Source organism: Nocardioides zeicaulis, assembly GCF_042432345.1.
Classification (GTDB): Bacteria; Actinomycetota; Actinomycetes; order Propionibacteriales; family Nocardioidaceae; genus Nocardioides; species Nocardioides zeicaulis.
In genome coordinates, this window is the sequence record NZ_JBHLXH010000001.1 from 2,677,473 (window position 1) to 2,734,091 (window position 56,619).

Annotated in this window: 50 protein-coding genes, 4 tRNA genes and 1 pseudogene (1 of these 55 cut by a window edge); 40 read left to right on the forward strand and 15 right to left on the reverse strand. The window is 72.2% G+C overall.

The features are described 5' to 3' along the window. From ACFFJG_RS13150 to ACFFJG_RS13190, 9 genes and pseudogenes are all read left to right on the forward strand, one after another. Window positions 1–309, forward strand: a pseudogene (locus tag ACFFJG_RS13150) (NADH-quinone oxidoreductase subunit G); the annotation flags it as partial. Next, on the forward strand, window positions 309–1,643 hold the full coding sequence (nuoH, locus tag ACFFJG_RS13155) for an NADH-quinone oxidoreductase subunit NuoH (RefSeq protein WP_378519182.1): 1,335 nt from the start codon (window positions 309–311) through the stop codon (window positions 1,641–1,643). The pseudogene ACFFJG_RS13150 and the gene nuoH, both read left to right, overlap by 1 nt. Next, window positions 1,636–2,190 carry an NADH-quinone oxidoreductase subunit NuoI gene (nuoI, locus tag ACFFJG_RS13160; protein WP_378519183.1) on the forward strand — a complete coding sequence of 185 codons (555 nt, stop codon included), beginning with the start codon at window positions 1,636–1,638 and terminating at the stop codon, window positions 2,188–2,190. The genes nuoH and nuoI overlap by 8 nt, the downstream gene beginning before the upstream one ends. After that, the gene (locus ACFFJG_RS13165; RefSeq protein WP_378519184.1) at window positions 2,187–3,002 is read left to right on the forward strand and encodes an NADH-quinone oxidoreductase subunit J; all 816 of its coding nucleotides are present in this window, start codon (window positions 2,187–2,189) and stop codon (window positions 3,000–3,002) included. The genes nuoI and ACFFJG_RS13165 overlap by 4 nt, the downstream gene beginning before the upstream one ends. Beyond that, window positions 2,999–3,292, forward strand: a complete 294-nt coding sequence (gene nuoK / locus ACFFJG_RS13170) for an NADH-quinone oxidoreductase subunit NuoK (RefSeq protein WP_121141922.1) — start codon at window positions 2,999–3,001, stop codon at window positions 3,290–3,292. Before ACFFJG_RS13165 ends, nuoK begins: the two co-directional genes overlap by 4 nt. A gap of 70 nt (window positions 3,293–3,362) precedes the next feature. Further along, the gene (gene nuoL, locus ACFFJG_RS13175; protein WP_378519495.1) at window positions 3,363–5,288 is read left to right on the forward strand and encodes an NADH-quinone oxidoreductase subunit L; all 1,926 of its coding nucleotides are present in this window, start codon (window positions 3,363–3,365) and stop codon (window positions 5,286–5,288) included. Further along, complete coding sequence (locus ACFFJG_RS13180) at window positions 5,288–6,772, forward strand: NADH-quinone oxidoreductase subunit M (protein WP_378519185.1); 1,485 nt, start codon at window positions 5,288–5,290, stop codon at window positions 6,770–6,772. The genes nuoL and ACFFJG_RS13180 overlap by 1 nt, the downstream gene beginning before the upstream one ends. Further along, on the forward strand, window positions 6,769–8,361 hold the full coding sequence (gene nuoN, locus ACFFJG_RS13185; protein WP_378519186.1) for an NADH-quinone oxidoreductase subunit NuoN: 1,593 nt from the start codon (window positions 6,769–6,771) through the stop codon (window positions 8,359–8,361). Before ACFFJG_RS13180 ends, nuoN begins: the two co-directional genes overlap by 4 nt. Further along, window positions 8,358–9,356 carry a polyprenyl synthetase family protein gene (locus ACFFJG_RS13190; protein ID WP_378519187.1) on the forward strand — a complete coding sequence of 333 codons (999 nt, stop codon included), beginning with the start codon at window positions 8,358–8,360 and terminating at the stop codon, window positions 9,354–9,356. Before nuoN ends, ACFFJG_RS13190 begins: the two co-directional genes overlap by 4 nt. A 365-nt stretch (window positions 9,357–9,721) precedes the next feature. Here the strand turns inward: ACFFJG_RS13190 and ACFFJG_RS13195 are convergent, their stop codons facing one another. The 3 genes from ACFFJG_RS13195 to rarD form a co-directional block, all read right to left on the reverse strand. Next, window positions 9,722–10,246 carry a GNAT family N-acetyltransferase gene (locus ACFFJG_RS13195; protein ID WP_378519188.1) on the reverse strand — a complete coding sequence of 175 codons (525 nt, stop codon included), beginning with the start codon at window positions 10,244–10,246 and terminating at the stop codon, window positions 9,722–9,724. A gap of 107 nt (window positions 10,247–10,353) precedes the next feature. Further along, window positions 10,354–11,787 carry an HNH endonuclease signature motif containing protein gene (locus ACFFJG_RS13200; protein ID WP_378519189.1) on the reverse strand — a complete coding sequence of 478 codons (1,434 nt, stop codon included), beginning with the start codon at window positions 11,785–11,787 and terminating at the stop codon, window positions 10,354–10,356. 87 nt (window positions 11,788–11,874) lie between these two features. Beyond that, window positions 11,875–12,783, reverse strand: coding sequence for an EamA family transporter RarD (rarD, locus tag ACFFJG_RS13205; protein WP_378519190.1), 909 nt, complete (start codon window positions 12,781–12,783; stop codon window positions 11,875–11,877). Between the two features lie 103 nt (window positions 12,784–12,886). Between rarD and ACFFJG_RS13210 the strand changes: the two genes are divergently transcribed. Next, entirely contained in the window at window positions 12,887–13,279 is a 393-nt protein-coding gene (locus tag ACFFJG_RS13210) for a hypothetical protein (RefSeq protein ID WP_378519192.1), read from the forward strand. 43 nt (window positions 13,280–13,322) lie between these two features. Here the strand turns inward: ACFFJG_RS13210 and ACFFJG_RS13215 are convergent, their stop codons facing one another. Beyond that, window positions 13,323–14,450, reverse strand: a complete 1,128-nt coding sequence (locus tag ACFFJG_RS13215; protein ID WP_378519193.1) for a 2-oxoacid:ferredoxin oxidoreductase subunit beta — start codon at window positions 14,448–14,450, stop codon at window positions 13,323–13,325. Beyond that, window positions 14,443–16,374: a 2-oxoacid:acceptor oxidoreductase subunit alpha gene (locus tag ACFFJG_RS13220; protein WP_378519194.1), complete on the reverse strand. Its 1,932-nt coding sequence runs from the start codon at window positions 16,372–16,374 to the stop codon at window positions 14,443–14,445. Before ACFFJG_RS13220 ends, ACFFJG_RS13215 begins: the two co-directional genes overlap by 8 nt. Before the next feature lie 321 nt (window positions 16,375–16,695). On the opposite strand from ACFFJG_RS13220, the gene ACFFJG_RS13225 reads away from it, so the two are divergent. From ACFFJG_RS13225 to ACFFJG_RS13250, 6 genes are all read left to right on the forward strand, one after another. After that, a complete protein-coding gene (locus tag ACFFJG_RS13225) occupies window positions 16,696–18,210 on the forward strand; it encodes a glycosyl hydrolase family 18 protein (protein ID WP_378519195.1) in 1,515 nt (504 codons plus the stop codon). Between the two features lie 248 nt (window positions 18,211–18,458). Beyond that, entirely contained in the window at window positions 18,459–19,505 is a 1,047-nt protein-coding gene (locus ACFFJG_RS13230; protein ID WP_378519196.1) for a sulfate ABC transporter substrate-binding protein, read from the forward strand. Between the two features lie 2 nt (window positions 19,506–19,507). Beyond that, window positions 19,508–20,353, forward strand: coding sequence for a sulfate ABC transporter permease subunit CysT (gene cysT / locus ACFFJG_RS13235; protein WP_378519197.1), 846 nt, complete (start codon window positions 19,508–19,510; stop codon window positions 20,351–20,353). A gap of 13 nt (window positions 20,354–20,366) precedes the next feature. Further along, on the forward strand, window positions 20,367–21,203 hold the full coding sequence (locus tag ACFFJG_RS13240) for a sulfate ABC transporter permease subunit (RefSeq protein ID WP_378519496.1): 837 nt from the start codon (window positions 20,367–20,369) through the stop codon (window positions 21,201–21,203). Then, window positions 21,200–22,177, forward strand: a complete 978-nt coding sequence (locus ACFFJG_RS13245) for a sulfate/molybdate ABC transporter ATP-binding protein (protein ID WP_378519198.1) — start codon at window positions 21,200–21,202, stop codon at window positions 22,175–22,177. Before ACFFJG_RS13240 ends, ACFFJG_RS13245 begins: the two co-directional genes overlap by 4 nt. A 59-nt stretch (window positions 22,178–22,236) precedes the next feature. Further along, window positions 22,237–22,881, forward strand: a complete 645-nt coding sequence (locus tag ACFFJG_RS13250) for a cobalamin B12-binding domain-containing protein (RefSeq protein ID WP_378519199.1) — start codon at window positions 22,237–22,239, stop codon at window positions 22,879–22,881. Window positions 22,882–22,907: 26 nt separating this feature from the next. On the opposite strand, the gene ACFFJG_RS13255 is transcribed toward ACFFJG_RS13250, so the two are convergent. Further along, window positions 22,908–23,399 (reverse strand): YajQ family cyclic di-GMP-binding protein, encoded by a 492-nt coding sequence (locus tag ACFFJG_RS13255; RefSeq protein WP_179619569.1) that lies wholly within the window; start codon window positions 23,397–23,399, stop codon window positions 22,908–22,910. A gap of 87 nt (window positions 23,400–23,486) precedes the next feature. On the opposite strand from ACFFJG_RS13255, the gene ACFFJG_RS13260 reads away from it, so the two are divergent. The 4 genes from ACFFJG_RS13260 (at window position 23,487) to ACFFJG_RS13275 (ending at window position 27,179) form a co-directional block, all read left to right on the forward strand. After that, window positions 23,487–23,568 (forward strand) — tRNA-Tyr (locus tag ACFFJG_RS13260). 82 nt (window positions 23,569–23,650) lie between these two features. Continuing rightward, entirely contained in the window at window positions 23,651–24,868 is a 1,218-nt protein-coding gene (locus ACFFJG_RS13265) for an AGE family epimerase/isomerase (RefSeq protein ID WP_378519200.1), read from the forward strand. Window positions 24,869–24,888: 20 nt separating this feature from the next. After that, entirely contained in the window at window positions 24,889–25,842 is a 954-nt protein-coding gene (locus tag ACFFJG_RS13270; protein WP_378519201.1) for a carbohydrate kinase family protein, read from the forward strand. Next, the gene (locus ACFFJG_RS13275) at window positions 25,839–27,179 is read left to right on the forward strand and encodes an MFS transporter (protein WP_378519202.1); all 1,341 of its coding nucleotides are present in this window, start codon (window positions 25,839–25,841) and stop codon (window positions 27,177–27,179) included. The genes ACFFJG_RS13270 and ACFFJG_RS13275 overlap by 4 nt, the downstream gene beginning before the upstream one ends. A gap of 7 nt (window positions 27,180–27,186) precedes the next feature. On the opposite strand, the gene ACFFJG_RS13280 is transcribed toward ACFFJG_RS13275, so the two are convergent. Then, window positions 27,187–29,199: a SpoIIE family protein phosphatase gene (locus tag ACFFJG_RS13280; protein WP_378519203.1), complete on the reverse strand. Its 2,013-nt coding sequence runs from the start codon at window positions 29,197–29,199 to the stop codon at window positions 27,187–27,189. A gap of 236 nt (window positions 29,200–29,435) precedes the next feature. Between ACFFJG_RS13280 and ACFFJG_RS13285 the strand changes: the two genes are divergently transcribed. Next, on the forward strand, window positions 29,436–30,116 hold the full coding sequence (locus tag ACFFJG_RS13285) for a GAF and ANTAR domain-containing protein (protein WP_378519204.1): 681 nt from the start codon (window positions 29,436–29,438) through the stop codon (window positions 30,114–30,116). Between the two features lie 49 nt (window positions 30,117–30,165). Here ACFFJG_RS13285 and ACFFJG_RS13290 read toward each other — a convergent pair whose 3' ends face one another. From ACFFJG_RS13290 to ACFFJG_RS13305, 4 genes are read right to left on the reverse strand one after another with little or no spacing between them, the layout of a single operon-like run. After that, window positions 30,166–30,846, reverse strand: coding sequence for a histidine phosphatase family protein (locus ACFFJG_RS13290; protein WP_378519205.1), 681 nt, complete (start codon window positions 30,844–30,846; stop codon window positions 30,166–30,168). A 24-nt stretch (window positions 30,847–30,870) separates the two neighbouring features. Then, a complete protein-coding gene (locus tag ACFFJG_RS13295) occupies window positions 30,871–31,779 on the reverse strand; it encodes a metallophosphoesterase (protein ID WP_378519206.1) in 909 nt (302 codons plus the stop codon). A gap of 42 nt (window positions 31,780–31,821) precedes the next feature. Further along, window positions 31,822–33,078, reverse strand: coding sequence for a fumarylacetoacetase (gene fahA, locus ACFFJG_RS13300; RefSeq protein WP_378519207.1), 1,257 nt, complete (start codon window positions 33,076–33,078; stop codon window positions 31,822–31,824). Then, on the reverse strand, window positions 33,075–33,911 hold the full coding sequence (locus ACFFJG_RS13305; protein WP_378519208.1) for a hypothetical protein: 837 nt from the start codon (window positions 33,909–33,911) through the stop codon (window positions 33,075–33,077). The genes fahA and ACFFJG_RS13305 overlap by 4 nt, the downstream gene beginning before the upstream one ends. A 65-nt stretch (window positions 33,912–33,976) precedes the next feature. Here ACFFJG_RS13305 and ACFFJG_RS13310 point away from each other — a divergent pair, with 65 nt between their 5' ends. The 4 genes from ACFFJG_RS13310 to ACFFJG_RS13325 all read left to right on the forward strand — a co-directional run bounded on the left by ACFFJG_RS13310 (window position 33,977) and on the right by ACFFJG_RS13325 (window position 39,770). Then, window positions 33,977–35,197, forward strand: coding sequence for a homogentisate 1,2-dioxygenase (locus ACFFJG_RS13310; RefSeq protein WP_378519210.1), 1,221 nt, complete (start codon window positions 33,977–33,979; stop codon window positions 35,195–35,197). 64 nt (window positions 35,198–35,261) lie between these two features. Further along, on the forward strand, window positions 35,262–36,692 hold the full coding sequence (gene zwf / locus ACFFJG_RS13315) for a glucose-6-phosphate dehydrogenase (RefSeq protein ID WP_378519211.1): 1,431 nt from the start codon (window positions 35,262–35,264) through the stop codon (window positions 36,690–36,692). Beyond that, on the forward strand, window positions 36,685–38,520 hold the full coding sequence (locus tag ACFFJG_RS13320; protein WP_378519212.1) for a glycoside hydrolase family 15 protein: 1,836 nt from the start codon (window positions 36,685–36,687) through the stop codon (window positions 38,518–38,520). The genes zwf and ACFFJG_RS13320 overlap by 8 nt, the downstream gene beginning before the upstream one ends. Then, a complete protein-coding gene (locus tag ACFFJG_RS13325) occupies window positions 38,517–39,770 on the forward strand; it encodes a multidrug effflux MFS transporter (RefSeq protein WP_378519213.1) in 1,254 nt (417 codons plus the stop codon). The genes ACFFJG_RS13320 and ACFFJG_RS13325 overlap by 4 nt, the downstream gene beginning before the upstream one ends. A 4-nt stretch (window positions 39,771–39,774) precedes the next feature. Here the strand turns inward: ACFFJG_RS13325 and ACFFJG_RS13330 are convergent, their stop codons facing one another. From ACFFJG_RS13330 to nemA, 3 genes are all read right to left on the reverse strand, one after another. After that, entirely contained in the window at window positions 39,775–41,697 is a 1,923-nt protein-coding gene (locus ACFFJG_RS13330; protein ID WP_378519214.1) for an ABC transporter ATP-binding protein, read from the reverse strand. Continuing rightward, complete coding sequence (locus ACFFJG_RS13335; RefSeq protein ID WP_378519497.1) at window positions 41,694–43,613, reverse strand: ABC transporter ATP-binding protein; 1,920 nt, start codon at window positions 43,611–43,613, stop codon at window positions 41,694–41,696. Before ACFFJG_RS13335 ends, ACFFJG_RS13330 begins: the two co-directional genes overlap by 4 nt. A 93-nt stretch (window positions 43,614–43,706) precedes the next feature. Beyond that, window positions 43,707–44,801: an N-ethylmaleimide reductase gene (gene nemA / locus ACFFJG_RS13340; RefSeq protein WP_378519215.1), complete on the reverse strand. Its 1,095-nt coding sequence runs from the start codon at window positions 44,799–44,801 to the stop codon at window positions 43,707–43,709. Window positions 44,802–44,878: 77 nt separating this feature from the next. Here nemA and ACFFJG_RS13345 point away from each other — a divergent pair, with 77 nt between their 5' ends. The 10 genes from ACFFJG_RS13345 to ACFFJG_RS13390 all read left to right on the forward strand — a co-directional run bounded on the left by ACFFJG_RS13345 (window position 44,879) and on the right by ACFFJG_RS13390 (window position 52,818). Further along, window positions 44,879–47,290: an FdhF/YdeP family oxidoreductase gene (locus ACFFJG_RS13345; RefSeq protein WP_378519216.1), complete on the forward strand. Its 2,412-nt coding sequence runs from the start codon at window positions 44,879–44,881 to the stop codon at window positions 47,288–47,290. A gap of 95 nt (window positions 47,291–47,385) precedes the next feature. Then, complete coding sequence (locus tag ACFFJG_RS13350) at window positions 47,386–48,300, forward strand: pirin family protein (RefSeq protein WP_378519217.1); 915 nt, start codon at window positions 47,386–47,388, stop codon at window positions 48,298–48,300. Window positions 48,301–48,305: 5 nt separating this feature from the next. Next, window positions 48,306–48,884 carry a DNA-3-methyladenine glycosylase I gene (locus tag ACFFJG_RS13355; protein WP_378519498.1) on the forward strand — a complete coding sequence of 193 codons (579 nt, stop codon included), beginning with the start codon at window positions 48,306–48,308 and terminating at the stop codon, window positions 48,882–48,884. 22 nt (window positions 48,885–48,906) lie between these two features. After that, a complete protein-coding gene (locus ACFFJG_RS13360) occupies window positions 48,907–50,322 on the forward strand; it encodes an amidase (protein WP_378519218.1) in 1,416 nt (471 codons plus the stop codon). Between the two features lie 59 nt (window positions 50,323–50,381). Continuing rightward, a tRNA-Thr gene (locus ACFFJG_RS13365) sits at window positions 50,382–50,454 on the forward strand. A 36-nt stretch (window positions 50,455–50,490) separates the two neighbouring features. Then, window positions 50,491–50,567 (forward strand) — tRNA-Met (locus tag ACFFJG_RS13370). Window positions 50,568–50,614: 47 nt separating this feature from the next. After that, entirely contained in the window at window positions 50,615–50,785 is a 171-nt protein-coding gene (rpmG, locus tag ACFFJG_RS13375; protein WP_236403433.1) for a 50S ribosomal protein L33, read from the forward strand. 167 nt (window positions 50,786–50,952) lie between these two features. Beyond that, on the forward strand, window positions 50,953–51,354 hold the full coding sequence (locus ACFFJG_RS13380) for an FAS1-like dehydratase domain-containing protein (RefSeq protein WP_378519219.1): 402 nt from the start codon (window positions 50,953–50,955) through the stop codon (window positions 51,352–51,354). Continuing rightward, entirely contained in the window at window positions 51,351–51,752 is a 402-nt protein-coding gene (locus tag ACFFJG_RS13385; protein WP_378519220.1) for a MaoC/PaaZ C-terminal domain-containing protein, read from the forward strand. Before ACFFJG_RS13380 ends, ACFFJG_RS13385 begins: the two co-directional genes overlap by 4 nt. After that, the gene (locus tag ACFFJG_RS13390; protein WP_378519221.1) at window positions 51,745–52,818 is read left to right on the forward strand and encodes a UDP-N-acetylmuramate dehydrogenase; all 1,074 of its coding nucleotides are present in this window, start codon (window positions 51,745–51,747) and stop codon (window positions 52,816–52,818) included. The genes ACFFJG_RS13385 and ACFFJG_RS13390 overlap by 8 nt, the downstream gene beginning before the upstream one ends. Window positions 52,819–53,131: 313 nt before the next feature. Here ACFFJG_RS13390 and ACFFJG_RS13395 read toward each other — a convergent pair whose 3' ends face one another. Further along, the gene (locus ACFFJG_RS13395) at window positions 53,132–54,169 is read right to left on the reverse strand and encodes an adenosine deaminase (protein WP_378519222.1); all 1,038 of its coding nucleotides are present in this window, start codon (window positions 54,167–54,169) and stop codon (window positions 53,132–53,134) included. A 152-nt stretch (window positions 54,170–54,321) separates the two neighbouring features. Between ACFFJG_RS13395 and ACFFJG_RS13400 the strand changes: the two genes are divergently transcribed. From ACFFJG_RS13400 to rplA, 5 genes are all read left to right on the forward strand, one after another. Then, window positions 54,322–54,394: transfer RNA gene (locus tag ACFFJG_RS13400), tRNA-Trp, on the forward strand. 41 nt (window positions 54,395–54,435) lie between these two features. Beyond that, complete coding sequence (secE, locus tag ACFFJG_RS13405) at window positions 54,436–54,693, forward strand: preprotein translocase subunit SecE (protein ID WP_378519223.1); 258 nt, start codon at window positions 54,436–54,438, stop codon at window positions 54,691–54,693. 50 nt (window positions 54,694–54,743) lie between these two features. Beyond that, window positions 54,744–55,628, forward strand: coding sequence for a transcription termination/antitermination protein NusG (gene nusG / locus ACFFJG_RS13410; protein WP_378519224.1), 885 nt, complete (start codon window positions 54,744–54,746; stop codon window positions 55,626–55,628). A gap of 100 nt (window positions 55,629–55,728) precedes the next feature. Next, window positions 55,729–56,157, forward strand: coding sequence for a 50S ribosomal protein L11 (rplK, locus tag ACFFJG_RS13415; RefSeq protein WP_378519225.1), 429 nt, complete (start codon window positions 55,729–55,731; stop codon window positions 56,155–56,157). A gap of 62 nt (window positions 56,158–56,219) precedes the next feature. Beyond that, on the forward strand, window positions 56,220–56,619 hold the 5' portion of the coding sequence (gene rplA, locus ACFFJG_RS13420) for a 50S ribosomal protein L1 (protein WP_378519226.1). 323 nt of this gene lie beyond the right edge of the window; only the first 400 of its 723 coding nucleotides appear in the window; its start codon is at window positions 56,220–56,222; its stop codon lies off the right edge, out of view.

A 56,619-nucleotide genomic window follows, 5' to 3' on the forward strand; every position in this document is an offset into this window, starting at 1 on the left:
ACGTGGAAGCAGCTGCTCGACCTCGGGTCGATGCAGGACAACGAGCTGCACCTGCGCGCCACCGCCCGCCGCCCGGTCGCCCGGGTCAGCCGGGCCTCCTACGACGCGCTCTTCGGCATGCTCGACGCCGCCGACGGCGCGCCGACGGCCACCCTCACCGGCGACCGTGGCAGCGTGACGCTGCCGGTCGAGGTCGCCGACCTCCCCGACGAGGTGGTGTGGGTCCCGGCCCGGTCCTTCGGCCGGGGCGTGTGGGCCGACCTCGCCTCTCCCGGCAGCACGGTGACCCTGAAGGGAGCCTCGCAGTGATGAGCATCCTGCCGCTGGCAGCCGACCTCCCCGACGCCGAGCTCGGCCAGTTCGGGCAGGACCCCTGGTGGGTGATCCTCCTCAAGGCCGTCCTGATCTTCGTCGTCCTGGTCGTGCTGACGCTCTTCAACATCTGGTTCGAGCGCCGGGTCGTGGCCCGGATGCAGCACCGCGTCGGGCCCAACGTGCACGGTCCCTTCGGCCTGCTGCAGTCGCTCGCCGACGGCGTGAAGCTGGCGCTCAAGGAGGACATCGTCCCCAAGGCCGCCGACAAGGTGGTCTTCCTGATCGCGCCGGTCATCGCCACCGTCCCGGCGTTCGTCACCTGGGCCGTCATCCCGTTCGGTCCGGAGGTCAACTTCTTCGGCCACCGCACGCCCCTGCAGCTGACCGACATGCCGGTGGCGGTGCTCTTCGTGATGGCGATCGCCTCGATCGGCATCTACGGCATCGTGCTCGGCGGCTGGTCGTCCGGGTCGACGTACTCCCTGCTCGGTGGCCTGCGCTCGAGCGCGCAGATGATCTCCTACGAGGTCGCGATGGGCCTCGCGCTCGTCGCGGTCTTCCTCTACGCCGGCTCGATGTCCACCTCGGAGATCGTCGCCGCGCAGGACCGGCTGTGGTTCGGCCTGATCCTGCTGCCGTCGTTCGTCATCTACGTCATCTCGATGGTCGGCGAGACCAACCGTGCGCCCTTCGACCTCCCCGAGGCCGAGGGCGAGCTCGTCGGCGGCTTCCACACCGAGTACTCCAGCCTGAAGTTCGCGCTGTTCTTCCTCGCCGAGTACATCAACCTGGTCACCGTCTCCGCGATCGCCACGACGCTCTTCCTCGGCGGGTGGGCCGCACCGTGGGGCATCGAGAACATCTGGGACGGCGCCAACTCCGGCTACTGGCCGCTGCTCTGGTTCTTCGGCAAGGTCTTCCTCTTCGTCTTCCTGTTCGTCTGGCTGCGCGGCTCGCTGCCCCGCATGCGCTACGACCAGTTCATGGCGCTGGGCTGGAAGGTCCTCATCCCGGTCTCGCTGGCGTGGATCGTCGCGGTCGCCGCCATCCGGGTGATCTCCCTCGAGGGCAACGTCAACCGCACCTACCTCGTCGCCGCCATCGCGGTGCTGCTCGTCCTCACCCTCGGCCTGATGTTCGTCGGGGAGGGCAAGGACAAGGGCACCGGCGTGGACGAGGCGGCCGAGGCGCCGCACGACGCGTTCGCCGGCGGGTTCCCCGTCCCGCCGATGCCGACCGGTGGCGCCGTGCGCGGTGCCGCCGCGCCGCTCACGTTCAGCACGGGCCGCACGACCGTCACCGCCGCAGCGGAGGAGAGCCATGAGTGACCCGAACCAGCCCTCGAAGGGCCTCAAGGCGGCCTGGGACCCGATCGCCGGCTTCGGCGTCACGTTCCGGACGATGTTCAAGAAGGTCGTCACCGAGCAGTACCCCTTCGAGAAGATGCCGACCGCGCCGCGGTTCCACGGCCGCCACCAGCTCAACCGCTGGCCCGATGGGCTCGAGAAGTGCATCGGCTGCGAGCTGTGCGCCTGGGCGTGCCCGGCGGACGCCATCTACGTCGAGGGTGCCTCCAACAGCGACGCCCCCGACGCCGAGGGCAACAGCCAGCGCTTCAGCCCCGGCGAGCGCTACGGCCGCGTCTACCAGATCAACTACCTGCGCTGCATCCTCTGCGGGCTGTGCATCGAGGCGTGCCCCACGCGTGCGCTGACGATGACCAACGAGTACGAGCTGGCCGACGACAACCGTGCCGACCTGATCTACGAGAAGTCCGACCTCCTCGCCCCGCTGCTGCCCGGCATGGAGCAGCCGCCTCACCCGATGCGCCTCGGCGACGACGAGGGCGACTACTACAGGGGGACCACGCGATGACGTTCTGGATCCTCGCGCCGATCATGGTCGCGGCCGCGCTCGGCATCCTGTTCGTCCGCAAGGCCGTGCACGCCGCGCTCCTGCTGGCCGTGGTGATGATCTGCCTGGCGTTCCTCTACGCCGTGATGGAGGCGCCGTTCCTCTTCGCGGTGCAGATCATCGTCTACACCGGCGCGATCCTGATGCTGTTCCTCTTCGTGATGATGCTGATCGGCGTCGACACCTCCGACTCGGTGGTGGAGACGATCCGCGGCCAGCGCGTGATGGCCGTCGGCCTCGGCCTGGTCTTCGGTGCCGTGCTGGTCGTCGGCCTGGGCCAGGTCACGCTCGGCACGGTCGTCGGGCTCGACGACGCCAACGCCGGCGGCAACGTGCCGGCGATTGCCAACATCCTGTTCAGCCGGTACGTCTTCGCCTTCGAGGCGACCAGCGCGCTGCTCATCACCGCGGCGCTCGGCGCGATGGTCCTGGCCCACCGCGAGCGGCTCACGCCGCGCGCCTCGCAGGCCGACCTCGCCGCGCAGCGCATGCGCGACTACGCCGAGCACGGCAAGCACCCCGGCCCGCTGCCCTCGCCCGGCGTGTACGCCCGCCACAACGCGGTCGACACCCCGGCGCTGCTGCCCGACGGCACCGCCGCGGAGTCGTCGGTCTCGCGCGTGCTGGCCGCGCGCGGCACGGTCCGCTCCGCCCCGGCGATGGCCGACGACATCGACGAGGTGCGCCGCCAGATCGGCGACCCGGCGCGGTCGCCGGAGACCTCCGGCAAGCTCGGCGCCCCCGCCACGACCGAGGAGGACGTGGAGAAGTGACCCACTACGTAGTCCTGTCCGCGATCCTCTTCACGATCGGCTGCGTCGGGGTCCTGACCCGCCGCAACGCCATCGTGGTGTTCATGTGCGTCGAGCTGATGCTCAACGCCAGCAACCTCGCGTTCGTCGCCTTCGCCCGGCAGCACGGCAACCTCGACGGCCAGATCACCGCGTTCTTCGTGATGGTCGTGGCGGCCGCCGAGGTCGTGATCGGCCTCGCCATCATCATGACCATCTTCCGCACCCGACGCTCGGCCTCGGTCGACGACGCCAGCCTGCTGAAGTACTGAGGGAGCTGACGTGAACCCACTGCTCACCCACTCGGTCGCCCTGGCGGCCGAGGCCGGCCACCACGCGCCGGTGGTCGCCCCCGACACCGGCGCGGGCGGCGTCTTCGACCTGCTCTGGCTGGTCGTCGCGCTCCCGCTGCTCGGCGCGGTGCTGCTGCTCGCGGTGACCCCGCTGCTGCCGGCCGGCCTGCGCGCCACCGTCGACCGCACCGGGCACCTGCTCGGCACCGCGCTCGCGGCCGCCTCCTTCGTGCTCAGCCTGGTGCTGTTCGTCTCGCTCCTCGGCCGCGACGCCGACCAGCGCCAGGTCGGCCAGCACCTGTGGACCTGGTTCGAGACCGGCTCGCTCCGCGTCGGCATGGACCTGCTCTACGACCAGCTCGCCGCGCTCTTCCTGCTGCTGATCACCGGCGTGGGCTCGCTCATCCACGTCTACGCCATCGGCTACATGGAGCACGACGCGCGCCGTCGCCGCTTCTTCGGCTACCTCAACCTCTTCGTGGCCGCGATGCTCACGCTCATCCTCTCGGCCAACTTCGTGGGGCTGTTCCTCGGCTGGGAGGGCGTCGGCCTCGCGTCCTACCTCCTCATCGGGTTCTGGCAGCACAAGCCCTCGGCGGCCGCCGCGGCCAAGAAGGCGTTCGTCATCAACCGCGTCGGTGACATCGGGCTCACCCTGGCCATCGCGCTGATGTTCGCCACCTTCGGCACCGTCGACTACGGCGCGGTCAGCCAGGTCGCCGGCGAGGCCGACCAGGCGACCCTCAACGCGCTCGGCCTGCTCCTGCTCCTCGGCGCGTGCGGCAAGTCCGCCCAGGTGCCGCTGCAGGCGTGGCTGCTCGACGCGATGGAGGGCCCGACCCCGGTGTCGGCGCTCATCCACGCCGCCACCATGGTCACCGCCGGGGTCTACCTCGTGGTCCGCGCCAACTTCATCTACGAGCTCACCCCGGTCGCCCAGACCGCGGTGGTGGTCGTGGCCACGGTGACGCTCCTGTGGGGTGCGGTGCTCGGCTGCGCCAAGGACGACATCAAGAAGGCGCTCGCCGGCTCCACGATGAGCCAGATCGGCTACATGATGCTCGCCGCCGGCCTCGGCCCGGTGGGCTACCCGTTCGCGATCTTCCACCTGCTGACCCACGGCTTCTTCAAGGCCAACATGTTCCTCGGCGCCGGCTCGGTGATGCACGGCATGGACGACGACGTCGACATGCGCCACTACGGCGCGCTCCGCACGGCGATGCCGGTCACCTTCCTGACCTTCGCGATGGGCTACCTCGCGATCATCGGCTTCCCGGGCTTCTCCGGCTTCTGGTCCAAGGACCGGATCATCGAGGCCGCGCTCACCGAGAACCTCTTCATCGGCCTCCTCGCGGTGCTCGGTGCCGGCATCACGGCCTTCTACATGACCCGTCTGATGCTGATGACGTTCTTCACCACGAAGCGCTGGGAGGCCGACGTCCACCCGCACGAGTCGCCCAAGGTGATGACCGTCCCGCTCATCGTCCTGGCCGCGCTCTCCGTGCTCGGCGGCGTGCTCCTGCTCGGCAACTGGATCGTGGAGTGGCTCGAGCCGGTCACCGGACACGTCGAGCACGAGAACCCGCCCGTGTCCGCGTGGCTGGTGACGCTGATGATCGTGGTGGTCGTCGTCATCGGCGTCGCGGCCGCGTGGTTCCTGGTCGGCAGGCGCGAGGTGCCCCGCGTGGCGCCGCAGGACGTGTCCTTCGCGACCCGCGCCGCCCGCGCCGACCTCTACGGCGACGCGATCAACGAGGGCGTCGTCGTCCGCCCCGGCGCCTCCCTGGTCTCCGGCCTGACCACCTTCGACCGGGCCGGCATCGACGGCGTCGTCATGGGTGGCGCCGCCGGGGTCGGTGGCATCTCCACCACGCTGCGCCGCGTGCAGAACGGCTTCGTCCGCTCCTACGCCCTGTCCCTCCTCGGTGGCGCCCTGCTGGTCGTCCTCGCTCTCCTGGCGGTGAATGTCGGATGATGCTGACTGTCCTTGTCCTGCTGCCGCTCGTCGGCGCGCTCGCGGTGCTGCTGGTGCCGCACGCGCTGGTCCGGCCGGTCGGCCTGGCGTTCTCGCTGGTGGGGCTGGTCTACGGCCTCGTCGTCGCCAGCCAGTACGACCTCGGCGGCGGCATGCAGCTGACCGAGACCTACACCTGGATCGAGGCGCTCGGCGTCCACTACGCGCTCGGCGTCGACGGCCTCGGGCTGCTGATGGTGCTGCTGACCGTCGCGATCGTGCCCCCGGTGATGCTCGCGTCGTGGCGCGAGAGCGACGAGCCTGGCAACAACGGCGCCCGCTCCTACTTCGCCTGGGTCCTCGCGCTCGAGGCGATGTCGCTGTTCGTCTACACCGCCACCGACGTCTTCCTCTTCTACATCGTCTTCGAGGCAACGCTGATCCCGGCGTACTTCCTCATCGGCGGGTTCGGCCGCACCGGGCGTGGCCGCGCGGCCACGAAGTTCCTCGTCTACCAGCTCGCCGGCGGCCTGGTGCTGCTCGCCTCGGTCATCGGCCTCTACGTCGTGTCCGCCGACGCCGGCACGCCGAGCTTCCTGGTCAGCGACCTCGCGGCGCTCGACATCGACCCGATCACGCAGCGCTGGCTGTTCGTCGGCTTCTTCATCGCCTTCGCGATCAAGGCGCCGGTGTTCCCGTTCCACACCTGGCTGGCCGACACGAGCGAGAAGGCGACGCCGAGCACCTCGGTGCTGCTGGTCTGCGTGCTCGACAAGATCGGCACCTTCGGCATGCTGCGCTACTGCCTGGGCCTGCTGCCCGACGCGTCGCAGTGGGCGACGCCGGTGGTCGTGGTGCTCGCCCTGATCTCGATCGTCTACGGCGCACTGATCGCCATCGGCCAGGACGACGTCCTGCGCCTGATCGGCCTGACGTCGCTGTCGCACTTCGGGTTCATCGTGCTGGGCATCTTCGTCTTCAACGCCACGGGCGGGACGGGCGCGATCCTCTACATGGTCAACCACGGCATCGCGACCGCGCTGATGTTCCTGGTGGCCGGCTTCCTCATCCACCGCACCGGCACGGCGTCGATCCGCGAGATGGGCGGGGTGGAGAAGCACGCCCCGCTGCTGGCCGGCTCGTTCCTCGTCGCCGGGCTCGCGGCCTGCGGCCTGCCCGGCCTGTCGCCGTTCGTCTCCGAGATCATGGTGATCATCGCCGCCTTCGACCACCACTGGCTGGCCGGCTCGGTGGCGGTCCTCGCCATCGTGCTCGCCGCGATTTACGCGCTCTGGATGTACGAGCGCACGATGACCGGCCCGGACCGCGTCGGGATGGCCCCGGTGGCCGACCTCGACCGGCGTGAGGTCGGGATCGTCGCCCCGCTGGTGCTCGCCCTGGTGCTGTTCGGCTTCTACCCGATGCCGCTGCTCGACGTCATCAACCCCTACGTCCACGACTCGCTCGCCAGCGTGGGCCTCGGCCAGGAGGGTGGTCCCCAGTGACCGACTTCGTGAAGCCCACCATCCAGTACTTCGAGCTCTGGCCGCTGCTGGTCGTCTTCGCCGTCGCCTGCCTCGGCGTCGTCGTGGAGGCGTTCGCGCCCCGCGCCGCGCGCTACGTCGCGCAGGTCGTGCTGGCGCTGGCGGGCCTGGTGGCCGCGCTGGTCGGCGTCGTGGTCATCGCCCGCGACGTCAAGTCCTACGACGACGGTGCCGCCCGCGGCGTCCTCGCCGTCGGCGGCACGGTCGCGGTCGACGGGCCGAGCTTGTTCATCTGGGGACTCATCCTGGCCCTGGCGATCGGCGGCGTGCTGCTGTTCGCCGAGCGGCACCTCGACGGTGGCGTCTCGGCGTTCGCCGGCCAGGCCGCCGCCGTTCCGGGCACCGACGCGGAGACCACGGCGATCGCCGCCCACCGCGAGCACACCGAGGTCTACCCGCTCCTGATGTTCGCGGTGTTCGGGATGATGCTGTTCCCGGCCGCCAACGACCTGCTGACGATGTTCGTCGGCCTCGAGGTGCTCTCGCTCCCGCTCTACCTCCTCAGCGGCCTGGCGCGTCGTCGCCGCCTGCTGAGCCAGGAGGCGGCGCTGAAGTACTTCCTGCTCGGGGCGTTCTCCTCAGGCTTCTTCCTCTACGGCGCGGCGCTGGTCTACGGCTTCGCGGGCTCGCTCGACTTCGCGGCGATCAACGAGGCGGTGCGCAACGACGTCGACAGCTCGGTGCTGCTGCTCATCGGCACGGGCCTGCTCTCGGTCGGGCTGCTCTTCAAGGTGGGTGCGGTGCCGTTCCAGGCGTGGACCCCCGACGTCTACCAGGGCGCCCCGACCCCGGTCGTGGCGTTCATGGCCGCCGGCACCAAGATCGCGGCCTTCGGCGCGATCCTGCGCCTGTTCTACGTGGCTCTCGGCGCGGACCGCTGGTCCTGGCAGCCGGTGCTGTGGGTCATCGCGGTGCTCTCGATGTTCGTGGGCGCGGTGCTGGCCACCACGCAGACCGACATCAAGCGGCTCCTGGCGTACTCCTCGGTCGCCCACACCGGCTTCATCCTCACCGGCGTGATCGGCCTGCAGGGCTCCGCGCAGCTCGCCGACGGCGAGCTCACCTCGCTCCAGGCCGTGCTCTTCTACCTCGCCACCTACGGCTTCGCCACGATCGGCGCGTTCGCCGTGGTCGGCCTGGTGCGCGACAGCGGGGGCGAGACGACCGCGATCGAGCGGTGGGCGGGGCTGGGCAAGGAGTCGCCGGTCGTGGCGGCGGTCTTCGCCTTCTTCCTGCTCGCGCTGGCGGGCATCCCGCTCACGGCCGGGTTCGTCGGCAAGCTCGCGGTGTTCTCCGTGGCGCTCGCCGCCGGTGCGTGGCCGGTCGTGGTCGCGGCCGTCCTGGCGAGCATCATCGCGGTGTTCCTCTACGTCCGCGTGATCAAGGTGATGTTCTTCGACGAGCCCGTCGGTGACGGTCCGAGCGTGACGTACCCGTCGGTGCTGACCGCGACGACGATCGCCGTCGGTGCCGCCGTGACGCTGGTACTCGGCATCCTGCCGGGGCCGGTGCTCGACCTCGCGGCCGTTGCTGGAGAATTCATCAGGTGACCGACTCGCCCCTCGCACTCCCCGTCGTCGACGCCGATCTCGAGCGTCGGCTCGTCGAGCGCCTGGCGCGCATCGAGGAGCTGCTGGCGGAGCACTGCAAGGGTCGCACCCGCTACGTCTCCGAGGCCGCCACGCACCTGATGATGGCCGGCGGGAAGCGGTTCCGGCCGCTGCTGGTGCTGCTGGCCGCCGAGGCGGGGACGCACCCGGACGCCGAGGAGGTGAACACCGCGGCCTGCGTGGTGGAGCTGACCCACGTGGCCTCGCTCTACCACGACGACGTGATGGACGAGGCGGCGCTGCGTCGCGGCGCCGACACCGCCAACGCGCGCTGGGACAACCTGGTCGCGATCCTCACCGGTGACTTCCTCTTCGGCCGGTCCTCCGAGCTCACCGCCGACCTCGGCCCCGACGCCGTACGGATCCAGGCGCGCACCTTCACCCAACTGGTGGAGGGTCAGATCCTGGAGACCGTGAAGCCCGGCCCGGGCGAGGACCCGCTCGAGCACTACCTCGAGGTCGTCGCCGGCAAGACCGGCTCGCTGATCGCCACCTCCGCGCGCTACGGCGCGATGTTCGGCGGGGCGCGACCGGAGGTCGTGGAGGCGCTGTCGGCCTACGGCGAGATCGTCGGCTCCTCCTTCCAGCTCTCCGACGACATCCTCGACATCGCCTCCGAGTCGGTCACCTCGGGCAAGACGCCGGGCACCGACCTTCGCGAGGGCGTGCCCACGCTCCCCGTCCTGATGGCGCAGGCCTCGACCGACCCCGCCGACGCGCGGCTGCTCGAGCTGCTCGGCCGGCCGCTGACCGACGACTCCGAGCACGCCGAGGCCCTCGGGCTGCTTCGCGCCCACCCGGCCATGCAGGAGGCCCGCGAGTACGTCCTCGGCCAGGCCACGCAGGCCAAGAAGCTCCTCGAGGTCCTCGACCCCGGCCCGGTCCGCACCGCGCTGGAGTCTTTCGCCGACACCGTCGCGACCCGCACCGCCTGACCGGACCCCGCCCGCCCGCCCCCACCCCTGATTTCGGGGTAGTCCAGTGGCAAAGCGTCGTACGGGCGGCCTCGCGACAGCGTCTTGCCACTGGACTACCGCACCCGGGGGGCCGTCGGCCGGGTGGTGCGAGCGCGGCCCGCGGCCGCCCCCTCGTGGGGTAGTCCAGTGGCAAAGCGTCGTGCGGGCGGCCCGGCGACAGCGTCCTGCCACTGGACTACCGCGCCGGGGGGGACCGTCGGTCGGGTGGCGTGAGCGCGGCCCGCGGCCGCCCCCTCGTGGAGTAGTCCAGTGGCAAAACGTCGTGCTGGCAGCCCGGCGACAGCGTCCTGCCACTGGACTACCGCGCCGGGGTCGTCACGTCGTCAGCCTGACAGTGCAGGACGGGTGCGGCGGCCCATCACCACGGTGCGGTCGCTCGTGCCGGGACCGAGCACGGTCCAGCCCTCCGCGGCGTACAGCCGGCGGGCCGGGTCGTCCGGGTCGGGGGTGGTCATCAGGAGCAGGCGCTCGTGGGGGAGCCCCGCAAGCAGCGCTCGTAGGAGTGCGCGGCCGGTGCCGCGGCCGCGGGCGGACGACAGGACGCCGATGCTGACCAGCTCGAAGTGACCGTCGAGCCAGGAGTCGGCGACGTCGGGTGCGAGGGTCGTCCGGACGTGATCGGTCCACCACTGGCCGGAGCGGCCCGTGTAGCCGTACCCGAACCCGACGAGGACTCCGTCGTCCCACGCCCGCGCGAGCCGGAAGCCGTCGCGGGCCGTGTGTCGGTCCCAGACCGACGTGCGCCACGTCGCCTGGTCCGGCTGGTCGCCGAAGACCGGGTCGTAGACCGACCACACCTCGTCACCGTCGGCGTCGGTGACCGACCCTTCCACGCGCACCTCGACCACGGTCCATGTCTACCGCGCCACGCACCACGACGTCGGCAGATGGGGTCTGCAGACGTCGACGTGCCTGTCGCCCCGTCACCGGGTGGGTGGCGGGGTGTGGGGCGGGGTCATGGTCGGCGGGGCTGCGGGATCCCGGGTGGGTCGAGGGCGGTGGTGCCGTCGCGGTCGCGGAGGTAGTGGTGGCCGTGGGGGCTGGTCCACTCGAAGACGCCGGGGCTGAGGTGTTCGTATAGCCAGGCGGTGTGGGTCTTGAGCCGGTGGTGTGAGCGGCACAGTGGGGCGAGGTTGGAGGTCGCGGTCGGGCCGGGTTGTGGTCTGTCCTCGGCAGCGGCGTCGTGGTCGTACGGCGTGATGTGGTCGATGTCGCAGGCCCGGGCGGGGCGGGTGCACCAGGGGAACACGCAGGTCCGGTCGCGGAGGACGACGTGTTCGCGGATCCGGTCGGGGATCGCGTAGGCGTCGGTGGTGAGGTCGGCGTTCAGATCGAGGACGGGTCGGATGGTGACCTTGGTCCGCGACGACGTGCACCAGCCCTTGACCTGGTCGAGGAGCGCGAGGCGCTGCCCGTTTCCGAGCCGGGCAGTTGGGCCGAAGACCGTGTCTTCACCGGCGGCGTCGGCGTCGAGGTGGACGTGGAGGACGACCTCACGCGCGGCCGGCAGGTTCTCACTGGCCGGGGCCGGGGCGGGCGTGCCTTGGGCGTGGAGGTCGAGGGCGGTCTGGGTACGGGCGAGGTCGCCGAGCGCGGCGGCGCGCCGCGCGCCCAAGGGTGCCGTGGACCCGAGTGCCTTCAGTGCCGCGGCGCCGTGCTGGATCGCCGCGTCCAGGTCGTAGGCGTCGGCGAGGTCGAGCTCGGCCTCCATGCGCATCAGGCCGTCGTAGTGGACGTGCCTCGTGTCGAACGTGACGTGCCGGCGGTCGGAGTTCAGGTAGTGGTCGGCCTCGAAGTCCTCGTGGTCCTCACCCGCCTCGAAGTCGGGCCGCGGGTCGGCGGCGAGGTCGTAGCGCTTGATGGCCTCGGCCACGAGCCGATCGAGCTGCGCCGTCCCGACCTTGCCCGCCACCGCGGCGACCTGCCGGTCGATCCATCCCGCTGCTTCGGGGGTGAGCGCCGGAACGGCGTGGATCGTCGTCTCGGCCACCAGCCGCGCCCGCCACGCGGGTACCCGGCCGGCGTGCACCTGCGCCCACAGGCGAGGCAGCCGGTGCCGGAGCTCGAGCGCGTGTCCGATCAGCTTCTTCGCCGCCGTGGTCGAGATCCCCAGGACGGTGCCGAGCTCGGGGATGCAGAACTCCGTCACCAGCGGACACCCGTCGCCGGCGATGGGCTCCTCGTGGTCGGAGCCCGCGACCGTGAACGCGGCGGCGTGGTGGATCGACTCCGGCGGGTGCAGGTCGGCCCAGCGGGCAGCGAGGTCGAGCTGACGGGCAGCGGCGGCGTCCTCTGCCCGGCGCTCGTCGCGGAGGGCTGCGAGCAGGTCGGAGGCGGTGAGGTCATCGGTGACCTCCGCCTGCTCCGGTCCCACTCGCGTGTCGATCATGTGTTCGATTCTAGGCGAAGGGTCCGACACCCGTCGCTGCTGGGAAAGCGTCCTGTGGAGAAGCAGACAGCCCGCGGCCAGGTGTGGTCAGGCCGCGCTGGCGTGGGCGACGAGGCGGAGCTGGCGGCGGCGGTGGTGGAGGGCCTCGACGGTGAAGACGACGAGGGCGAGCCAGACGAGGGTGAAGCCGATCCAGCGGCTGGCGGGCATCGCCTCGTGGAAGACGAGGAGGCCGAGGGCGAACTGGATGGTCGGGGCGAGGTACTGCAGCAGCCCGAGCGACACCATCGACACGCGGATCGCCGCGGCGCCGAAGAGGATCAGCGGCACGGCGGTGACGACGCCGGTGGTGGTCATCAGCAGCGCGTGGCCATGGCCGTTGCCAGCGAAGGAGGAGCGGCCCGTGACGACGAGCCAGCCGACGTACGCCGCCGCCACGGGCGCCATGACCAGCGTCTCGTAGGTGATGCTCTCGACCGCCTCGACCGCGGCCTGCTTCTTGAGCAGGCCGTAGGTCCCGAACGAGAACGCGAGCACGAGCGCCACCCACGGCGGCCGCCCGTAGTCGACGGCGAGGAGCACGACGGCGACCAGCGCGATGCCCATCGCCGCCCACTGCAGCCTCCGGAGCCGCTCGCCCAGGACGAGCACGCCCATCAGGACGGTCACGAGGGGGTTGATGAAGTAGCCGAGCGAGGTCTCCACGACCCGGCCGTTGTTCACGCCCCAGATGTAGCCGCCCCAGTTGACCGAGATGACGACCGCGGCGGCGGTGAGCAGCACGAGCGTGCGGCGCCGGTGGAGAAGCGCCCTGAACGGCGCCACCCGACGGGCCAGCACGAGCACGACCAGCATCGTGCCGAGCGACCAGATGATGCGGTGGGCGAGGAGCTCGACGGCCCCGGCCGGCTCGAGCAGGGTCCAGTAGAGCGGGAAGATGCCCCACAGGGTGTACGCCGACGCCCCCAGGAGCAGTCCGCGGCGGGAGTCTGGCACTCGCGAAGTCTAGGGCGGTGCGGTCGCCTACGATGGGGGAGCCCGGGGTCGGGACCCCGGACCTGTTCGTCTACGTCTCTCGAGGGGGAGTTCCATCATGCGGATGTTCCGCACCGTCCTGGCAGCGCTCGTCGCCGCCGTGCTCGTGACCGGCGCGCTCAGCACCGGCGCCACCGCCGCCGCTCCGAAGCGCGTGATCGAGGAGAAGGAGCCGCAGCAGGTCTCCTACAACGCCTTCAAGCTCAAGGGCACCGTGAGCGAGCCGCAGGCCGACGGCACCCTGCTGCCCTACGCCGACCAGAAGGTGAAGATCCTCAAGAAGGCGTGCAAGTCGTGCAAGTGGAAGGTCGTCAAGAAGGTCAAGACCGACGAGTCCGGCACCTTCAAGACCAAGATCTACGCCCCGGCCAAGGGCACGTGGCGCTGGCGCTCGAAGGTCGACCACTCCAACGGCTACGGCAACACCAAGGGCAAGGTCTGGTTCCTGTTCTTCTGATGCCCGCGGGCACCGACCACCGGCCGGCCGGCTGACCCGAGGGTCAGACGACCGTCCAGGTGTCGCCGCCGCCGATCAGCGCCGCCAGACGGGCGGTGCGGTCGGCGGCGGTGTCGTCCCCGGCCCCGGCGCTGGCCGTCGCGACCTGCGCGCGCGCCGCGTCGTCGTACGTCGTGCGCTCCACCTGCCGGAAGATCCCGATCGGTGAGGTGTTGAGGTAGCCCGCGTCGGTGAGGCGCGAGATCGCGAACGCGGTCGACGGGTCGGGGTGGTGCGCGTCGTGGACCAGGACGTCGGAGGCGTCGACGTCGGCCGTGGCGACCACCTTGACGCCGCCGCCGACGGTGTCGCGCACGAGCGCCTTGGAGCCGCGGCCGTCCTCGAGCGGGGCGCCGAAGGTGACCGGCTCGCCGTGGACCAGCGGGATGATGGCGTCGGCCTTGCTCTCCGGCGACTTGATCGCGTCGAACGCCCCGTCGTTGAAGATCGGGCAGTTCTGGTAGATCTCCACCAGCGAGGTGCCGCGGTGGGCGGCGGCAGCGGCGAGCACCGAGGTGAGGTGCTTGCGGTCGGAGTCGATGGTGCGGGCCACGAAGCTGGCCTCGGCGCCGAGCGCCAGCGAGACCGGGTTGAACGGGTGGTCCACCGAGCCCATCGGCGTCGACTTGGTGACCTTGCCGGTCTCCGAGGTGGGGGAGTACTGCCCCTTGGTGAGGCCGTAGATCCGGTTGTTGAACAGCAGGATCGTCATGTTCACGTTGCGGCGCAGCGCGTGGATGAGGTGGTTGCCGCCGATCGACAGCGCGTCACCGTCGCCGGTGACGACCCACACCGACAGGTCCTCGCGCGCGGTGGCGATGCCGGTCGCGATCGAGGGCGCACGTCCGTGGATGGAGTGCATGCCGTAGGTGTCGAGGTAGTACGGGAACCGCGAGGAGCAGCCGATGCCGGAGACGAACACGATGTTCTCGCGGCGCAGCCCGAGGTCGGGCAGGAACGACTGCACGGCCTTGAGCACCGCGTAGTCACCGCAGCCCGGGCACCAGCGGACCTCCTGGTCCGAGGTGAAGTCCTTGCCGGTCTGGCGGGGCGCGTCGGCATCGAGCGCCGGCACGCCGTCGGTGCCGGAGCGGAAGGCGGGGATGCCGAGGTCGGTGGTCTGGTCAGTCATCGGAGCCCTCCTCGGGCGCGGGGACGGTGAGGTCGACGTCGACGCCCTCGGCCTCGGCGACGAGGCCGCCGATGACGTCGGCGAGCACGGCAGCCTTGAGCGGCAGCCCGCGGACCTCGTTGTAGCCGACGACGTCGACGAGGTACTCGGCGCGCAGCAGCAGGGACAGTTGGCCGAGGTTCATCTCGGGCACCAGCACCTTGTCGTAGCGGCGCAGCACCTCACCGAGGTCCTTCGGGAACGGGTTCAGGTGGCGCAGGTGCGCCTGGGCGACGTGGTAGCCGGCGCGGCGCACCCGGCGCACGCCGGCACCGATCGGGCCGTAGGTCGAGCCCCAGCCGAGGACGAGCACCTTGGCCTGGCCGCTCGGGTCGTCGACCTCCAGCGGCGGCAGCGAGTCGGCGACGCGGTCGACCTTGGCCTGGCGGGTGCGCACCATGAAGTCGTGGTTGGCCGGGTCGTAGGAGATGTTGCCGTGGCCGTCGCCCTTCTCGAGACCGCCGATGCGGTGCTCGAGCCCGGGGGTGCCGGGCACGGCCCACGGGCGAGCCAGCGTGGCCTCGTCGCGGAGGTAGGGCCAGAACTCCGCGTCGTCGCCGGAGCCCTGGTTCTTCTCGGTCGCGAACGCGGGGTCGATCGCCGGCAGCTCGTCGGTGCCGGGGATCCGCCAGGGCTCGGAGCCGTTGGCGAGGTAGCCGTCGGAGAGGAGCATCACGGGCGTGCGGTAGGTGATCGCGATCCGCACGGCCTCGACCGCGGCGTCGAAGCAGTCGCCGGGCGAGCGCGGGGCGACGATCGGCAGCGGTGCCTCGCCGTTGCGCCCGAACATCGCCTGCAGGAGGTCGGCCTGCTCGGTCTTGGTCGGCAGGCCCGTGGAGGGACCGCCGCGCTGGACGTCGACGACGACGAGCGGGAGCTCGGTCATCACCGCCAGGCCGATCGCCTCCGACTTGAGCGCGACGCCCGGGCCCGACGTGGTGGTCACGCCGAGGTGGCCGGCGAAGGACGCGCCGATCGCGGCGCCCACGCCCGCGATCTCGTCCTCGGCCTGGAACGTCGTGACGCCGAATCCCTTGTGCTTGCTGAGCTCGTGGAGGATGTCGGAGGCCGGGGTGATCGGGTAGGACCCGAGGAACACCGGCAGCCCGGACTGCACGCCACCGGCGATGAGCCCGTACGCGAGCGCCAGGTTGCCGGTGATGTTGCGGTAGGTGCCGGGCGGCATCGGGGCCGGCTTGACCTCGTAGCGCACCACGAAGGCCTCGGTCGTCTCGCCGAAGTTCCAGCCCGCCCGGAACGCCGTGATGTTGGCGTCGCGGATGTCGGGCACCTTGGCGAAGCGCTTGGCGAGGAAGTCGGTGGTGGTCTCGGTCGGACGGCCGTACATCCACGACAGCAGGCCCAGGGCGAACATGTTCTTGGCCCGCGAGGCGTCCTTGCGCGACAGGCCGAACTCCTTGACCGCCTCGACCGTCATGCCCGTGAGGTCGACGGTGTGGACGGCGAACTCGTCGAGGGAGTCGTCCTCCAGCGGGCTGGTGGTGTAGCCGGCCTTGGTGAGGTTGCGGGCGGTGAAGTCGTGGGTGTCGACGATGATCGTGGCGCCCTTGGGGAGGTCGCCGAGGTTCGCGCGGAGCGCGGCGGGGTTCATCGCGACCAGCACGTCGGGGGCGTCGCCCGCGGTGAGGATGTCGTGGTCGGCGAAGTGCACCTGGAACGACGAGACACCGGGCAGCGTGCCCTGGGGCGCCCGGATCTCGGCCGGGAAGTTCGGCAGGGTGACCAGGTCGTTGCCGAACGCGGCCGTCTCCTGGGTGAACCGGTCTCCGGTCAGCTGCATCCCGTCGCCGGAGTCGCCGGCGAACCGGATGATGACGCGGTCGAGCTGCTTGACCTGCTTCTCGGGGGCTACCACAAGCGTCAACGATAGCCGCCGGTGCCGCGCCGGACGGCCCTGCCTGCCACGTGGGACGCGGTCCCCGCGCGAGGTGTGACGAGGCTCATGCCGCCCGAGCGAGCAGGTGGAGCCGGCGGCGTGTCCACGATGTGGGACACGGGGCGCACGCGTACGGCGTCGCGCCGGAGACGCCCACGCGGCCGTGACCTGCGGATTTGTAAGCCCGGTGCACTAATCGACGTCCGTTATTAGTAAGGAGAACTCACTAACCCCTTGTGGCGCAGGTCACACCGTCCCTAGGTTCGATCCCGTGGCGCGTCCGCGCCCGTCGTCCACTCGGGAGGATCCATGTCGTCCAGCCAGCCCAGAAGTCCGATCGCCGCACCCCCGCGACGGCGCCTGCGCCGTCTCCTCGGCCTGCTCGTGGCCGTGGTCGCCACCGCGGCGCTCCTGCCGCTCGCTGGTGGCACCGCAGGCCTGCCGGCCGCGTCCGCCGCCACCTGCACCGCCCCGACCTGGAGCGCGAGCGCCGTCTACACCGCGGGCAACCAGGTGACCTACTCCGGACGCACCTACCGCGCGAAGTGGTGGACCCAGAACGAGGTGCCCGGGACGACCGGCCAGTGGGGCGTGTGGGAGGACCAGGGCGCGTGCAGCGGCACCACCCCCACCGACCCGCCGACGACCACACCTCCCACGACGACCCCGCCGACCACCCCGCCCCCGACCACGACGCCCCCGGCCACGAGCGGCAAGAAGGTCATCGGCTACTTCACCAACTGGGGCACCTACGCGCGCAACTTCCACGCCAAGGACCTCGACACGTCCGGCTCGGCGGCCAGGCTGACGCACCTGCTCTACGCGTTCGGCAACGTGCAGAACGGCCGCTGCACCATCGGCGACTCCTACGCCGACTACGACAAGGCCTACACCGCGGCGCAGAGCGTCGACGGCGTCGCCGACACCTGGGACCAGTCGCTGCGCGGCAACTTCAACCAGCTGCGCAAGCTCAAGGCGAAGTACCCCCACCTCAAGATCATCTGGTCCTTCGGCGGCTGGACCTGGTCGGGCGGCTTCACCCAGGCCGCCCAGGACCCGCAGGCCTTCGCGCAGTCGTGCCGCGCGCTCGTCGAGGACCCGCGCTGGGCGGACGTCTTCGACGGCATCGACATCGACTGGGAGTACCCCAACGCCTGCGGCCTGTCCTGCGACACGAGCGGCACCCAGGCCTTCCCGCGGCTGATGCAGGCCCTGCGCGGCGCCTTCGGCTCCGACCTGGTCACCGCCGCGATCACCGCCGACGGCACCTCCGGCGGCAAGATCGAGAAGGGCGGCTACGGCCAGGCCGCGCAGTACGTCGACTGGTACATGCCGATGACCTACGACTACTTCGGCGCCTTCGCCGCGCAGGGGCCGACGGCCCCGCACTCCCCGCTCACCTCCTACGCCGGCATCCCGACGCAGGGCTTCGACGCGAGCACGGCGATCGCGAAGCTGAAGTCGCTGGGCGTCCCGTCCTCCAAGCTGCTCCTCGGTCTCGGCTTCTACGGCCGCGGGTGGTCGGGGGTCACGCAGTCCGCGCCGGGCGGTTCGGCCACCGGGCCCGCGCCCGGCACCTACGAGCAGGGCATCGAGGACTACAAGGTGCTCAAGCAGCGCTGCCCCGCCACCGGCACGGTGGGCGGCACGGCCTACGCGAAGTGCGGCGACCAGTGGTGGAGCTACGACACCCCGGCGACGATCACCTCGAAGATGGCGTGGGCCAAGCAGCAGGGCCTCGCGGGTGCCTTCTTCTGGGAGCTGTCGGGCGACACCGCGAACGGTGAGCTGATCAGCGCCGTCAGCAGCGGCCTGGCCGGCTGACCTCGTCGCCGTCCCTCGCGACGGCAGCACGGCACGAGCCGGGAGCGGACGCCCGCTCCCGGCTCGTGGGCGTTCCCGGGGGCCCGGTGAGCGCCGTGGGGAGACGCTCGGGCGAGGCCGTGCCGGCGCGGTGCGTGGGTGGTGTGGCGCGCGACACGCGGGAACGGTCCAGACAATGCCACTACGGTTCATAAAGTCATGTATCTTTCTCGACATTGCAGCCCGATCACGAAAGTCGAGTACCCCCCATGCAGATCCGTTCACGTGCCGCCGTAGCGGTCGCCCTCGCCGGAGCGTTTGCCCTGTCTTCCTGCTCCGCCGACGCGGACTCCGGAAGTGACGACGGCGGCAAGACCAACCTGTCCGTCGTGGGCTTCTCCGTCATGGAGACCCCGAACGACGCGGCCTTCTCGGCCTTCCAGAAGACCGACGCGGGCAAGGACGTCACCTTCGACGGCCCGGCCTACGGCGCCTCGGGCGACATGAGCCGCGGCGTCGTCGACGGCCAGGACGCCGACCTCGTCCACTTCTCCCTCGAGCCCGACATGACCCGCCTGGTCGACGCCGGCATCGTGGCCGACGACTGGAAGGACAACGACACCAACGGCATCTGCACCCAGTCCGTCGTCGTGATGGTCGTCCCCAAGGGCAACCCGAAGAACATCGACAGCTGGGACGACCTGGTCAAGGACGACGTCAAGATCGTCACCCCGAACCCGGCCTCGTCGGGCTCGGCCAAGTGGAACCTGCTCGCCGCCTACGGCTCGGTCATCTCCGACGGCGGCAGCGAGGACGACGCGGCGGCGTACATGAAGGACTTCTTCGAGCACGTCTCCGCGCTGCCCGACTCGGGCCGCGACGCCACCACCGCCTTCACGCAGGGTCAGGGCGACGTGCTGCTCTCCTACGAGAACGAGGCCATCCTGGCCCGCCAGAACGGTGAGGACTTCGACTACGTCGTCCCCGACACCACCCTGCTGATCGAGAACCCCTGCGCCGTGACCGAGGACGCCCCCGACCAGGCGCAGGACTTCCTCGACTTCCAGAGGTCGGAGGAGGGCCAGAAGCTCTACGCGGGCTTCGGCTTCCGCCCGCTGGTCGACGTGGGCGAGGTGCAGGTCGAGGGCGCCCTCGACCCCGCCGACGCCTTCCCCGAGCCCGCCACCGAGCTCACCATCGACGGTGACTTCAACGGCTGGGGCGAGACCAACGACAAGTTCTTCGGCGACGGCGAGGACGGCAACACCCTCGGCATCATCACCGAGATCCAGGCCGACTCCGGGGTGGGCAGCTGATCGTGGCCACCACGACCCTCACGGCCAACCGGCCGGCGCGCAAGCGCCGGTCGGTTCGGCCGCGCACGCTGAACGCGAGCGCCAGTCTCGGCCTGGGGGTCGGGCTGCTGTGGTTCAGCCTCCTGGTCCTGATCCCCCTCTCCGCCGTGGTCGTCGAGGCCTCCGGCGGCGGGTGGGGCACCTACAAGTCCGCGCTGACCAACAGCCAGACCCTCAACGCGCTCCAGCTCACCATCGGCGTCGCCGCGCTGACCACCGTCATCAACATGGTGATGGGCACCCTCATCGCCTGGGTGCTCGTGCGCGACCGCTTCTGGGGCAAGCGCGTCCTCGACCTGGTCATCGACATCCCCTTCGCGATGCCCACCATCGTGGCCGGACTCGTCCTGCTCGCCCTCTACGGCAGCCAGGGCCCGCTCGGGGTCGAGTTCGAGAACACCCGCAAGGCCGTGTTCCTCGCGATCGCCTTCGTCACGCTCCCCTTCATCGTGCGCACGGTCCAGCCGGTGCTCGAGGAGATGGAGACCGACGTGGAGGACGCCGCCGCCTCGCTCGGCGCCAGCCGCCTGACCGTGCTGCGCCGGATCGTCCTGCCGACGCTGGTGCCGGCGATCTTCGCCGGCGCCGCACTCTCCTTCGCGCGCGGCATCAGCGAGTACGGCTCGCTCGTGCTGCTGTCGGGCAACCTGCCCAACCGCACCGAGGTGACGTCGTACCGCATGGCGTCGCTGCTCGAGGGCGGCAACCGTCCCGCGGCCGCGGCGCTCGCCACGATCATGCTGCTGGTCGCCCTGCTCGCGATCGTCGTGCTCGACGTGACCCAGCGAAGGCTGGCCCGCCGTGGCTAGCGTCAGCAGCGCGGTGGGGAACCGCTCCCGTACCATCACGTGGGTGCTGCGGGTCGTCGTCGTGGCGTACCTCCTCCTGCTGGTCGCCTGGCCGACCGGCCTGATCGCCAAGAACACCTTCGCCGACGGCTTCGGCGGCATGCAGCGCGCGCTGTCGGACCCCGACGTCACCCACGCGCTGTGGCTGACCGTGCGGGTCTCGGTCGTCGCCGTGCTCATCAACCTCGTCTTCGGCGTCGGCATGTCGCTGCTGCTGGTGCGCTACGACTTCCCCGGCAAGCGGATCCTCTCCGCACTGATCGACCTGCCGCTGTCGGTCTCGCCGGTCGTCGTCGGCCTCGCGCTGGTGCTCGTCTACAACCCGCGCTACGGCTGGCTCGGCGAGGGGCTGCACGACCGCGGCATCGACATCGTCTTCGCCACGCCCGGCATCGTCATGGCCACCTGCTTCGTGGTCCTGCCGCTGATCATCCGCGAGGTGGTCCCGGTGCTGGAGGAGATGGGCGACGAGCAGGAGCAGGCCGCCCGGAGCCTGGGGGCCAGCGGGCCGCAGACCTTCTGGCGGATCACCCTGCCCGGCATCAAGTGGGCCATCGTCTACGGCGTCGTGCTGAGCCTGGCGCGCTCGCTGGGCGAGTTCGGCGCGGTCAAGATCGTCGCCGGTCGCAGCATCGGCGACATGGAGACCGCGACGCTGCTGGTCCAGCGCGAGTACCAGAACTTCCACGAGGACGTCGCCTACTCGGTGTCGCTCCTCCTCGTCGTGGCGTCGGTCCTGTGCCTGATCGTCGTCGCCATCCTGCGACCCAGCGAGGGCTCGCACGCAGAACCCCTGAAGGAGAAGAAGTGAGCATCGAGGTCAAGAACCTGAACAAGCGGTTCGGTGACTTCGTCGCCCTCGACGACGTCAGCGTCTCGCTGCCGTCCGGTCAGCTGACGGCCCTGCTCGGCCCGTCGGGCGGCGGCAAGTCCACCCTGCTGCGCATCATCGCCGGCCTCGACTCCGCCGACTCGGGCACGGTGTCGATCGAGGGCACGGAGGCCACGCACCTGCCCCCGCAGAAGCGCAACGTGGGCTTCGTGTTCCAGCACTACGCCGTCTTCAAGCACATGACCGTCGCGAAGAACGTCGCCTTCGGCCTGGAGATCCGCAAGAAGCCCAAGGCCCAGGTCGCCGAGCGCGTCGACGAGCTGCTCAAGCTCGTGCACCTCTCGCAGTTCGGCCACCGGATGCCCTCGCAGCTCTCCGGCGGCCAGCGACAGCGCATGGCGCTGGCCCGCGCGCTCGCGGTCGAGCCGACCGTGCTGCTGCTCGACGAGCCGTTCGGCGCGTTGGACGCGAAGGTCCGCAAGGAGCTGCGCGACTGGCTGCGCCGCCTGCACGACGAGGTGCCGGTCACGACGGTGTTCGTGACGCACGACCAGGAGGAGGCCATGGAGGTCGCCGACGAGATCGTGGTCATCAACGAGGGCCGTGTCGAGCAGGTCGGCACGCCCGACGCGCTCTACGACACCCCGGCCAACGACTTCGTGATGTCGTTCCTGGGTGAGGTGACCCAGCTCGGCGGCGTCGCGCTGCGTCCGCACGACGTCGACGTGTCCGTCACGCCCGTGCTGGCCGGCTCCACCGAGGGCACGGTGTCGCGGATGCTCCGCGTCGGCTTCGAGGTGCGCCTCAACGTGCTCACCGTCGCCGGTGAGGACGTCAGCGTCGTGCTCTCGCGTGCCGAGGCCCGCTCCCTCGACCTGCACGAGGGCAGCACCGTCTGGATCACCCCGGCGCCCGGCGCCGCGGTGGTCCCCGCGATGAGCGCCGTCGGCTGACCGGCGCCCCGCCCCCAGGGAGGGTGCCGCCGTCTGGCGGCACCCTCTAGAGTCAGGTAGTGACCTCCACCCTCCCGGCCGCCCTGGCGGCGACCGAACGGCTGTGGGCTGCGGTCGAGACCTACGACGGCGAGGTCGCCGACACCACCCTCGCCGACCTGCTCTTCGAGCGTCCCCTCGACGACGCCGTGATGACCGTCGTCCTGCCGTTCCTGGGCGAGCTGGGCGACCGCTGGGAGGAGGGCCGGCTCTCCGTCGCCCACGAGCACTTCATCAGCAACATGCTCCGCCGCTGGCTGCTGGCCTTCTCCGGCCGACCGGGCAGCGCGGACGCGACGGGCGACGGCCCGGTGATCCTGCTCGCCTGCCCGCCCGGCGAGCGGCACGACCTGGTCCTGCTCTGCTTCTCGCTGCTGCTGGGGGAGGGCGGCGCCCGGTCGCGCTACCTCGGGGCGGACACCCCGATGCCCGCCATCGCCGCTGCCGCGCGGGCCTCGCGTGCCGACGCGGTCGTGCTGGCCGCCACCCGCCCCACGGCGTTCACCGCCGAGGCGACCTCCATCTCGCGCCTGGCCGCCGAGCACCCGGTCTTCGTCGCCGGCCGGGGTGCGACCCAGAACGTGGCCGAGAGCCTCTCGGCCCACCACCTTCCCCACGACCCCGTCGCCGCGGTCGGCTTCCTCCGGACGGTCCTGCAGAAGTAGCCCCCGCAGGACCCGCCCGGAGCAGGTCAGCGGTAGTTGGTGAACTGCACCGCGAAGTCGTAGTCCTGCGACTTCACCAGCTGCTGCACGGCCTGGAGGTCGTCGCGCTTCTTCGACGAGACGCGGAGCTCCTCGCCCTGCACCTGCGCCTTGACGCCCTTGGGGCCCTCGTCGCGGATCAGCTTGGAGATCTTCTTCGCATCCTCCGAGGTGATGCCCTCCTTGAGCGTGATGTCGATCTTCGACACCTGGCCGGACTGGCGCGGCTCGGAGGCGTCGAGGATCTTCAGGCTCTGGTCGCGCTTGATGAGCTTGTCCTGGAAGACGCTCAGCACCGCGCTGGCGCGGTCGTCGGCCGAGGCGGTGATCTCGATCGCCTTCTCGCCCTTCCACTCGATGCTCGCGCCCGTTCCCTTGAAGTCGAAGCGCGTCGCGATCTCGCGCGCGGCCTGGCTCAGCGCGTTGTCGACCTCCTGGCGGTCCAGCTTGCTCACGATGTCGAAGCTCGAGTCAGCCATGTCTGTGTCCCTCCTGAGGGGGTGCCCGTCGTGGCCCCCCGGCGATTCGTGGTGAAGTCCGTGCCTTGCTATCCTTCCGCACGGCCCGGCAGGTTGCCCGAGCGGCCAAAGGGAGCTGACTGTAAATCAGCCGGCACAGCCTACAGAGGTTCGAATCCTCTACCTGCCACTGGAGATCGTCCAGGCACCAGGACCCCCGTCGTGCGACGGGGGTCCTCGTGCGTCCGGGGTCGTGCTGCTTGACTGCGGGGATGAGTGACGCACCTCCCGACGACGCGTGGCTCGACGCCGAGCTGCGCCGCCTGCTGTCCTTCGGCCGCCGGGTCGCGCACCCGCTCGGCGGTGCCGCGTGGCTCGACGAGGACGGGGTGCCCGACCTCGACCGGCCGGTGCACACGTGGATCACCAGCCGCACGGTCCACGTCTTCGGCCTCGGCGCCCTGCTCGGCGTCGAGGGCAGCGCGGAGGTCGCGGCGGCTGCGCTGCGAGGGCTCACCGGCGTGCTGCACGACGAGGAGGACGGCGGCTGGTTCGCCGCGGTCGGTCCCGACGGCGCACCGGTCGACCCCGCCAAGGCCGGCTACGCCCACGCGTTCGTCGTGCTGGCCGGCGCCACGGCCGCGACCGCCGGCCTCGACGGGGGAGAGGCGCTCCTCGCCGAGGCCACCGAGGTCTTCGAGCGGCGGTTCTGGGACGACGCCGCCGGGCGGGTCCTCGACGAGTGGGACCGCGCCTGGACCGCGCCCGTGCCCTACCGCGGCCTCAACTCCGCCATGCACTCCGTCGAGGCGATGCTCGCCGCCGGTGACGCCACCGGCGACCGCACCTGGCCCGAGCGGGCGGCGCGCCTGGCCGGCCTCGCGACCGACCTGGCAGCGACCCACGACGGACGCCTCCCCGAGCACTTCGGCCCCGACTGGACGCCCGACCTCGAGCTCAACCGCGACCGGCCCGACGACCCGTTCAAGCCGTTCGGGGCGACCGTGGGCCACGGCCTCGAGTGGTCGCGGCTGCTGCTGCACGTCGAGGCCAGCCTCGGTGACGCCGCGCCTGCCGGGCTGCTGGAGACCTCCCGGCTGCTCTTCGACCGTGCGGTCGCCGACGGCTGGTCGGCCGACGGCGCGCCCGGCTTCGTCTACACGACCGACTGGGACGGCACCCCGGTCGTGCGGCAACGCTTCCACTGGGTGGTGGCCGAGGCGATCGGGGCCGCCGCCGCGCTGCACCGCCGCACCGGCGAGCAGTCCTACCTCGACCGGTACGCCGAGTGGTGGGCCTACGTCGACGAGCACGTCCGCGACACCGAGCGGGGCTCGTGGCACCACGAGCTCGACCCGCACAACCGGCCCGCCGCGACCGTGTGGCCGGGCAAGCCCGACCTCTACCACGCGGTGCAGGCCACCCTGCTCCCTCGGCTCCCGCTGGCGCCGGGTCTCGCCGCGGCCACCGCCTTCCCGGCGGCCGGCTGAGCAGCGGCATGATGGGGGCCATGACCGACGAGCAGCCCCGCATCCTGGTCGTCGGCGAGGCCCTCGTCGACGTGGTGCCCGACGCCGACGGGCAGCCCCGTGACCTGCCCGGCGGCAGCCCGGCCAACGTCGCGATCGCGCTCGGCCGGCTCGGGCGCGACGTGTGCCTGGTGACGGTGCTGGGCGACGACGAGCGGGGCCGCCTGGTGCGAGCCTGGCTGGAGCGCAGCGACGTCGAGGTGCTGGCCCAGGCGCCGGCCGGAGGCCGTACGTCGAGCGCGACGGTCACCCTCGACGAGCACGGCGCCGCGAGCTACGTCTTCGACCTCGAGTGGGACCTGGCCTCGGTCCCCGACGACGACCACGACGTCCTCCACGTCGGGTCCATCGCGACCGTCCTGGCCCCCGGCGCCGACGCCGTGCTCGACGCGGTGCGCGCCCACCGCGGTCGCGCCGTCGTCTCGCTCGACCCCAACGCCCGCCCCGTCCTCACCCCCGACCGCCAGCCCGTCGTCGCGCGGGTCGAGCAGCTGGTCTCGCTCTCCGACGTGGTCAAGGTCAGCGACGAGGACCTGGCGTGGCTCCACCCCGGCGAGGACCACGTCGCTGTCGCCACGCGCTGGGCCACCCAGGGCCCCGGACTCGTCGTGGTCACCCGCGGCGGTGACGGCGCGGTCGCCGTACGCCCCGGCGGCACCGCCCTCGAGGTGCCGGGCGTCCCGGTCGAGGTGGCCGACACGGTCGGTGCCGGCGACACCTTCAGCGGTGTGCTGCTCGACGCCCTGCTGGCTCTCGGCGTGCGCGGCACCGACGGCGCCACCGTGCTGCGCGGGCTGTCCGACCGCGACGTGCTCGGCGCCGTGATGGCCGCCGCCGTGGGCGCGGCGATCAACGTCTCGCGCCCGGGGGCCGACCCGCCCTCGCGGACCGAGCTCTCGGCGGCCCTCGGCGTCCCGGCGGCGGACGGGGAGTGAGCACCGAGCAGATCCACGAAATCGGCCGGCGCCGGGCGTGGGTGATCTGGCTCGTCGCGCTCGCGGTCTACGTGCTGGCGGTCTTCCACCGCAGCTCGCTCGGCGTCGCCGGGATCATCGCGGCCGACCGCTTCGGCATCAACGCCACGAGCCTGGCGACGTTCACCGTGCTGCAGCTGGTGGTCTACGCCGGCATGCAGGTGCCGGTCGGGGTGCTCCTGGACCGCTTCGGCTCCCGGGTGATGCTGGTCGGCGGCCTCGCGCTGATGACGGTCGGCCAGCTCGCCTTCGCCCTCGCCGAGTCGTTCCCCGCCGCCGTCGTCGCCCGCGCGCTCGTCGGCGCCGGCGACGCGATGATCTTCGTCAGCGTCATCCGGCTCGTGACGGTCTGGTTCCTGGTGCGCCAGGCGCCGATGGTGACCCAGCTGACCGGGCTCACCGGGCAGCTGGGCGCGATCGTGGCCGCCGGGCCGCTGGCGTTCCTGCTGCACCACCTCGGCTGGACCCGCGCGTTCGCGTTCACCTCCAGCGTCGGCGTGGTGCTGCTGGTGGCGGTGCTGCTGCTCGTCAAGGACTCGCCCTACCGGCGTGACGAGGTGGTGGCGGTCAAGCTGCGCGCGCTCGCCGAGTCGGTGCGCACGGTGTGGGGCAACCCCGGCACCCGCCTGGGCATGTGGTCCCACTTCACCTCGCAGTTCGGAGCGACCGTCTTCACCCTGCTCTGGGGCTACCCGTTCCTCGTGCAGGGCCTCGGGTGGAGCGCCGGGCACGCGAGCACGCTGCTGATGGCGATGACCGCCTGGGCCGTGGTGAGCGGGCTGGTGCTGGCGCGGCTGGTGGCGCGACTGCCGTACTACCGCTCGTTCATCGTGATCGGCGTCGTCCTGGCGATGGTCGTGCCGTGGACCGCGGTGCTGCTGTGGCCGGGCGCTGCGCCGGCGTGGCTCGTCGTCGTGATGGCCTTCACCACCGCGAGCGGCGGCCCGGCGTCGATGGTCGCCTTCGACCTCGCCCGCTCGTTCACCCCCGCCCACGCGATCGGCCGCGCCAACGGCCTGGTCAACGTCGGCGGCTTCACCGCCTCGCTGCTCACCATGGCGCTGATCGGCGTGGTGCTCGACCTGGTGCAGCCGGGTGGCATGGACGCCTACGACCTCCACGACTTCAAGCTGGCGCTGTCGGTGCAGTACCTCTTCTGGGCCTTCGGGATCTGGCAGATCCTCCGCTACCGCCGCCGCGGCCTCGCCCACCTCGACCGGGTCCACCCCGGCTCGATCGAGCAGATGCGCGCCGGACAGCCCTTCGTCCACCCCGGCATCGGCACCGAGGGCGTCTGAGGGGACGTCAGGGCGTCGGCAGGCGTTGCACGGGGAGGTGCACGAGGTCGAGCACGTGCGCCGCCGGCGACCCGGCCGGGGCGTTGACCCAGATCCGGGGTCCGGTCACCGGCGTCGCGCTGAGCTCGGCGATGACCTGCACGGCCCGGCTCGTCAGGAGGGTGACCTCGGCGAGGTCGAGCACGATGTCGTACGGCCCCGCGGCCGCGCCCAGCAGGGCGGACCTCAGCCGCTCTGCCCCGAGCAGGTCGACCGGACCGGCCACGACGACGCGCGTCGCACGGGCGGACCCGCCCCTCTCGCCGTCGTGCACGGACAAGGAGAGCTCGCCGCTGCCCGGGAGGTGCGGGGGAGGGGGACCGGCGGCGGTGGACAGGTGCACGTCGCGTCGTGCCGGCACCTCGACGGTCACCGTGGTGCCCCGTCGACCGGTGTCCCCGTGCTCGATGGTGAGGCGGTGCGCGAGCTGCTCGACGAGGCTGAGCCCGAGCCCACGGTGCTCCGGCTCGCGGACCCGCCAACGTCCGTGGTCCGACACGACCGCGCGGAGCGTCCCGTCGTCGGTGAGGCAGGCCCGTAGCCGGACCTCGCCCGGGTGGGACCTGTCGGCCCGGTCGGCGTACGCGTGCTCCACGGCGTTGGCCACGAGCTCGCTGACGGCGTGGTGGAACGCCATCGCCGACGAGTGCGACAGGTCGTTCGAGCCGATGAGCACCGCCGTCTCGAGCCGGGCGTCCTGGATCGCGGCCGGGGTGGCGGGCAGCACGACGTCCACGTCGGGCACCGAACGCTCCAGGCGGTGCGCGGCCAGGATGGTCACGTCGTCGACGTGCCCCGTCTCGCGCAGCAGCAGCTCGAGCGGCATGGTGCACAGCCGTTGGGCGAGCCGGGCGTGGGCCGAGCCGGGCGTCTCGCCGCGGAAGGCGGTCCCGGCGACGTGGGCGAGGTCCGTCGCGGCCTCTGCAGGATGGTGCTCGGGGCGTTCCACCAGTCCGTCGCTGTAGAGCACCAGCGCCGAACCCGGCTCCAGGTCGAGCTGCGCGACGGGGAGGTGCCCGCCGGTGGCCAGCGGGGCTGCCCCGGAGCCGGGAGCGAAGGTGGCACCCCGGCGGGAGACGAGGAGGGGTGGGGGATGACCCGCGGTGCAGTAGGACACCCGCGTCGAGCCGGGATCGATGACCGCCACGCACACGGTCGCAGCGTGCGCGCCGGGGACCGTGAGGGCGTAGCGGTCGAGCTGACGCAGCGCGTCCGTCAGGTCGCCGGTGCTCATCAGCGCCGCCGCCAGCACCGCGCGAAGGCCACCCATGACCGCCGAGGCCTCGACCCCGTGTCCCACGACGTCACCCACCACGACGGCGACGCGGCCCTCGCCCAGGGGGACGGCGTCGAACCAGTCCCCGCCCGCTGCCGCGTCCACCTCGGCCACGATGTAGCCGGCGGCGAGGTCCACCGCGGGGAGCGCCGGGAGCCCGGCCGGCAGCATCGCGAGCTGCAGCGACGTGACGACCTCACGTGCCGCGACGAGCTCGCGCCGTGCCTGGGCCTCCCGGGCTTCCGCCTCCCGCCGCCGGACGCGCTCGGTGACGACGTGCGCCTCGAAGATGATGCCCTCCCGCTCGCCGCTCGCGCCGGCGTACGGCGTCCCGGTGAAGTCGACGAAGATCTCGGACGGGGCCCCCACGGGGTCGTAGACCTCGATCCGCCACTCGCGCTGCACCTCGGGCCGGCCGGTCCGCCAGACCCGGTCCACCATCTCGAACGCCATCTGCCCGGCCAGCTCGGGGACGGCCTCGGAGATGGGGAGACCGATCATCTCCTCCTTGCCCATCGCTGCGCGATAGGCCGCGTTGGCCGCCACCACCACGTGATCGGGACCTCGCAGGCACACGGTGGCCGCGGGCAGCAGCTCGAACGTGGCGAGGACGTCCTCCGCGGTGCCGACGCGTGCGTCGGCGCTCTGGTCGCCGCCCGACCCAGCCCCGTCGACGCCGTCCCGGCGACGGCTCGCGTCTGACATGCCCCCATCATGGCCCCACCTCGTCGAAATCGGCGGGTGTGCCGACCAGGGCACGTCGGCCCGTCGCACGGACGGCAGCGCAGGGCATGGCGAACGGGCGTGGCGAACGGGCGGCCGGAGGTGTAAATTCGCGGTGTCGTCAAGCCAGGGCGACATCTCAGGGAGCAGCAAGGTGCGCAGACCCGACGGCGGGCCGCTCGCGACCGGCACGGGGGTGTGCTGCCGGATGGAGTGACGTGGCCACGACCGACCAGGAGCCCGCGCGCCAAGCGGCACTCGACCTGCTCACCGACAGCGCCGCCGGCAACATCCCGGGCGTGGACCACGTGAGCATCACCGTGCGCGACGGTCAGGGCCCCTTGCGGACGCTGGCGGCCACCGACGACCTGGCCGAGCGGTGCGACCACCTCCAGTACGAGCTGGAGGAGGGTCCGTGCTACGCGGCGGTCACCGAGGAGCGCTTCGTGCTCGTCAACGACCTGTCGGTGTCCGAGGCATTCCCCCAGTACGGACCGCGGGCCGCAGACCTCGGCATGGGCTCCCAGGCCGCGATGCAGCTGGTCCACGACACCCGCACCGCGGGCCTGAACCTCTACGCACACATGACCGGTGCCTTCGACGAGGGCACCGTGCAGCTGGCCGAGCTGTTCGCCTCCCACGCCGCCGCGCTCCTGGGCTTCGCGACCCAGGTCGACCAGCTGACCCAGGCGCTCCGCACCCGCACCGACATCGCCGCCGCCGTGGGGATCGTGATGGAGCGCTACGGCATCGACCGTGACCGCGCCTTCTCGTTCCTCGCCCGGTGCTCCCAGGGCCGCAACGTCAAGATCCGGGTGCTCGCGCAGCAGATCATCGACGGGTCGTTCCCGGGCACGATGGGCAAGGACGTGCTCCAGGAGTGGTCGCAGCTCCCCTGACGGCCGGCCTCCCGTCCGCCAGCGGGGCGTGCCCAACGGATGGGGACGCCTAGCCGACCTCGCCGTCCCCGTCGGCGTCGAGGTCGCCGGTGGGGTCCTCGGCCGTCGGGTCCTCGAGCAGGTGCCCGCCGACCGGGTGGCCCTGCCACGACACCAGCTCCCAGCCGGCGTCGGGGTCGCCGTCGAGGGCGATCAGCGCCGTGTTGTGCAGCGGCTGGGTGGACGGCGGCGCGTCGGGGTGGGGCGCCATCCGCGTCGAGACCCACGTCCGCAGAGCGGCGCCGTGGCTCACGACCAGCGCGGCGGCGTGACCGGCGTCGACGATCGTGCGGACGGCGGCGTCGAAGCGGTCGAGGAACTCCTCACCCGTCTCCCCGCCGGGCATCCGGTGGGCGAGGTCGCCCTCGAGCCAGGTCGCGACGGTGCCGATGTAGGCGGCGACGGCGTCGTGGTCCTTGCGCATCTCGAAGGCACCGGCGGCGATCTCCTCGAGCCCGTCGAGCTGGACCGGCTCGAGGCCGTGGGAGCGAGCGGCGGGGGCGGCGGTCTGGTGGGTCCGGACCCGGCTGGAGACGTAGATCGCGTCGAGGTGCTCCTCGGCCAGCACGGTCGCGGCGGCCTCGGCCTGCGCGCGGCCGAGGTCGGTGAGGTCGAGACCGGGGTGGGCGGTGTCGAGCTCGCCCGAGACGTTCGCGTGGGTCTGGCCGTGGCGCATGAGGAGCAGTCGCACTGCGGGGTCTCCTGGGAGTAGGGGTCAGCTGTTGTACGGCGAGGCCTTGGCCGAGGCGAGCTCGACCGCCTGCTCCAGCGGCATGGTCTCGAGGGCCTCGGCGACGTCCGAGCCGATGTGGCTCACCTCGTGGCCGCGCTCGAGCGGGACGAGCGTGTGGACCAGCCGGGAGTCGTAGACGTGGACCATCGTGAAGGCCTGGGCGGCGTCGACGCCGGAGACGAACCGGTCGACCGGCGCCGGGTCGCTGGTGTAGCAGCTGGCGGACGCCACCGAGACCGGCACGCCCGCGAAGGTCGACCAGGTCGTCAGGTGCAGGTGGCCGGCGAGGATGCCGCGCACGTCGGTGCCGGCGACGACGTCGGCGAGCGCCTGCTGGTCGCGCAGCTCGATCAGCTCCGCGGCGCGGAGCATCGGCACCGGCAGCGGGGGGTGGTGCATCGCGAGGAGGGTGCCGTGCTCGGCGGGGGTCGCCAGCACGTCGGCCAGCCACGCCAGCTGGTCGGGCGTCAGCTCGCCGTGGTGGTAGCCCGGGACGCTGGTGTCGAGCGCGACCACGCGCAGGCCGTCGACCTCGTGGACCCGGTCCTGCGGCCCGTCGTCGTCGGAGCCGAAGAGCGCCCGGGCGTAGGGCGCGCGCTCGTCGTGGTTGCCCATCGTCCACACGACGCTCGCGCCCATCTCCGCAGCCGCGGGCTCGACGACCGAGCGGAGCGTGGCGTACGCGTCGGGCTCGGCGCGGTCGGCGAGGTCGCCGGTGAAGACCAGCACCTGCGGCGCCGGCTGCACGGCGGCGAGCCGGTCGAGCGCGCGGCGCAGGTGGGCGACGTTGTCGGTGACGCCGTGGTGCAGCACCCCTCCGGCCAGCAGGTGCGGGTCGGAGAGGTGGGCGACGACGTGGCGCGGGGCGGGGTGCTGGCCGAGCTGTCTCACGACCGCCAGCCTAGGGGCCGCGCCGCCGTCGCCGCAGCGACCTCAGCGGGCGGGCAGGACCCGGCCGGTGACCTCGCCGAGGGTGATCCGCCCGCCGAGCGCGCCGGGGGCGGAGTAGCGCAGCGTCACCTCGTCGCCGTCCTCCAGGAACGTCCGCTCGCGGCCCGCCGCGGTGAACGGCTCCTTGCCGCCCCAGCTCAGCTCGAGCAGCGACCCACGCTGGTCGCGCTCGGTGCCCGAGACGGTGCCGGAGCCCCAGAGGTCGCCGGTGCGCAGGCTCGCGCCGTTGACGGTGGTGTGGGCGAGCATCTGGGCCGGCGACCAGTACATCGTGCGGTAGGGCGGGCGGGCCACGACCTCGCCGTCGAGCACCACCTCGATGTCGATGTCGAGGCCGGCCGGCCCGTCCACCTCGAGGTAGTCGAGGACCGGCGGGTCGTCCTGGCCGGGCAGCTCGGTCCACGCGGCCGAGAGGGCGGCGAGGGGAGTCACCCAGGCGCTGACCGTGGTCGCGAACGACTTGCCGAGGAACGGGCCGAGCGGGACGTACTCCCACGCCTGAATGTCGCGGGCCGACCAGTCGTTGAGGCCCACGACGCCGAACGTGTGCCGCGCGAAGTCGGCGGTCGCGACCCGCTCGCCCATCGCCGACGGGACGCCGACGACGAAGCCGAGCTCGGCCTCGATGTCGAGGCGCTGGGAGGGGCCGTAGGTCGGGAGGTCGTCGGCGGGTGCCTTGCGCTGCCCGCAGGGTCGTACGACGTCGGTGCCGGAGACCACGACCGTGCCGGAGCGGCCGTGGTAGCCGACGGGGAGGTTCTTCCAGTTCGGCAGCAGCGGCTCGGAGTCGGGACGGAACATCCGGCCGACGTTGGAGGCGTGGTGCTCGGAGGCGTAGAAGTCGACGTAGTCGCCGACCTCGAACGGCATCAGCATCGTCACCGAGTCGACCGGGGCCAGGGCGGGCTCGACGAGGTCGCGCTCGGTCTCGTCGGTGAGCAGCCCCGTGACCCAGGCCCGCACCGAGTCCCACACCGCCGGGCCTGCCGCCATGAACGGGTTGAGCGTGGGCTGGTCGAACAGAGCGTGGGTGTCGACCATGTCGGCGGCCGCCACGACGCTGAGGTCGAGCACCTGGTCGCCGATCCGCACGGCGACCCGCGGCCGCTCGCCGGAGCGCGCGAAGACGCCGTAGGGCAGGTGGTCGACGTCGAAGCCGGAGCCGGCGGCTCCGTCCACCCAGGTGGTGCGGGGGGCGGGGGCGCCGGGGGTGCCGGGGGTGCCGGGGGTGGTGGTCATGGCTGCTCCGTGGGGTCGGTGAGGAGTCCGAGGGCGGTGAGGTCGTCGCGCGGCTCGGTGACCGAGCACGACCCGAAGGAGGTCATCCAGCGGCGCGCCGACGACAGGTCGGTGGCGGCGAGCGCGGCGCCGTCGCGCTGCTCGAGCACCTCGGTCGCCTCGGCGACCGATCCGCCGTCCCACAGCAGCTGGGTCGCGGCCAGCAGGTTGAGGAAGCCGTGCGCCCCGCCGCCCTCGGGGTCGTGGCGCACGGCGCGGTGCAGGCCCGCCGTGGCCTTGAACGGCGTCTCGCGGTCGAGCGCGGCGTCGACCCAGGCGGCGACCGTGGGGGCGCCGGGGACCAGCGCGTGGTCGACGTTGCCGAGCCGCAGCTTGAGTCGGTGACCGAGGGCGGCGACCTCGTCGGCGGCCGCGAGCCAGGACGGGGTGGCGGGGCCGGGGACCTCGATGAAGAGGGGCACCTCGACGTCGGCGGCGCGGGCGGCGGCGTCGACGCGGCGGACGTTGGCGACCAGGTCGTCGGGGTCGCGCAGCGCGATCTCGACGGCGGCGACGTGCAGGCCGAGCCGGGCCGCTGCGCCGAGCGGGCCGGCGAGCTGGCCGGCGCCACCGGTGACCACGACCGACAGCGGTCCGCCGAAGCCGCGGACCAGCGGCAGGTCGGTGTCACGCAGGACGAACGTGCCGACCAGCTCGGCGTACCACTCCTCGCGACGGGCGGTGAAGGCCGCGGTGGCCTCGTGGAGCGGCGCGTCGCCCGGCGGGAAGATCGCGGCGTCGTCGACCAGCCCGCGCCACGGGTCGGACACGAGGGGTGCAGGGTCGGGGGTCACGGGGCTACTCTAGCCACCAGATAACGGACGAAAGTGTCCGATGATCGGACGGACGGAGCGGGCGGATGGCGCACTACCGAGCACTCGGACGGCTGCCGCGGCAGCGCCACACCCAGCTGCGCGACGATGACGGCCACCTGTTCCGCGAGGAGCTGATGGGCGAGGAGGGCTTCTCGTCCGACTCCTCGCTGCTCTACCGCCGCGGCGTGCCCAGCGCGATCGTCGACAGCCAGGTCTGGGAGCTGCCCGACCAGTCGCGCACCCCCAACCACCCGCTCAAGCCGCGCCACCTCAAGCTCCACGACCTCGAGACCGGGTCCTGCCCGGTCGAGGGCCGCCGCCTCGTGCTCGGCAACAACGACGTCCGCATCGCCTACGTCGTCACCGGCACCGACCCCTCCCCGCTCTACCGCAACGCCATCGGCGACGAGTGCGTCTTCGTCGAGGCCGGCAGCGGAACGGTGGAGACGGTCTTCGGCGTGGTGCCCTACCGGGCGGGCGACTACGTCGTCGTGCCGCGCGCCACAGACCACCGCTGGGTGCCGGCCGAGCCGTCGCGGCTCTACGCGATCGAGGCCAACTCCCACATCCACCCGCCCAAGCGGTACCTCTCCCGCTTCGGCCAGCTCCTCGAGCACGCGCCCTACTGCGAGCGCGACCTGCACGGCCCGCAGGAGACGCACCAGGTCGAGGGCACCGACGTCGAGGTGCTGGTCAAGCACCGCACGAGCGCGGGCGTCGTCGGCACGCGCTTCACCTACGCCACGCACCCCTTCGACGTCGTCGGCTGGGACGGCTGCCTCTACCCCTACACGTTCAACATCGAGGACTACATGCCGATCACCGGCAAGGTCCACCAGCCGCCGCCGGTGCACCAGGTCTTCGAGGGCTGGAACTTCGTGATCTGCAACTTCCTGCCCCGCAAGGTCGACTACCACGACCTCGCGATCCCGGTGCCGTACTACCACTCCAACGTCGACTCCGACGAGGTCATGTTCTACGTCGGCGGCGACTACGAGGCCCGCAAGGGCTCGGGCATCGGGATCGGCTCGATCAGCCTGCACCCCGGCGGCCACGCCCACGGCCCGCAGCCCAGCGCGATCGAGGCGTCGCTCGGCGTGCAGTACTTCGAGGAGTCGGCCGTCATGGTCGACACCTTCGCCCCGCTCGAGCTCGGTGAGGGCGGGCGCGCGGTCGAGGACCCGGCCTACGCCTGGACCTGGGCCGGGCGCGGCCCCGACTCCGCGGGCGACGACGGCGGCCCGGCGGTCTACAGCAACTCCTGAGCCGACCGCGGGATCCACCCGCAGGGGCGGCTCCGCCCCTTCGGGTGGTCGCTAGCGTCGGAGCATGACCACCGACGGCGCGGCCCTCCCGCCCCACGTCCTGCTCCTCTTCGGCGCCCGCGGCGACCTCGCGGCCCGCAAGCTGTTCCCCGGCCTCTACCGGCTCGCCGCGGCGGGCCGGCTGCCCGAGGACTACGCCGTCATCGGCAGCGGGCGGCACTCGCCCGGCAGCGACGACGACTTCCGCGACGAGGTCCGCGACGGGCTGCGCGAGAGCGTCGACGACCTCGACGACGACCTGGTGCGCGACCTGCTCGGGCGGGTCACCTTCCGCACCTCCGACGCCGATGACGGCTCCGACCTCGCCGCCCACGTCCGCGAGGTCGAGGAGGCGCTCGGGAAGGGATCGGACGACGACGTGCGCCGCCTGGTCTACCTCTCCGTCCCGCCGACCGCGATGTCCGGCATGGTCGCCATGCTGGGCCGCGAGGGCCTCGCCGAGCGCGCCCGCCTGGTGATCGAGAAGCCCTTCGGCCTCGACCTCGAGTCGTTCGAGGAGCTCGACCACGACGTGCACGAGGTCTTCGAGGAGAAGCAGGTCTTCCGCATCGACCACTTCCTCGGCAAGGAGGCGGTGCAGAACCTCCTCGCGCTGCGCTTCGCCAACGCGCTCTTCGAGCCCGCCTGGGACCGGCGCAGCATCGCCTCGGTGCAGGTCGACGTGCCCGAGACCCTCGCCATGGAGGGCCGCGGCTCCTTCTACGAGTCCACCGGTGCCCTGCGCGACATGGTCTCCACCCACCTGTTCCAGATCCTCGGCGCGGTCGCGCTCGAGGACCCGGGGGAGTGGTCGGCCGACGCCGTGCGCAAGGCCCGCGCGGCGGTCTTCCGCGACGTGCGTCCGCTCGACCCCGAGCGCGTGGTGCTCGGCCAGTACGCCGGCTACCGCGACGAGGACGACGTCGAGGAGGACTCCACCGTGGAGACGTTCGTCGCGCTCGAGGCGTGGGTCGACAACGACCGCTGGCGCGACGTGCCGTTCCTGCTGCGCACCGGCAAGGCGATGGCGGAGACCCGCCGCACGGTGACGTTGCGCTTCCGCGAGCCCGACTCGGGCGTCTTCGCGCCGGTGGGCGGCACCGACGAGCTGGTCCTCGAGCTCACCGACACCGCGAAGGTGCAGGTCGACCTGCTCGGCAAGCGACCGGGGCCCGAGATGGAGCTGGCGCCCGCCACGATGCACCTCGACCTCGGCGAGGAGCTGCCCGACGACGACCCGCTCGAGGCCTACGAGCGGCTGCTGCTCGACGTGATGGAGGGCGACCACACGCTCTTCGCGCACGCCGAGGAGACCCGACGGCTGTGGGAGGTGTGCCAGCCGGTGCTCGACGACCGGCCCGACCCGCTGCCCTACGAGAAGGGCTCGTGGGGCCCCGACGCCGCGCTCGACCTGCCGCCCGGCGGCTGGCGCCTGGGTGGGCGCGACGGTGACTGAGCGGGAGACCCGCGAGCGGCCCACGATCGCCGAGCACGGGCTCGTCGGCGACCTCCGCACCGCGGCCCTCGTCGCCACCGACGGCACGATCGACTGGTTCTGCCCGGGACGCTTCGACGCGCCCAGCGTCTTCGCCTCGGTCCTCGACCCCGACGCCGGCCACTGGCGCCTGGGGCCGGACGACCCGCAGGCGCGCAGCCAGCAGTACTACCACCCGGAGACCAACATCCTCGTCACCCGCTTCATGACCGAGCGGGGCGTGGTCGAGGTGCAGGACTTCATGCCCCTGCTGCGGGCCGACGACGACGCGCACCGCCAGCGCCTGGTGCGCCGCGTGGTCGGGCTGCGTGGGTCGGTCGACCTGACGATGCACATGGCGCCGCGTCCGGAGTACGGCGCCGTCGAGCCCGACCTCGACGTGCGCGACGACGTCGTGCGCTTCGCCGACGGCGACGTCCACCTCGCGCTGTCGAGCACCGTCGACCTCGACGTGGACGACCACGCCGCGACCGCCCACCTCGCCCTCGACGCGGGGGAGGCCGCCCTGTTCGTGCTGGAGGTGCTCTCGCCCGGCGAGGAGCCGGAGGGGTGCTGCGAGGCCGACGTCGAGGAGCTCTTCGACGCCACTGCCGCCTTCTGGCGCGGGTGGCTGTCGCAGAGCACCTACACCGGCCGCTGGCGCGAGTGGGTCGACCGCTCAGCGCTCACCCTCAAGCTGCTGTGCCACGAGCCCAGCGGCGGCATCGTGGCCGCGCCGACGACCAGCCTGCCGGAGGTGATCGGCGGGACGCGCAACTGGGACTACCGCTACGTCTGGGTCCGCGACGCGGCGTTCAGCGTCTACGCCCTGCTCCGCCTCGGCTTCACCGAGGAGGCGTCGGCGTTCGTCCGGTTCCTCAGCGAGAGGCTCGGCGAGGCCGCCGACGACGGCGAGGAGACCGACCGCCTCGGGCCGCTGCGCGTGCTCTACGACCTCGACGGTGGCACGCCCCACGAGCGCGAGCTCGACCACCTCGAGGGCCACCGCGGCTCCCGGCCGGTGCGCGTGGGCAACCAGGCGGTCGACCAGCTCCAGCTCGACGTCTACGGCGAGCTGATCGACTCGGTCTACCTCTTCGACAAGCACAGCCGCGGGATCAGCCACGACGCGTGGACCGACCTGACCCGCATCGTCGGCTGGCTGATGGACAACTGGGAGCGCCCCGACGCAGGCATGTGGGAGATCCGCGGCGAGCCTCGCACCCACACCACGTCGCTGGTCATGTGCTGGGTCGCGGTCGAGCGGATGATGCGCGTGGCGCGGCGCCGCGGGCTGCCCGGCGACCTCACCGAGCTCGCCGCCACCCGGGACGCGATCTACGAGCGGGTGATGACCGACTGCTGGAACGACGACATCGGCGCGTTCACCGCGTTCGCGGGCGGCGAGGAGCTCGACGCCGGCACGCTGCTGATGCCGATGGTCAAGATGGTCGCCCCCGACGACCCGCGCTTCCTCTCCACGCTCGCGCGGATCGAGGAGCGGCTGGTCACCGACAGCCTGGTGCTGCGCTACGACGACGAGGAGTTCGACGACGGCGTCGGCGGCGGCGACGCGGAGGGCACGTTCTCGCTCTGCTCGTTCTGGTACGTCGAGGCGCTCACCCGCGCCGGGCGCCACGACCAGGCGCGCGTCGCGCTGGAGAAGATGTTCACCTACGCCAACCACCTCGGGCAGTACGCCGAGCAGGTCGGGCTCAACGGCGAGCAGCTCGGCAACTTCCCGCAGGCGTTCACGCACCTGAGCCTGGTCAGTGCCGTGATCAACCTGGACCGTAGCCTCAGCGGGTGAACCCGCCGACCCGCACCGACCCGCAGTCCCGCACGCCGTCCCCGTCGCAGGGCCGGTCGCTGAGGGTCGCGGTCGGCGTGCCGCTCGTGCTGGCGCTGCTGTCGATGATCGGCCCGTTCAGCATCGACACCCCGTTCCCGGCCTTCACCGAGATGGGCCGCGAGCTCGACGCGACGGTGCCGCAGCTCCAGCTCGTGGTGACCGCCTACATGCTGGCGTTCGCCGCGATGAGCATCTTCCACGGCCCGCTCTCCGACGCGGTCGGGCGCCGCCCGGTGATCCTCGGCTCGCTCGCGGTCTACGCCGTCGCCTCGGTCGCGTGCGCGTTCGCCCCGTCGCTCGAGCTGCTCCTCGTGGGCCGGGTGGTGCAGGGCCTGGCCGCCGGCGGCTCCACCATCGTCAGCCGGACCATCATCCGCGACCTCTTCGACGGCCCCGAGGCGCAGCGGATGATGAGCCAGGTGGCGGTGATCTTCGGCCTCGCGCCCGCGATCGCGCCCGTGGTCGGCGGGCTGCTCGTGCAGGCCGGCCCGTGGGAGACCGTGTTCTGGTTCATGGCTGCGATGGCCGTGGTGCTGGTCGTGGCCTCGCTCGCGCTGCTGCCAGAGAGCCACCCGCCCGAGCGTCGTACGCCCCTGAGGGTCGGGGAGATCCTGGGCGGCCTCACCGCGGTCGCGCGGGTGCCCGCCTTCCACCGGATGGCCTGGGCCGGCACGTTCGTCTTCGGCGCCCAGTTCCTCTACATCGGCGGCGCCTCCATCTTCGTCGTCGACCTCCTCGGGGAGGGCGAGCTCGACTTCTGGAAGCTCTTCGTCCCGATGATCGGCGCCATGATCGTCGGCTCGGTCGCCAGTGGCCGCTACGGCCGCATCGTCTCGAGCAGCCGCCTGGTCTCGGTGGGCTACGCCGTCAGCACCCTGGGTGCGCTCCTCGGCGTCGTCGTGGCGCTGACGCCGGCCGGGCAGGTGCTGCCGTGGGCGGTCGTCGGCGTCTCGCTGGTGGCCTTCGGCAACGGCCTGGCCTACCCCAACATCCAGCTGCTGATGCTCGACCTCGTGCCCACCCGCCGCGGCGCGGTGATGTCCGCGGCGTCCTTCGTGACCCTGGTGTTCAACGCCGCCACCGCCGCCCTCCTCGCCCCGTGGGCCGGTCGCTCGGTCCTCGGCTTCGCGGTCTCCGCGGCCGTGTGCGTCGTGCTGGGTTGGGGGTTCTGGCGCTGGCACCAGCACGCCTCGCGCGCCGACGCCTGACGCGTCAGGACGTCCAGGCCCGCCAGAGGGCGGCGTACTCGCCGTCGAGGTCGAGCAGCTCGTGGTGGCTGCCGAGCTCGGCGATGCGGCCGTCGATGACGACCGCGATGCGGTCGGCGTCGTGCGCGGTGTGGAGCCGGTGGGCGATCGCCACGACCGTGCGGCCCTCGAGCAGGCTGTTCATCGAGCCCTCCAGGGTGCGGGCGGTGCGGGGGTCGATCAGCGACGTCGCCTCGTCGAGCACGAGCGTGTGGGGGTCGGCGATGATCAGCCGCGCCAGCGCCACCTGCTGGGCCTGGGCCGGGGTCAGCGACTGACGCCCCGAGCCGATCGTGGTGTCGAGGCCCTCGGGCAGCCGCTCCACCCACGAGAGCGCACCGACGGCGCGCAGGGCGGCGCGCACGTCGTCGTCGGTCGAGTCCTCGCGGGCGAGCACGACGTTGTCGCGCACGGTGCCGATGAAGACGTGGTGCTCCTGGGTGACGAGCGCGACCTCGGTGCGCAGCACCTCCAGCGGCAGGTCGACCAGGTCGACGCCGCCGACCCGGGCCGAGCCGGTGCGCGGCCGGTTGATGCCCGACAGCAGCCGGCCGAGGGTGGACTTGCCCGACCCGCTGGGGCCGACGACGGCGAGCCGCTCGCCGGTGCGCAGGCGCAGGTCGACGCCGTGCAGCACGTCGTGGCCCTCGCGATAGGCGAAGCGCAGGTCCTCGCCGACCAGCTCCGAGCCCTCGGGCAGCCGGTCGCCGGGCTCGCGGTCCGGGGGCACCTCGGCGATGCCGAGCAGTCGGCTCGTCGAGGCGGCGCCCACCTGGAGCCGGTCGACCTCGCCGATGAAGGCGTCGAGCGGCTCGCCGAGCGCGACGACGTAGAGCATCGCCGCGGTGATCTGCCCGAGGTCGACCCAGCCGCGGGAGTAGGCCCACGCGCCGACGACGAGCGTCACGACCTGCGGCACCTGGAAGGCGCCGTTGAGGGCGGCGAAGAGGACGTTGCGCAGCGTCATGCCGTAGCGCTCGGCCTGCGCGGACACCTCGATGTCGTCGCTCCCGGCGCGGACCCGCCCGGCCGAGAGGCCGAGCGCCTCCACGGTGCGGGCCCCCTCGACGGTCTCGGTGAGCGTGGTGTTGATCCGGGAGTACGTCGCGCCCTCGGTGATGTAGGCCTTCGGCGCGCGCCGCAGGTAGGTGCGGACCGCAGGGGTGCAGAGCGAGAAGACGAGCAGCGCCGGTACCGCGAGCACGAGCGAGTTGAGCAGCATCGCGACCACCGACAGCACGACGGTCAGCAGCGAGATCAGCAGGCGCGGCACGCCCCACTGCACCGAGCGCGCCATCGTGCCCACGTCGCGGGTCACCCGGGTGACGAGGTCGCCCGTGCTGGCGCCCTCCACGCGGCCGACCGGCAGCCGCAGGATCGTGCCGACGACGTACTCGCGCGCCGAGGCCAGCAGGTCCTGGCCGAAGTGGGTGGAGGTGCGCTGCGCGCCGAAGGTGAACAGCGCCTGCAGCACCACGACCCCGACGACCGTGAGCGCGAGCCGGTCGAGGCCGGCGACCTCCGTGCCCTGCTCGACGCGGTTCACCAGGCTGCCCAGCAGCCGCGGCACGACCAGCGCCGACCCGGCGGCCAGCGCGTTGAGGAGCACCAGCAGGGCGAAGGACCGCTTGCGGCTCCGGACGAGGCCGGTGAAGAAGTCGAGGACCGCACGGTTGCCCGACACCGGCCAGCCGCGGACCGGGTTGCGCGAGGCGGTGTAGACGTCCTCGGCGCGCTGGCGGCGCAGGTCGTGGCGCTGCCACAGGGCGCGCTGCCGGTCGCGGACCGAGCCGCCGGTGGGCGGGCGGAGCGCGTCGGGGACGGCCGGTGGGTCGTCCGTGCGGTCGCGCCAGGTGTCGGCCGAGGTGGCGAGGAGGTCGGCGCTCATCGGGTCACCCCCTCGTCGTCGAGCTGGTCGTCGAGCTGGTCGTCGGGCTGGTCGTCGAGCGCGCGGGCGACCACGCGCCGGTAGTCGGCGTGCCCGGCGAGGAGGTCGGCGTGGTGGCCCTCGGCGACGACGGTCCCGTCGTGCAGCAGCACCACGTGGTCGGCGTGGTGCAGCCACAGCGGGGACACGGTGGTGACGACGGTGGTGCGGCCGCGGCGGGTCTGCGCGACCCGCTCGGCGACCCGCGCCTCGGTGTGGGCATCGACCGCCGACGTCGGCTCGACCAGCACCAGCACCGGCGGGTCGGCCGCGATCGCGCGGGCCAGCACGACGCGCTGGCGCTGGCCGCCGGACAGGCCGCGGCCGCGCTCGTCGAGCTGGCCCTGCCAGCCCTCGGGCAGGGCGTCGTAGACGTCCTCGGCGTTGGCCACCCGCAGCGCGTGCTCGGCCTGCTCGCGGGTCAGCCGGCCGTGGGGGTCGACGGCGTCCTGGAGGGTGCCGGCGAAGAGCTGGCTGCCGGTGTCGCTGACCAGCACCTGGCGCCGTACGTCGGCGAGCGAGGCCCGCGAGAGGTCGACGCCGCCGAGGGTGACGCCCCACTCGCGGCCGGCCCGCTCCTCGTCGAGGGCGGCGATCCGCGCCCGCTCCTCGGCGCGGGCGGCCCGGGCGCGGCGAGCGGCGCGACCCTTGAGGCCCCCCTCGTCGTCGGCGGCGACGGGCTCGGTGTCGGCGGGGAGGTAGCGCCCGAGGCGGTCGGCGAGGGCGGCGCTCTGCTCGGGGACGGCGCTGACGACGACCGTGAGGACGCCCGGCGGGACGGTGAGGCCGCTCGCGGCGTCGTGGAGCGCGGCGGTGCCGTCGAGCGCGACCGGCGCGTCCGGGTCGCGCCACGGCGGGCGCTGCTCGAGGATCGCGATGGCCTTGCGGGCGCTGACGAGCGAGCGCGTGCCCTTCTGGGCCAGCTCGAAGAAGGTGCGGATCGGCCCGACCATGAACAGGCCGTAGCCGAGGAAGGTGATCAGCTCGCCGACCGTCAGCGCGCCGGAGCCGACCTCGCGGGTGCCCAGCCAGACCAGCGCGACGAGGAAGATGCCCGACAGCAGCACGCCCACGGCCTCGACCACGGCCTGCCAGATGCCGGCGGCGACGCCCGCCTCCTTGGCCGACTGCGACTGCCGGTCGTAGTTGGCGCCGAAGGTCTGCTCGCCGCCGATGCCCCGCAGGATCCGGAGGCCGGCGACGATGTCGGTCGCCAGCGACGTCAGGTCGGAGGTGCGCGAGCGCTCGACCTGCTGGCGCCGGTGGAGCGGACGCAGCAGGGGGAGCGCGGCCCCCACCAGGAGCGGTGCCGCGACCAGCGTCAGCAGCCCGAGCTGCCATGACATCGTCAGGACGATGAAGGCCACGGTGAGGTAGGAGGCCAGCTGGCCGAGCGAGCGCGCGACGATCTCGGTCAGCGCCCCGAACTCGTCGGAGTCGCTGGAGGCGACGCTGAGGACCTCACCCGTCGGCGAGCGACGGGGCAGCACGTGCCCCATCTGCGCCACCTTGCGGGTGACCATCTCGAGCGTGCCGTAGAGGCCGACCAGCCAGCTGCGCACCACCAGGGTGTGCGACACGATGCCGAAGACCGACCCGATCACCACGACGACGAGCAGGAGCAGCGCCCACCCGGCCAGCGCGGGGGTGGAGCCGCCGACGATGCCCTGGTCGACGGCCCGGCCGAAGATCCACGGGCCGAGCGTCATCGGCAGGAACCACAGGGCGTAGCACAGCGACGACAGCGCGATGAGCGCCTTCTGCTGGCCCAGCACCCATCGGAGGAAGGCTGCGGGCGACCGGGTGTCGGGGTCCGGGCTGGGCGCGTCGTCGGTGCCGGTGAAGAACGTCGCGACCCGGGGAGGAAAGTCCTGCATGTCGGGCACGACCCTAGGCGTCGTGCCCCCACCGGGCGAAACCGATATCGGCCGGTGGGGACGCGACGCGGTCAGGCGGCGATCAGGCGGCGATCAGGCGGCGCCGTGCTCGGGGTAGTCGGTGTAGCCCTCCGCGTCGCCGCCGTAGAACGACTCCGGCCGCTGCGGGTTGAGGGGGAGGTCCTCGGCCAGGCGGCGGGGCAGGTCGGGGTTGGCGATGAACGTCCGGCCGAACGCCGCGGCGTCGATGAGCCCGGCGTCGAGCAGCCGCTCGGCCTTGGCGCGGTCGTAGCCGCCGGCCCCGACGATCGGGCCCGGGTGCGCGGCGCGGAGCGCCCGGCGGTAGTCGTCGTCGAGCACCGGGCCGCCGGCCCAGTCGGGCTCGGACAGGTGCAGGAAGGCCAGGTCGCGCCGGCCGAGCTCCTCGGCGACGAAGAGGCCGGCCTCGGCGCCCTCGGGGTCCTCGGTGCCGTTGAAGGAGCCGATGGGGGAGATCCGGATCCCGACCCGGTCGGCCGACCAGGCGTCGACGACGCCGTCCACGACCTCGAGCATCAGCCGTGCCCGGTTCGCCAGCGAGCCGCCGTACTCGTCGTCGCGCTGGTTGGTGTCGGCGGCCAGGAACTGGTGGAGCAGGTAGCCGTGGGCGCCGTGGACCTCCACGAGGTCGAAGCCGGCCTCGCGGGCGTTGACCGCCGCGCGGCGGTAGTCCTCGACGACCCGGGGGAGCTCGTCGAGCGCGAGCGCCCGGGGGGTGGGGCACGGCACGCGGGTGGGGCGGCCGTCCTCGCCGCGCACGGTGGTGCGGTTGCGGTACGGCACGGCGCTGGCCGAGACGGTCGGCCGCCCGTCGTGGAGCGACTCGTGGGAGACCCGGCCGGTGTGCCACAGCTGGGCGGCGATCAGCCCGCCGGCCTCGTGCACGGCGTCGGTGATGCGGCGCCACCCGGCGACCTGCTCGGGGCTGTGGATCCCGGGGGTGTCCATGTAGCCCTTGCCCTCGTTGCTGATCTGCGTGCCCTCCGAGACCAGGAGGCCGGCACTGGCGCGCTGCACGTAGTACTCGCGCATCAGGTCGTTGGGCACGTCGCCCGGCGGGGTCGCCCGCATCCGGGTGAGGGGGGCCATGAGGACGCGGTTGGGGAGGGTCACCGCGCCGAGGTCGAGGGGTTCGAACAACGAAGGCATGACTGGCGGCAACGACCGGCCGCGGACCACTATTCCGGGTGGTTGCCCGCATCACACCCTGGGGCACTATGGACAGCGTGACGCTCCGATCCCAGCTGCGAGACGTACCTGCCCGGCTCCGCAACGAGGCGCGACAGGTGCCCACCCACGACATCGACGAGGACGAGGTCGAGGTCGACTCCTCGGCCCACGCCGCAGCCGGCGCGACCGCGGTCGCCGTGGCGATGCGTCGCGCGCTGGGGCAGATGGGCGTACGACGCACGGCGTCCTCGCTCACCCGTCTCAACCAGGTCGACGGCTTCGACTGCCAGGGGTGCGCGTGGCCCGACCCCGCGCCCGGCCACCGCCACGTCGCGGAGTTCTGCGAGAACGGCGCCAAGGCCGTCGCCGAGGAGGCCACCCGCCAGCACCTGGACCGCGAGTTCTTCGCCACCCACTCCGTCGCCGACCTCGCCGAGCGCACGGAGTTCTGGCTCGGCAAGCAGGGCCGCATCACCGAGCCGATGGTGCTGCGCCCCGGCGCCACCCACTACGAGCCGATCTCCTGGGACGACGCGTTCGCCACCATCGCCGGTCACCTCCAGCGGCTCGACAGCCCCGACCAGGCGACCTTCTACACCTCGGGCAAGACCTCCAACGAGGCCGCGTACACCTACCAGCTGTTCGCCCGCAGCCTCGGCACGAACAACCTCCCGGACTGCTCGAACATGTGCCACGAGTCGTCGGGCTCCGCGCTCACCGAGACCATCGGCATCGGCAAGGGCTCGGTCAGCCTCGAGGACATCCACCAGGCCAAGCTGATCCTCGTCGTCGGCCAGAACCCCGGCACCAACCACCCGCGCATGCTCTCCGCGCTGGAGGAGGCCAAGTCGCGGGGCGCGAAGATCATCGCGGTCAACCCGCTGCAGGAGGCGGGCCTGGTCCGCTTCAAGAACCCCCAGAAGGCCAAGGGCCTCACCGTCGGCACGCCCGTCGCCGACCTCCACCTCCCGATCCGCCTCAACGGCGACCTGGCCTTCTTCCAGGCCGTCGGGTCGTTACTGGTCGAGTGGGACGCGCTCGACCACGACTTCCTCGAGCAGTACACGACCGGCCTCGAGGACTACGTCGCCCACGTCGCCGACCTCGACTGGGACAAGGTGGAGGCCTCCACCGGCCTGACCCGCGCCCAGATCACCGAGGCGGCCCGGATGGTCGCCGACTCGCCCGCCACCGTGACCTGCTGGGCGATGGGCATCACCCAGCACCACAACGCAGTCGGCACGATCAAGGAGATCGTCAACGTCGCCCTGCTGCAGGGCAACATCGGCAAGCCGGGCGCCGGGCTGTGCCCGGTCCGTGGCCACTCCAACGTGCAGGGCGACCGCACGATGGGCATCTGGGAGCGGGTCCCCGACCACTTCCTCGACGCGATCCGCGACGAGTTCGGCTTCGAGCCGCCGCGCGAGCACGGGCTCGACACCGTCGGCTCCATCCAGGGCCTGCGCGACGGGAAGATCAGGGTCTTCATGGCGATGGGCGGCAACTTCGTCGGCGCCACCCCCGACACCGAGGCCACCGAGGCCGCGATGCGCAACGCCGCGCTCACCGTTCACGTCTCCACCAAGCTCAACCGCTCCCACGTCGTGCACGGCGGGGAGGCGCTGATCCTTCCTGCGCTCGGGCGCAGCGAGAAGGATCTCACCGGCGGCAAGGTGCAGCGGGTCACGGTCGAGGACTCGATGTCGGCGGTGCACGCCTCCCACGGCCCGCTCGACCCGCCCTCGGAGCACGTGAGGTCGGAGGTCGACATCATCTGCTCGCTGGCGCTGGCCACCCTCGGCGAGGACTCGCCCGTGCCTTGGGCGAGGTTCCGCGAGGACTACAGCGAGATCCGCCGCAGCATCGCCCGCGTGGTCCCCGGCTGCGCTGCCTACGACGAGAAGGTCGACGAGCCGGGCGGCTTCGTCCTGCCGCACCCGCCGCGCGACAACCGCGTCTTCGAGACCGAGAGCGGCAAGGCGGTCATCACCTCGACGCCGCTGGAGGTCCTCGACGTGCCGCGCGGTCGCTTCCTGCTGCAGTCGATGCGCTCGCACGACCAGTTCAACACCACCATCTACGGTCTCGACGACCGCTACCGCGGCGTCAAGGGCGGTCGCCGCGTGGTGTTCGTCAACCCCGACGACCTGCGCGACCTCGAGCTCGCCGAGGGCGACCTCGTCGACCTGGTCAGCGAGTGGAAGGACGGCGTCGAGCGCCAGGCCCGGTCCTTCCGGGTGGTGCCCTACGACCAGCCGCGCGGCTGCGTGGCGGCCTACTACCCCGAGGCCAACCCGCTCGTGCCCCTCGACTCGACGGCCGAGAAGAGCAACCAGCCGGTCTACAAGTCCGTCGTGGTCCGCATCGAGCGGCCCAGCAGCGACGGACCGTCCGACTCCGGCTCCCAGGGGTCGTCCCACCAGGGGTCCGGCTCCCTCCGCCAGGACGAGCCGCACCACCTGAGCTGAGCCCGGCGGGGTGCGACGTGCGTGACCTCCGACCAAAGTCGGAGGTCGCCGCGACGCCCGAGCGCGGATTGCCGGACGCGGGTACGGTGGCGACGATGGCCACGCAGATCGACGTGCTCACCTCGCGCGAGGTGCCGCTGGGGGGTCCCCGCGCCATGCGGGTGCGCCGTACGCTCCCGCAGCGCCACCGATCGCTGATCGGCGCGTGGTGCTTCGTCGACCACTACGGCCCCGACGAGGTCGAGCAGACCGGCGGGATGGTCGTCGCGCCGCACCCGCACACCGGGCTCCAGACGGTGAGCTGGCTCTTCGAGGGCGAGATCGAGCACCGCGACTCCGCCGGCAACCACGCGACCGTGCGCCCCGGCGAGCTCAACCTGATGACCTCCGGCCACGGCATCAGCCACACCGAGGTCTCCACGCCCGGCACCACGGTGCTGCACGGCGCCCAGCTCTGGGTGGCGCTGCCCGACGCGACCCGCGACGCCGACCCCGCGTTCCACCACTACGCGCCCGCACCCGTCCGCGGCCCGGGCTGGGAGGTGCGGGTGTTCCTCGGCGAGGTGCTGGGCTCGCGCTCGCCGGTCCCCACCCACACCCCGCTGCTGGGGGCCGAGCTGATGCTCGCGCCCGGGCGCACGGTCGAGATCGAGGTCGACGAGACCTTCGAGCACGGCGTGCTCCTCGACGTGGGCATGATCGAGGTCGAGGGCACCGAGCTCAAGCCGGGCGACCTGGCCTACGTCCCCGCCGGGGGCACCACCCTCACGGTCACGGCCCACGAGGAGGCGCGCCTGCTCCTCATCGGCGGCCCGCCGTTCGGCGAGGCGATCGTGATGTGGTGGAACTTCATCGGCCGCACCCACGACGAGGTCGCCGGCCACCGCCGTGCGTGGATGGAGCAGGTCGAGGGCGGCATGAGCGACGGCCGCTTCGGCCTCGTCGACATCGACATGAAGCCGATCCCGGCTCCGACCCTGCCCAACGTCCGGCTCAAGGAGCGGCGCTGACCGCGCTGCCCGCCCTCGTCGGCGACGACGGCCTCGCCCGCTGCCCCTGGGCGACCGGCGACCCGGTGAACCGGGTCTACCACGACACCGAGTGGGGGCTGCGCGTCGCGGGGGAGTCGGCCCACCTCGAGCGGCTGACCCTCGAGGCGTTCCAGTCGGGCCTGTCGTGGCGCACCATCCTCGACAAGCGCCCCGCCTTCCGCGCCGCGTTCGCCGGCTTCGACGCCGACGTCGTCGCCCGCTTCGGCCCCGGCGACGTGGCGCGGCTGATGGCCGACGCCGGCATCGTGCGCAACCTGCGCAAGGTCGAGGCGGCGATCACCAACGCCCGTGCCACGGTGGCGCTGCGCGACCAGGACGGCCTCGAGGCCCTCATCTGGTCCTTCCGCCCCGAGCCCGGCCCGGCGCCCCGCACGACCGCCGACGTGCCGACCACCTCGCCGGAGTCCGTGGCGCTGGCGAAGGCGCTCAAGCGGGCGGGCTTCGCGCACGTCGGCCCCACCACGATGTACGCCCTGATGGAGGCCATCGGGCTCGTCGACGACCACCTCGAGGACTGCCACCGACGTGGTTGTGCGGCCTGACCCGGCGTCCTAGCCTCGCGGCATGCGCGTGCACGCCTTCTCCACCGACGACGCCCTCTCCGACCACGACGCCACCGGGCTGGTCGCCGCTCTCCGCTCCGGGCAGGTCTCGGTGCCGGAGGTGGTCGAGGCCGCCATCGCCCGCACCGAGCGCGTCGACGCGCAGCTCGGCGCCGTGGCCCACGCGGCCTACGACCGGGCGCGCGCGGAGGCGCAGCACCCGCGCGGCGGCTGGTTCGCGGGCGTGCCGACGTTCGTCAAGGACAACTGCGACGTGGCGGGCATGCCCACCCAGCACGGCACGGACGCCTTCACCGCCGCGCCGGCCACCGCCGACGGCGACTTCGCGCGGATGTACCTCGCGACCGGGCTGATCCCGCTGGGGAAGACCCAGCTCTCGGAGTTCGGCTTCTCCGGTGCCGCCGACCACGTGCGCCTCGGTCCGGTGCGCTCGCCGTGGAGCACCGACCACTACGCCGGCGCCTCGTCGGCCGGCTCCGCGGCGCTCGTCGCCGCCGGTGCGGTGCCGATCGCGCACGCCAACGACGGCGGCGGCTCCATCCGCATCCCCGCGGCCGTCAACGGTCTCGTGGGGCTCAAGCCCACGCGGGGCCGGCTGGCCCAGGACACGATGATGCGCGACATGCCGGTGCGCATCGTCTCCGACGGCGTGCTGACCCGCAGCGTGCGCGACACCGCCGCGTTCTACCGCGAGGCCGAGAAGGTCTGGCGCAACCCGCTGCTCGCGCCCGTCGGCGACGTCACCCGGCCCAGCAGGGCACGGCTGCGCATCGGCGTGGTCACCAGCGGCATCGGCCGCGCGTGCAGCCCGGAGGTGCGCGAGCTCACGCTGCGCACGGCCGCGCTGCTGGAGGACCTGGGCCACCAGGTCGACGAGATCGACAACCCCGTGCCGGCCAGCTTCCCCGACCACTTCGTGCGGTTCTGGTCGATGCTCGCCCTCGTCATCGTGCGCCGCGGGCGCAAGGATTTCGGTCCGAGCTGGGACGCGGGGAGGCTCGACAACCTCACTCTCGGCCTGGCCCGGCACGCCGCGCGCAACCTCCACAAGCAGCCGTTCTCGATCGCCGTGCTGCGGGCCTCGGCGCGCATCGCGGCGCGTCACCGCGCGTCGTACGACATCACCCTCACGCCCACGCTCGCCACCGAGACGCCCCTGGTCGGACACCTGCGCCCCGACCAGGACTACGACGAGGTGATGGACCGGTTGATGGACTGGGTGGCGTTCACGCCGCTGCAGAACGCGACCGGCGAGCCGGCCGTCTCGCTGCCTCTCGCCACGACCGCCGCGGGCCTCCCGCAGGGGATGATGCTGGGCGCAGGCGCGGGGCGGGAGGCACGCCTCCTCGGCCTGGCCTACGAGCTCGAGGAGGCCGTCGGCTGGCCGCGGATCCAGGGGTCGGGACAGGCCGCCTGAGGACTGGTGCGCACCCGATTTCGCATCCCGCAGGGGCCTGTGTATCGTTCTCCGTCGTTGCCCCTTTAGCTCAGTCGGCAGAGCGTCTCCATGGTAAGGAGAAGGTCTACGGTTCGATTCCGTAAAGGGGCTCTGGGTCGGACCTCCTCCGGGGAGTCTGTCCTCCGCGGCGGGGTAGCTCAGGTGGTTAGAGCACACGGCTCATAATCGTGGTGTCGCGGGTTCGAGTCCCGCCCCCGCTACCACCAAAGACGGCAAGCTCCGCACCACCCGCAACGAAAAGGTTCTTCCCATGGCCAGCAAGTCTTCTGACGTTCGCCCCAAGATCACGCTCGCGTGCACCGAGTGCAAGGAGCGCAACTACATCACCAAGAAGAACCGCCGCAACGACCCCGACCGGATCGAGCTGAAGAAGTTCTGCCCGCGCGAGCGTCGTCACACGATCCACCGCGAGACCCGCTGACGCTGTCCGCCGTCGCACCCGACCCGTCCGAGCACTCGGACGGGTCGCTGTGTTTCCGGCACTGGCCCCTCACGCGGGTCTCGACGCGCGGTCGCGAGCTCGCGGGCTCGCTCGACCTCCCGCCCCACGCCGTGCGCTCGTCCCTCGCGCCCGGCTAGGGTCGTGACATGCCCGTGGACCCCTCCCTGGTCGGGCGCGCGTTCCCCGCGTCCGCGCCCCTGACCGTCACCGCCGAGCGCGTCGCCGACTTCGCCGCCGCGGTCGGCCACCCCGGTGCCGCGGACGGCGCCGTCCCGCCGACGTTCCCGATCGTGCTGGCCTTCGACGCCATGCAGGAGTTCCTGGCGGCCGAGCAGATCGACCTGCACCGCATCGTGCACGGCGAGCAGCGCTTCGCCTACGCCCGGCCGATCGCCGTCGGCGACGAGCTCAGCGCCACCCTCACCGTCACCGGGCTGCGCCAGATCGGCGGCGCCGACATCATCGCGACCGCCTCCGAGATCACCGACGCCTCCGGTGCGGTCGTCTGCACCGGCAAGGCCACCCTCGTCCACGGAGGTGCCGCATGAGCGCCGTGCTCACCGCCGGCGACGCGCTGCCGGAGCGGGTCTTCACCGTCACCCGCGCCGACCTCGCCGCCTACGCGTCCGCGAGCGGCGACCACAACCCGATCCACCAGGACGAGGACGTCGCGCGCAGCGTCGGCCTGCCCGGCGTGATCGCCCACGGCATGTACACCTTGGCGCTGGTCGGGCGTGCGGTGGCGGAGTGGACCGACGGAGCCGAGGTCGTCGAGCTGGGGTCGAAGTTCACCAGCCCGATCGTGGTGCCCGCAGACGGCGGCGCCGAGGTGCGGGTGGCCGGCACGGTCAAGGCCGTCGCCGACGGCCTGGCCACCCTCGCCCTCGAGGTCACCTGCGACGGGCAGAAGGTCCTCGGCATGCCGAAGGCCGTCGTCCGTGCCTGAGGTCCTCCCCGCGCGAGCCCTGCGCGACCACACGACCCTGCGCCTGGGCGGGCCTGGCCGCGAGTGGGTCCGGGCGACCACCGAGGCCGACCTCGTCGCCGCCGTGGCGGAGGCCGACGCCGCCGGGACGCCCGTGCTGGTGCTGGCCGGCGGGTCCAACCTGGTGGTCGCCGACGCCGGCTTCGACGGCCGCGTGGTGCAGGTCGCCACGACCGGGGTCCGCACCGACGGCGGCGACCTCGACGACCTGTCCCCGCGGTGCGGCGGGATCGAGGTGACCGCGGCCGCGGGCGAGGACTGGGACCGCTTCGTCGCCACCGCGGTCGAGCACGGCTGGGCGGGCGTGGAGGCGCTCTCCGGCATCCCCGGCGCGGTCGGGTCCACCCCGATCCAGAACGTCGGCGCCTACGGCCAGGACGTGTCCCAGACGATCTCGCGGGTGCGCACCTGGGACCGTCGCGACCGCACCCAGCGCACCTACACCGCGGCCGAGTGCGGCTTCGGCTACCGCCACAGCAGGTTCAAGGCCGAGCCGGGGCGCCACCTGGTCCTCGACGTCACCTTCCAGCTGCGGGTGGGCGGGCTGTCCGAGCCGGTGGCCTACGCCGAGCTGGCGCGCGCCCTCGGCGTCGAGCAGGGTCAGCGCGCGCCCCTGGCCGACGTCCGGGCCGCCGTGCTGGCCCTCCGCGGGAGCAAGGGCATGGTGCTCGACGCCGCCGACCACGACACGTGGTCGGCCGGGTCGTTCTTCACCAACCCGGTGCTCTCCGCCGAGCAGGCCGCGGCGCTGCCCGACGACGCCCCCCGCTGGGAGCAGCCCGACGGGACGGTCAAGTCCAGCGCGGCCTGGCTGATCGAGCACGCCGGCTTCGGCAGGGGCCACACCAGCGCCGCCGCCGGCGACCGGGTGGCGCTGTCCACCAAGCACACCCTGGCCCTGACCAACCGCGGCGAGGCCACCACCGAGGAGCTGCTGGTGCTGGCCCGCGAGGTCCGCGACGGCGTACGGGAGCGGTTCGGCGTCACGCTCGTCAACGAGCCCGTGACCGTCGGCTGCGCCCTCTGACGCTCATCCGAGGACGCCCTGCAGCCCGAGAGGGGCCGTCGACAGGACCGCGGCGGCAGGGCATCTGAGGACGCCCTGGGGCGCTGGCGCCCCGTCCCGGTCCCACCACGTCCTCAGATGCCGAGAGGTGGTCCCGCTCGCCCCACCCGGGTATCTAGGGACGAAATGGTGGGTCCGGGGCCGCTTTCTCCCACCAGAACGTCCCTAGATGCCGGGCGGGGGCGGCGGGTGGCAGGGCATCTGAGGACGCCTCGGGACGCTCCCGCCCCGTTCCGGTCCCACCCCGTCCTCAGATGCCCCGGGGTGGGGGAGCTCAGGCGAGCCAGGCGGCGATGTCGCGCCGGGCGGCGTCGACGACGTCCTGCGGGGCGCGCGAGGCCGCGAACGACATCTCCGCCAGCCGCGCGAGCGTGGTGTCGTCGAGGTCGTGCGCGGCGCGCATGGTGGCGTACTGGCCAGCCAGCCGCGACCCGAACAGCAGGGGGTCGTCGGCCCCGAGCGCGACCGTGGCCCCGGCGGCCAGCAGCTGGGGCAGCGGCACCGACGTGAGGTCGGAGTAGACGCCCAGCGCGACGTTGGAGACCGGGCACACCTCGAGCGCGACGCCCTGCTGCACGATGCGGTCGAGGAGCGCGGGGTCCTCCGCGCTGCGCACGCCGTGGCCGAGCCGGTGCGCGCCGAGCCGGTCGAGGCAGGTGCGCACGTGCTCGGGCCCCCGCAGCTCGCCCCCGTGCGGGGCGAGCAGCAGACCGGCCCGCTCGGCGATGCGGAAGGCACCCTCGAAGTCGGCGGTGGACCCGCGGCGCTCGTCGTTGGACAGCCCGAAGCCGATCACCCCGCGGTCGGCGTACTGCGCGGCGAGGCGGGCGAGCGTACGGGCGTCGAGCGGGTGCCGGGTGCGGTTGGCGGCGACCACCACGGCCATGCCGAGGCCGGTGCGCGCCGACGCGTCGCGCACGCAGTCGAGCACCAGGTCGGTGAAGGCGGTGATGCCGCCGAAGCGGGCGGCGTACCCGCTCGGGTCGACCTGGATCTCCAGCCAGCGCCCGCCGTCACGCACGTCGTCCTCCGCGGCCTCGAGGACGAGCCGGCGCACGTCGTCGGGGGTCCGCAGGACCGAGCGGGCCACGTCGTAGAGGCGCTGGAAGCGGAACCAGCCCTTCTCGTCGGCCGCGCTCAGCCGCGGCGGCCAGTCCTCCACGAGGGAGTCGGGCAGCACGATGCCGTCGCGCGCCGCCAGCTCCAGCAGCGTCGCGTGGCGCATCGACCCGGTGAAGTGCAGGTGCAGGTGGGCCTTGGGCAGCGCCGTGACGTCGCGGCGACATCCGCCGCCCGCGTCCGCACTCGCCATGCGGGCATCGTAGGGGGAGGGGCCCGGCCGCTCGGCGGCACCGTCGCGTGACGCCTCGGTTCGACTCGGGTGGTCCGGCCCCGTATGCTTCCCCACTGGTGGTCTTCGCCCCATGCTTCGGCGTGCCCGAGGACGTGAGGCCCGACCACCGGAGGGCACTAGCTCAACTGGCAGAGCATCGGTCTCCAAAACCGAAGGTTGGGGGTTCAAGTCCCTCGTGCCCTGCGAGGAAACACTGCACAGCAACCGACGAGAAGGTGGATGACGTGGCCGACGGCAACGCGGTTCAGGACGCGCGGCGCGACTCGCGCGGCGAGGACCGTGGTCGCACCGGCCCGGCCACGTTCCTGCGTCAGGTGGTCGCCGAGCTGCGCAAGGTCGTCTGGCCCACGCAGCAGCAGCTGGTCACCTACTTCTTCGTCGTGCTGGTCTTCGTCACCGTCGTGATGGCGCTGGTCTCGGTGCTCGACCTGGCTTTCGGAAAGCTGGTCTTCGAGCTGTTCACCGGCAGCAACACCCAGTGACGACCGGGGCAGTGGTTCCCCGCCCCCCAGCAACCATTACGGAGTGAGACGTGTCGGAGAGCAATGACGTGGACCAGGTCGAGGACCAGGTCGACACCGTCGACGAGCTGACCGCGGACGACGTCGACGACGCCGCCGCCGAGGTCGCCCTCGACGACGAGGTCACCGAGGACGACGAGGCCACCGACGAGGCGGACCTCGACGCGGACGACGAGGCGGCCGACGACGTCGACGACGCCGCCGCCGAGGACGTCGCGGACGCCGACGGCTCCGAGGACGCCGACGCCGCCGCCGACGAGGAGCCCGCCGAGGCCGAGGACCCGCTCGAGGCGTTCCGCCGCGAGCTGTGGGCCAAGCCCGGCGACTGGTTCGTGGTGCACACCTACTCCGGCATGGAGAAGCGGGTCAAGCACAACCTCGAGAACCGCATCATCTCCCTCAACATGGAGGACTACATCCACGAGATCGTGGTCCCCACCGAGGAGGTCGCGGAGATCAAGAACGGCCAGCGCAAGATGGTCACCCGCACCGTGCTCCCCGGCTACGTCCTGGTCCGCATGGACCTCACCGACGAGTCCTGGTCGGCCGTGCGCCACACGCCGTCGGTCACCGGCTTCGTGGGCCACAGCCACCAGCCCGTGCCGCTGAGCATGAGCGAGGTCGAGGACATGCTGGCCCCGGCCGTCGTGGCCGTCGCCGAGGCCGAGGCCGCTGCCTCGGGCGAGAAGGGCTCCTCCACCACGCCGCGCAAGCCCGTCGAGGTCGCCGACTTCTCGGTCTCCGACTCGGTCATGGTCGTCGACGGCCCGTTCGCCACGCTCCACGCGACGATCACCGAGATCAACGCCGAGTCGCAGCGCGTCAAGGCCCTCGTCGAGATCTTCGGCCGCGAGACCCCGGTCGAGCTGTCCTTCAGCCAGATCCAGCGGGTCTGAGGATTTCACCCGTCCGCCCTCGTGGCGGACACTGCAGGAGCGACAACCCGTGGCAGGGGGCACCGTCCCTCGTCATGACCACATGAGAGAAAGAAGAGCAATGCCTCCCAAGAAGAAGATCGCCGCACTCGTCAAGGTGCAGCTGCAGGCCGGCTCGGCCACCCCGGCCCCGCCTGTCGGTACGGCCCTCGGCCCGCACGGCGTCAACATCATGGACTTCTGCAAGGCCTACAACGCCCAGACCGAGTCCATGCGCGGCAACGTCATCCCCGTCGAGATCACCATCTACGAGGACCGCACGTTCGACTTCATCACCAAGACCCCGCCGGCCGCCGAGCTGATCAAGAAGGCCGCCGGCCTGGCCAAGGGCTCGGGCGTCCCGCACAAGGACAAGGTCGGCAAGCTGACCAAGGACCAGATCCGCGAGATCGCCACGACCAAGCTGCCCGACCTCAACGCCAACGACCTCGACGCAGCCATGAAGATCGTCGAGGGCACCGCCCGTTCGATGGGCGTCACGACCGACTGATCCGTGGGAGAGCCGCGCTGGCTCGCTGACCACATCCTTCGCACCACAGAAACGAGAAGACAATGCAGCGCAGCAAGACCTACCGCGCGGCGGCAGAGGCGTTCGACAAGGACGAGCTCTACGCCCCGCTGGCCGCCATCAAGATCGCCAAGGACGGCTCGAAGAAGAAGTTCGACGAGACCCTCGACGTCGTCATGCGCCTGGGTGTCGACCCGCGCAAGGCCGACCAGATGGTCCGCGGCACCGTGAACCTGCCCCACGGCACCGGCAAGACCGCCCGCGTCCTGGTGTTCGCGAACGCCGACAAGGCCGAGGCTGCCCGTGAGGCCGGCGCCGACCACGTCGGTGGCGACGAGCTGATCGAGAAGGTCGCCGGCGGTTGGCTCGACTTCGACGCCGTCGTCGCGACCCCCGACATGATGGGCAAGGTCGGTCGCCTCGGCCGCGTCCTCGGCCCGCGCT

What these genes read in the sequence shown, in the direction of transcription:
- ACFFJG_RS13180 (WP_378519185.1), top strand. Translation starts at nt 5,288, where the DNA reads ATGCTGACTGTCCTTGTCCTGCTGCCGCTCGTCGGCGCGCTCGCGGTG.
- ACFFJG_RS13215 (WP_378519193.1), bottom strand. Translation starts at nt 14,450, where the DNA reads ATGACTGACCAGACCACCGACCTCGGCATCCCCGCCTTCCGCTCCGGC.
- ACFFJG_RS13395 (WP_378519222.1), bottom strand. Translation starts at nt 54,169, where the DNA reads ATGGCGAGTGCGGACGCGGGCGGCGGATGTCGCCGCGACGTCACGGCG.
- ACFFJG_RS13270 (WP_378519201.1), top strand. Translation starts at nt 24,889, where the DNA reads ATGACCGACGAGCAGCCCCGCATCCTGGTCGTCGGCGAGGCCCTCGTC.
- ACFFJG_RS13165 (WP_378519184.1), top strand. Translation starts at nt 2,187, where the DNA reads ATGACGTTCTGGATCCTCGCGCCGATCATGGTCGCGGCCGCGCTCGGC.
- fahA (WP_378519207.1), bottom strand. Translation starts at nt 33,078, where the DNA reads ATGACCACCACCCCCGGCACCCCCGGCACCCCCGGCGCCCCCGCCCCC.
- ACFFJG_RS13200 (WP_378519189.1), bottom strand. Translation starts at nt 11,787, where the DNA reads ATGATCGACACGCGAGTGGGACCGGAGCAGGCGGAGGTCACCGATGAC.
- rplK (WP_378519225.1), top strand. Translation starts at nt 55,729, where the DNA reads ATGCCTCCCAAGAAGAAGATCGCCGCACTCGTCAAGGTGCAGCTGCAG.
- zwf (WP_378519211.1), top strand. Translation starts at nt 35,262, where the DNA reads ATGACCACCGACGGCGCGGCCCTCCCGCCCCACGTCCTGCTCCTCTTC.
- ACFFJG_RS13230 (WP_378519196.1), top strand. Translation starts at nt 18,459, where the DNA reads ATGCAGATCCGTTCACGTGCCGCCGTAGCGGTCGCCCTCGCCGGAGCG.
- ACFFJG_RS13255 (WP_179619569.1), bottom strand. Translation starts at nt 23,399, where the DNA reads ATGGCTGACTCGAGCTTCGACATCGTGAGCAAGCTGGACCGCCAGGAG.
- ACFFJG_RS13280 (WP_378519203.1), bottom strand. Translation starts at nt 29,199, where the DNA reads ATGTCAGACGCGAGCCGTCGCCGGGACGGCGTCGACGGGGCTGGGTCG.
- ACFFJG_RS13210 (WP_378519192.1), top strand. Translation starts at nt 12,887, where the DNA reads ATGTTCCGCACCGTCCTGGCAGCGCTCGTCGCCGCCGTGCTCGTGACC.
- ACFFJG_RS13385 (WP_378519220.1), top strand. Translation starts at nt 51,351, where the DNA reads ATGAGCGCCGTGCTCACCGCCGGCGACGCGCTGCCGGAGCGGGTCTTC.
- ACFFJG_RS13360 (WP_378519218.1), top strand. Translation starts at nt 48,907, where the DNA reads ATGCGCGTGCACGCCTTCTCCACCGACGACGCCCTCTCCGACCACGAC.
- nuoI (WP_378519183.1), top strand. Translation starts at nt 1,636, where the DNA reads ATGAGTGACCCGAACCAGCCCTCGAAGGGCCTCAAGGCGGCCTGGGAC.
- ACFFJG_RS13380 (WP_378519219.1), top strand. Translation starts at nt 50,953, where the DNA reads ATGCCCGTGGACCCCTCCCTGGTCGGGCGCGCGTTCCCCGCGTCCGCG.
- nemA (WP_378519215.1), bottom strand. Translation starts at nt 44,801, where the DNA reads ATGCCTTCGTTGTTCGAACCCCTCGACCTCGGCGCGGTGACCCTCCCC.
- ACFFJG_RS13350 (WP_378519217.1), top strand. Translation starts at nt 47,386, where the DNA reads ATGGCCACGCAGATCGACGTGCTCACCTCGCGCGAGGTGCCGCTGGGG.
- ACFFJG_RS13335 (WP_378519497.1), bottom strand. Translation starts at nt 43,613, where the DNA reads ATGCAGGACTTTCCTCCCCGGGTCGCGACGTTCTTCACCGGCACCGAC.
- nuoH (WP_378519182.1), top strand. Translation starts at nt 309, where the DNA reads ATGAGCATCCTGCCGCTGGCAGCCGACCTCCCCGACGCCGAGCTCGGC.
- rpmG (WP_236403433.1), top strand. Translation starts at nt 50,615, where the DNA reads ATGGCCAGCAAGTCTTCTGACGTTCGCCCCAAGATCACGCTCGCGTGC.
- ACFFJG_RS13265 (WP_378519200.1), top strand. Translation starts at nt 23,651, where the DNA reads ATGAGTGACGCACCTCCCGACGACGCGTGGCTCGACGCCGAGCTGCGC.
- ACFFJG_RS13225 (WP_378519195.1), top strand. Translation starts at nt 16,696, where the DNA reads ATGTCGTCCAGCCAGCCCAGAAGTCCGATCGCCGCACCCCCGCGACGG.
- ACFFJG_RS13330 (WP_378519214.1), bottom strand. Translation starts at nt 41,697, where the DNA reads ATGAGCGCCGACCTCCTCGCCACCTCGGCCGACACCTGGCGCGACCGC.
- ACFFJG_RS13310 (WP_378519210.1), top strand. Translation starts at nt 33,977, where the DNA reads ATGGCGCACTACCGAGCACTCGGACGGCTGCCGCGGCAGCGCCACACC.